This window comes from Streptococcus pseudopneumoniae IS7493, assembly GCF_000221985.1.
GTDB classification, from domain to species: Bacteria; Bacillota; Bacilli; order Lactobacillales; family Streptococcaceae; genus Streptococcus; species Streptococcus pseudopneumoniae.
Window position 1 is genome coordinate 1,774,227 of record NC_015875.1, and the last position, 55,867, is coordinate 1,830,093.

The 55,867-nt window shown below is 41.3% G+C and carries 59 protein-coding genes, 10 tRNA genes and 5 pseudogenes (2 of these 74 only partly in view); 18 read left to right on the plus strand and 56 right to left on the minus strand.

The window, feature by feature from the left end:
* The 29 genes from SPPN_RS09120 to SPPN_RS09260 all read right to left on the minus strand — a co-directional run.
* Nucleotides 1-501: the 5' portion of a glutamate-cysteine ligase family protein gene (locus SPPN_RS09120; RefSeq protein WP_001277929.1), read on the minus strand. It extends 777 nt beyond the left edge of the window; 501 of the gene's 1,278 nt are visible here — the first part of the coding sequence; its start codon is at nucleotides 499-501; its stop codon lies beyond the left edge, outside the window.
* 107 nt (nucleotides 502-608) lie between these two features.
* A tRNA-Leu gene (locus SPPN_RS09125) sits at nucleotides 609-692 on the minus strand.
* Nucleotides 693-701: 9 nt separating this feature from the next.
* A tRNA-Gln gene (locus tag SPPN_RS09130) sits at nucleotides 702-773 on the minus strand.
* 13 nt (nucleotides 774-786) lie between these two features.
* A tRNA-His gene (locus SPPN_RS09135) sits at nucleotides 787-859 on the minus strand.
* 14 nt (nucleotides 860-873) lie between these two features.
* Nucleotides 874-944, minus strand: a tRNA-Trp gene (locus tag SPPN_RS09140).
* 4 nt (nucleotides 945-948) lie between these two features.
* Nucleotides 949-1,029 (minus strand) — tRNA-Tyr (locus tag SPPN_RS09145).
* Nucleotides 1,030-1,041: 12 nt separating this feature from the next.
* Nucleotides 1,042-1,114: transfer RNA gene (locus SPPN_RS09150), tRNA-Phe, on the minus strand.
* Nucleotides 1,115-1,117: 3 nt separating this feature from the next.
* Nucleotides 1,118-1,191 (minus strand) — tRNA-Met (locus SPPN_RS09155).
* Between the two features lie 10 nt (nucleotides 1,192-1,201).
* A tRNA-Ser gene (locus tag SPPN_RS09160) sits at nucleotides 1,202-1,291 on the minus strand.
* Between the two features lie 82 nt (nucleotides 1,292-1,373).
* Nucleotides 1,374-1,447, minus strand: a tRNA-Ile gene (locus SPPN_RS09165).
* A 33-nt stretch (nucleotides 1,448-1,480) separates the two neighbouring features.
* A tRNA-Gly gene (locus SPPN_RS09170) sits at nucleotides 1,481-1,551 on the minus strand.
* A 673-nt stretch (nucleotides 1,552-2,224) separates the two neighbouring features.
* Nucleotides 2,225-3,838: a ribonuclease Y gene (locus SPPN_RS09175; RefSeq protein WP_000404928.1), complete on the minus strand. Its 1,614-nt coding sequence runs from the start codon at nucleotides 3,836-3,838 to the stop codon at nucleotides 2,225-2,227.
* Nucleotides 3,839-3,961: 123 nt separating this feature from the next.
* Nucleotides 3,962-6,934, minus strand: coding sequence for a type I restriction endonuclease subunit R (locus SPPN_RS09180; protein ID WP_001284911.1), 2,973 nt, complete (start codon nucleotides 6,932-6,934; stop codon nucleotides 3,962-3,964).
* A 101-nt stretch (nucleotides 6,935-7,035) separates the two neighbouring features.
* Nucleotides 7,036-8,502, minus strand: coding sequence for a hypothetical protein (locus tag SPPN_RS09185; RefSeq protein WP_000668785.1), 1,467 nt, complete (start codon nucleotides 8,500-8,502; stop codon nucleotides 7,036-7,038).
* On the minus strand, nucleotides 8,499-9,554 hold the full coding sequence (locus SPPN_RS09190; protein ID WP_000248359.1) for a hypothetical protein: 1,056 nt from the start codon (nucleotides 9,552-9,554) through the stop codon (nucleotides 8,499-8,501). Before SPPN_RS09190 ends, SPPN_RS09185 begins: the two co-directional genes overlap by 4 nt.
* 118 nt (nucleotides 9,555-9,672) lie before the next feature.
* The gene (locus tag SPPN_RS11440) at nucleotides 9,673-10,875 is read right to left on the minus strand and encodes a restriction endonuclease subunit S (RefSeq protein ID WP_014017341.1); all 1,203 of its coding nucleotides are present in this window, start codon (nucleotides 10,873-10,875) and stop codon (nucleotides 9,673-9,675) included.
* Nucleotides 10,868-12,976, minus strand: coding sequence for a type I restriction-modification system subunit M (locus SPPN_RS09200; protein WP_000064455.1), 2,109 nt, complete (start codon nucleotides 12,974-12,976; stop codon nucleotides 10,868-10,870). The genes SPPN_RS11440 and SPPN_RS09200 overlap by 8 nt, the downstream gene beginning before the upstream one ends.
* 215 nt (nucleotides 12,977-13,191) lie before the next feature.
* The gene (locus SPPN_RS09205; protein WP_000924730.1) at nucleotides 13,192-13,446 is read right to left on the minus strand and encodes a Txe/YoeB family addiction module toxin; all 255 of its coding nucleotides are present in this window, start codon (nucleotides 13,444-13,446) and stop codon (nucleotides 13,192-13,194) included.
* Nucleotides 13,447-13,449: 3 nt separating this feature from the next.
* A complete protein-coding gene (locus SPPN_RS09210; protein WP_014017342.1) occupies nucleotides 13,450-13,704 on the minus strand; it encodes a type II toxin-antitoxin system Phd/YefM family antitoxin in 255 nt (84 codons plus the stop codon).
* Between the two features lie 131 nt (nucleotides 13,705-13,835).
* Nucleotides 13,836-14,933: a nucleotidyltransferase gene (locus SPPN_RS09215; RefSeq protein WP_000587363.1), complete on the minus strand. Its 1,098-nt coding sequence runs from the start codon at nucleotides 14,931-14,933 to the stop codon at nucleotides 13,836-13,838.
* A 9-nt stretch (nucleotides 14,934-14,942) separates the two neighbouring features.
* On the minus strand, nucleotides 14,943-15,683 hold the full coding sequence (locus tag SPPN_RS09220; RefSeq protein ID WP_014017343.1) for a class I SAM-dependent DNA methyltransferase: 741 nt from the start codon (nucleotides 15,681-15,683) through the stop codon (nucleotides 14,943-14,945).
* A gap of 113 nt (nucleotides 15,684-15,796) precedes the next feature.
* Entirely contained in the window at nucleotides 15,797-16,150 is a 354-nt protein-coding gene (gene rsfS / locus SPPN_RS09225; RefSeq protein WP_001003025.1) for a ribosome silencing factor, read from the minus strand.
* On the minus strand, nucleotides 16,151-16,744 hold the full coding sequence (gene yqeK / locus SPPN_RS09230; RefSeq protein WP_000121659.1) for a bis(5'-nucleosyl)-tetraphosphatase (symmetrical) YqeK: 594 nt from the start codon (nucleotides 16,742-16,744) through the stop codon (nucleotides 16,151-16,153).
* Nucleotides 16,744-17,373: a nicotinate-nucleotide adenylyltransferase gene (locus SPPN_RS09235; RefSeq protein ID WP_000151307.1), complete on the minus strand. Its 630-nt coding sequence runs from the start codon at nucleotides 17,371-17,373 to the stop codon at nucleotides 16,744-16,746. The genes yqeK and SPPN_RS09235 overlap by 1 nt, the downstream gene beginning before the upstream one ends.
* Before the next feature lie 51 nt (nucleotides 17,374-17,424).
* The gene (yhbY, locus tag SPPN_RS09240) at nucleotides 17,425-17,736 is read right to left on the minus strand and encodes a ribosome assembly RNA-binding protein YhbY (RefSeq protein ID WP_000060163.1); all 312 of its coding nucleotides are present in this window, start codon (nucleotides 17,734-17,736) and stop codon (nucleotides 17,425-17,427) included.
* A gap of 213 nt (nucleotides 17,737-17,949) precedes the next feature.
* Nucleotides 17,950-19,056: a ribosome biogenesis GTPase YqeH gene (yqeH, locus tag SPPN_RS09245; RefSeq protein WP_000391191.1), complete on the minus strand. Its 1,107-nt coding sequence runs from the start codon at nucleotides 19,054-19,056 to the stop codon at nucleotides 17,950-17,952.
* Nucleotides 19,057-19,058: 2 nt separating this feature from the next.
* Nucleotides 19,059-19,586: a YqeG family HAD IIIA-type phosphatase gene (locus SPPN_RS09250; protein WP_000963750.1), complete on the minus strand. Its 528-nt coding sequence runs from the start codon at nucleotides 19,584-19,586 to the stop codon at nucleotides 19,059-19,061.
* Between the two features lie 14 nt (nucleotides 19,587-19,600).
* Nucleotides 19,601-20,509: a magnesium transporter CorA family protein gene (locus SPPN_RS09255; protein ID WP_000242254.1), complete on the minus strand. Its 909-nt coding sequence runs from the start codon at nucleotides 20,507-20,509 to the stop codon at nucleotides 19,601-19,603.
* A 56-nt stretch (nucleotides 20,510-20,565) separates the two neighbouring features.
* The gene (locus SPPN_RS09260) at nucleotides 20,566-21,126 is read right to left on the minus strand and encodes a mechanosensitive ion channel family protein (protein ID WP_001168882.1); all 561 of its coding nucleotides are present in this window, start codon (nucleotides 21,124-21,126) and stop codon (nucleotides 20,566-20,568) included.
* Between the two features lie 138 nt (nucleotides 21,127-21,264).
* Here SPPN_RS09260 and sstT point away from each other — a divergent pair, with 138 nt between their 5' ends.
* The 10 genes from sstT (at nucleotide 21,265) to SPPN_RS14230 (ending at nucleotide 27,420) form a co-directional block, all read left to right on the plus strand.
* On the plus strand, nucleotides 21,265-22,470 hold the full coding sequence (gene sstT / locus SPPN_RS09265) for a serine/threonine transporter SstT (RefSeq protein ID WP_000821228.1): 1,206 nt from the start codon (nucleotides 21,265-21,267) through the stop codon (nucleotides 22,468-22,470).
* A gap of 173 nt (nucleotides 22,471-22,643) precedes the next feature.
* On the plus strand, nucleotides 22,644-23,612 hold the full coding sequence (locus tag SPPN_RS09270; protein ID WP_000028167.1) for an aromatic acid exporter family protein: 969 nt from the start codon (nucleotides 22,644-22,646) through the stop codon (nucleotides 23,610-23,612).
* A 126-nt stretch (nucleotides 23,613-23,738) separates the two neighbouring features.
* Nucleotides 23,739-24,119, plus strand: a complete 381-nt coding sequence (locus SPPN_RS09275) for a MarR family transcriptional regulator (RefSeq protein WP_000221631.1) — start codon at nucleotides 23,739-23,741, stop codon at nucleotides 24,117-24,119.
* Between the two features lie 97 nt (nucleotides 24,120-24,216).
* A complete protein-coding gene (locus SPPN_RS09280) occupies nucleotides 24,217-24,438 on the plus strand; it encodes a DUF4649 family protein (RefSeq protein WP_000570255.1) in 222 nt (73 codons plus the stop codon).
* A 16-nt stretch (nucleotides 24,439-24,454) separates the two neighbouring features.
* Entirely contained in the window at nucleotides 24,455-24,769 is a 315-nt protein-coding gene (gene trxA / locus SPPN_RS09285) for a thioredoxin (RefSeq protein ID WP_001140463.1), read from the plus strand.
* Nucleotides 24,770-24,970: 201 nt separating this feature from the next.
* A complete protein-coding gene (queC, locus tag SPPN_RS09290; protein WP_000828761.1) occupies nucleotides 24,971-25,624 on the plus strand; it encodes a 7-cyano-7-deazaguanine synthase QueC in 654 nt (217 codons plus the stop codon).
* Entirely contained in the window at nucleotides 25,624-26,067 is a 444-nt protein-coding gene (gene queD / locus SPPN_RS09295; RefSeq protein WP_000464564.1) for a 6-carboxytetrahydropterin synthase QueD, read from the plus strand. The genes queC and queD overlap by 1 nt, the downstream gene beginning before the upstream one ends.
* On the plus strand, nucleotides 26,060-26,776 hold the full coding sequence (queE, locus tag SPPN_RS09300; protein WP_000196464.1) for a 7-carboxy-7-deazaguanine synthase QueE: 717 nt from the start codon (nucleotides 26,060-26,062) through the stop codon (nucleotides 26,774-26,776). Before queD ends, queE begins: the two co-directional genes overlap by 8 nt.
* 18 nt (nucleotides 26,777-26,794) lie before the next feature.
* Complete coding sequence (queF, locus tag SPPN_RS09305) at nucleotides 26,795-27,286, plus strand: preQ(1) synthase (RefSeq protein ID WP_000082587.1); 492 nt, start codon at nucleotides 26,795-26,797, stop codon at nucleotides 27,284-27,286.
* An 11-nt stretch (nucleotides 27,287-27,297) separates the two neighbouring features.
* Nucleotides 27,298-27,420 carry a hypothetical protein gene (locus tag SPPN_RS14230; RefSeq protein ID WP_272941550.1) on the plus strand — a complete coding sequence of 41 codons (123 nt, stop codon included), beginning with the start codon at nucleotides 27,298-27,300 and terminating at the stop codon, nucleotides 27,418-27,420.
* Nucleotides 27,421-27,503: 83 nt separating this feature from the next.
* Here the strand turns inward: SPPN_RS14230 and SPPN_RS09310 are convergent, their stop codons facing one another.
* The 4 genes and pseudogenes from SPPN_RS09310 to SPPN_RS09325 form a co-directional block, all read right to left on the minus strand.
* Nucleotides 27,504-28,172, minus strand: a complete 669-nt coding sequence (locus SPPN_RS09310; protein WP_000714858.1) for an MIP/aquaporin family protein — start codon at nucleotides 28,170-28,172, stop codon at nucleotides 27,504-27,506.
* A gap of 109 nt (nucleotides 28,173-28,281) precedes the next feature.
* Nucleotides 28,282-29,073 carry a DUF2785 domain-containing protein gene (locus SPPN_RS09315; protein ID WP_000284389.1) on the minus strand — a complete coding sequence of 264 codons (792 nt, stop codon included), beginning with the start codon at nucleotides 29,071-29,073 and terminating at the stop codon, nucleotides 28,282-28,284.
* 234 nt (nucleotides 29,074-29,307) lie between these two features.
* Nucleotides 29,308-29,728: pseudogene (locus SPPN_RS09320) on the minus strand (transposase); the annotation flags it as partial.
* 223 nt (nucleotides 29,729-29,951) lie between these two features.
* Nucleotides 29,952-31,145, minus strand: a complete 1,194-nt coding sequence (locus SPPN_RS09325; protein WP_014017345.1) for an O-antigen ligase family protein — start codon at nucleotides 31,143-31,145, stop codon at nucleotides 29,952-29,954.
* A 387-nt stretch (nucleotides 31,146-31,532) separates the two neighbouring features.
* Here SPPN_RS09325 and SPPN_RS13000 point away from each other — a divergent pair.
* Nucleotides 31,533-31,679: pseudogene (locus tag SPPN_RS13000) on the plus strand (helix-turn-helix domain-containing protein); the annotation flags it as partial.
* Here SPPN_RS13000 and SPPN_RS09330 read toward each other — a convergent pair.
* The 4 genes and pseudogenes from SPPN_RS09330 to SPPN_RS09345 form a co-directional block, all read right to left on the minus strand.
* Nucleotides 31,669-31,959, minus strand: a pseudogene (locus tag SPPN_RS09330) (IS630 family transposase); the annotation flags it as partial. The pseudogenes SPPN_RS13000 and SPPN_RS09330 overlap by 11 nt on opposite strands.
* Nucleotides 31,960-31,999: 40 nt before the next feature.
* Nucleotides 32,000-32,260: pseudogene (locus tag SPPN_RS09335) on the minus strand (PaaI family thioesterase); the annotation flags it as partial.
* A gap of 69 nt (nucleotides 32,261-32,329) precedes the next feature.
* Complete coding sequence (locus tag SPPN_RS09340; protein ID WP_000604332.1) at nucleotides 32,330-33,811, minus strand: UDP-glucose--hexose-1-phosphate uridylyltransferase; 1,482 nt, start codon at nucleotides 33,809-33,811, stop codon at nucleotides 32,330-32,332.
* Nucleotides 33,812-33,829: 18 nt separating this feature from the next.
* Nucleotides 33,830-35,008, minus strand: coding sequence for a galactokinase (locus tag SPPN_RS09345; RefSeq protein ID WP_000189883.1), 1,179 nt, complete (start codon nucleotides 35,006-35,008; stop codon nucleotides 33,830-33,832).
* A 163-nt stretch (nucleotides 35,009-35,171) separates the two neighbouring features.
* Between SPPN_RS09345 and galR the strand changes: the two genes are divergently transcribed.
* A complete protein-coding gene (gene galR, locus SPPN_RS09350) occupies nucleotides 35,172-36,179 on the plus strand; it encodes a DNA-binding transcriptional regulator GalR (protein ID WP_000212529.1) in 1,008 nt (335 codons plus the stop codon).
* A gap of 45 nt (nucleotides 36,180-36,224) precedes the next feature.
* Here galR and SPPN_RS09355 read toward each other — a convergent pair whose 3' ends face one another.
* The 3 genes from SPPN_RS09355 to czcD form a co-directional block, all read right to left on the minus strand.
* Complete coding sequence (locus SPPN_RS09355; RefSeq protein ID WP_000833733.1) at nucleotides 36,225-37,262, minus strand: zinc-binding dehydrogenase; 1,038 nt, start codon at nucleotides 37,260-37,262, stop codon at nucleotides 36,225-36,227.
* Nucleotides 37,263-37,616 carry a stress response transcriptional regulator NmlR gene (nmlR, locus tag SPPN_RS09360; protein ID WP_001022631.1) on the minus strand — a complete coding sequence of 118 codons (354 nt, stop codon included), beginning with the start codon at nucleotides 37,614-37,616 and terminating at the stop codon, nucleotides 37,263-37,265. It abuts the gene before it with no gap.
* Nucleotides 37,617-37,859: 243 nt separating this feature from the next.
* A complete protein-coding gene (czcD, locus tag SPPN_RS09365) occupies nucleotides 37,860-38,750 on the minus strand; it encodes a cation diffusion facilitator family transporter CzcD (RefSeq protein WP_000645093.1) in 891 nt (296 codons plus the stop codon).
* 132 nt (nucleotides 38,751-38,882) lie between these two features.
* Between czcD and sczA the strand changes: the two genes are divergently transcribed.
* Entirely contained in the window at nucleotides 38,883-39,419 is a 537-nt protein-coding gene (gene sczA / locus SPPN_RS09370; protein ID WP_000181704.1) for a TetR/AcrR family transcriptional regulator SczA, read from the plus strand.
* Nucleotides 39,420-39,584: 165 nt separating this feature from the next.
* On the opposite strand, the gene pnuC is transcribed toward sczA, so the two are convergent.
* The 5 genes and pseudogenes from pnuC to SPPN_RS09390 all read right to left on the minus strand — a co-directional run bounded on the left by pnuC (nucleotide 39,585) and on the right by SPPN_RS09390 (nucleotide 43,661).
* A complete protein-coding gene (gene pnuC, locus SPPN_RS09375; protein ID WP_000557779.1) occupies nucleotides 39,585-40,391 on the minus strand; it encodes a nicotinamide riboside transporter PnuC in 807 nt (268 codons plus the stop codon).
* 344 nt (nucleotides 40,392-40,735) lie between these two features.
* Complete coding sequence (locus tag SPPN_RS09380) at nucleotides 40,736-42,256, minus strand: ABC transporter permease/substrate-binding protein (RefSeq protein ID WP_000182940.1); 1,521 nt, start codon at nucleotides 42,254-42,256, stop codon at nucleotides 40,736-40,738.
* Nucleotides 42,249-42,977 (minus strand): ATP-binding cassette domain-containing protein, encoded by a 729-nt coding sequence (locus SPPN_RS09385; protein ID WP_000575219.1) that lies wholly within the window; start codon nucleotides 42,975-42,977, stop codon nucleotides 42,249-42,251. Before SPPN_RS09385 ends, SPPN_RS09380 begins: the two co-directional genes overlap by 8 nt.
* Before the next feature lie 14 nt (nucleotides 42,978-42,991).
* Nucleotides 42,992-43,180, minus strand: a pseudogene (locus SPPN_RS12355) (nuclear transport factor 2 family protein); the annotation flags it as partial.
* Between the two features lie 37 nt (nucleotides 43,181-43,217).
* Nucleotides 43,218-43,661 (minus strand): MarR family winged helix-turn-helix transcriptional regulator, encoded by a 444-nt coding sequence (locus SPPN_RS09390; protein ID WP_000655206.1) that lies wholly within the window; start codon nucleotides 43,659-43,661, stop codon nucleotides 43,218-43,220.
* A 379-nt stretch (nucleotides 43,662-44,040) separates the two neighbouring features.
* Between SPPN_RS09390 and SPPN_RS14235 the strand changes: the two genes are divergently transcribed.
* Nucleotides 44,041-44,172, plus strand: a complete 132-nt coding sequence (locus tag SPPN_RS14235; protein WP_257390041.1) for a hypothetical protein — start codon at nucleotides 44,041-44,043, stop codon at nucleotides 44,170-44,172.
* A 654-nt stretch (nucleotides 44,173-44,826) separates the two neighbouring features.
* Here SPPN_RS14235 and SPPN_RS09395 read toward each other — a convergent pair.
* Complete coding sequence (locus tag SPPN_RS09395) at nucleotides 44,827-45,123, minus strand: bacteriocin immunity family protein (RefSeq protein ID WP_000230148.1); 297 nt, start codon at nucleotides 45,121-45,123, stop codon at nucleotides 44,827-44,829.
* A gap of 21 nt (nucleotides 45,124-45,144) precedes the next feature.
* The gene (gene pepA, locus SPPN_RS09400) at nucleotides 45,145-46,209 is read right to left on the minus strand and encodes a glutamyl aminopeptidase (RefSeq protein WP_000209170.1); all 1,065 of its coding nucleotides are present in this window, start codon (nucleotides 46,207-46,209) and stop codon (nucleotides 45,145-45,147) included.
* A gap of 237 nt (nucleotides 46,210-46,446) precedes the next feature.
* On the opposite strand from pepA, the gene SPPN_RS09405 reads away from it, so the two are divergent.
* The 4 genes from SPPN_RS09405 (at nucleotide 46,447) to SPPN_RS09420 (ending at nucleotide 50,168) form a co-directional block, all read left to right on the plus strand.
* Complete coding sequence (locus SPPN_RS09405; RefSeq protein ID WP_000777228.1) at nucleotides 46,447-47,406, plus strand: ABC transporter permease; 960 nt, start codon at nucleotides 46,447-46,449, stop codon at nucleotides 47,404-47,406.
* Entirely contained in the window at nucleotides 47,396-48,352 is a 957-nt protein-coding gene (locus tag SPPN_RS09410) for an iron chelate uptake ABC transporter family permease subunit (RefSeq protein WP_001193677.1), read from the plus strand. The genes SPPN_RS09405 and SPPN_RS09410 overlap by 11 nt, the downstream gene beginning before the upstream one ends.
* Entirely contained in the window at nucleotides 48,349-49,101 is a 753-nt protein-coding gene (locus SPPN_RS09415; RefSeq protein WP_000764297.1) for an iron ABC transporter ATP-binding protein, read from the plus strand. The genes SPPN_RS09410 and SPPN_RS09415 overlap by 4 nt, the downstream gene beginning before the upstream one ends.
* Before the next feature lie 95 nt (nucleotides 49,102-49,196).
* A complete protein-coding gene (locus SPPN_RS09420; RefSeq protein ID WP_000858273.1) occupies nucleotides 49,197-50,168 on the plus strand; it encodes a siderophore ABC transporter substrate-binding protein in 972 nt (323 codons plus the stop codon).
* Nucleotides 50,169-50,286: 118 nt separating this feature from the next.
* Here SPPN_RS09420 and yidD read toward each other — a convergent pair whose 3' ends face one another.
* The 9 genes in view from yidD to racE are tightly spaced (at most 18 nt apart) and all read right to left on the minus strand, a layout consistent with a single transcriptional unit that may run on beyond the window.
* Nucleotides 50,287-50,529, minus strand: a complete 243-nt coding sequence (gene yidD / locus SPPN_RS09425; protein ID WP_000821633.1) for a membrane protein insertion efficiency factor YidD — start codon at nucleotides 50,527-50,529, stop codon at nucleotides 50,287-50,289.
* The gene (locus SPPN_RS09430) at nucleotides 50,529-51,251 is read right to left on the minus strand and encodes a pseudouridine synthase (protein ID WP_001222227.1); all 723 of its coding nucleotides are present in this window, start codon (nucleotides 51,249-51,251) and stop codon (nucleotides 50,529-50,531) included. Before SPPN_RS09430 ends, yidD begins: the two co-directional genes overlap by 1 nt.
* Nucleotides 51,238-51,807 carry an SMC-Scp complex subunit ScpB gene (gene scpB / locus SPPN_RS09435; protein ID WP_000105310.1) on the minus strand — a complete coding sequence of 190 codons (570 nt, stop codon included), beginning with the start codon at nucleotides 51,805-51,807 and terminating at the stop codon, nucleotides 51,238-51,240. Before scpB ends, SPPN_RS09430 begins: the two co-directional genes overlap by 14 nt.
* A gap of 18 nt (nucleotides 51,808-51,825) precedes the next feature.
* A complete protein-coding gene (locus SPPN_RS09440) occupies nucleotides 51,826-52,554 on the minus strand; it encodes a segregation/condensation protein A (protein WP_000351897.1) in 729 nt (242 codons plus the stop codon).
* On the minus strand, nucleotides 52,554-53,288 hold the full coding sequence (xerD, locus tag SPPN_RS09445; RefSeq protein WP_279586237.1) for a site-specific tyrosine recombinase XerD: 735 nt from the start codon (nucleotides 53,286-53,288) through the stop codon (nucleotides 52,554-52,556). The genes SPPN_RS09440 and xerD overlap by 1 nt, the downstream gene beginning before the upstream one ends.
* A complete protein-coding gene (gene cbpB / locus SPPN_RS09450; RefSeq protein WP_000560717.1) occupies nucleotides 53,285-53,746 on the minus strand; it encodes a cyclic-di-AMP-binding protein CbpB in 462 nt (153 codons plus the stop codon). Before cbpB ends, xerD begins: the two co-directional genes overlap by 4 nt.
* Nucleotides 53,743-54,264: a metallophosphoesterase gene (locus tag SPPN_RS09455; protein WP_001118953.1), complete on the minus strand. Its 522-nt coding sequence runs from the start codon at nucleotides 54,262-54,264 to the stop codon at nucleotides 53,743-53,745. Before SPPN_RS09455 ends, cbpB begins: the two co-directional genes overlap by 4 nt.
* A complete protein-coding gene (locus SPPN_RS09460) occupies nucleotides 54,240-55,250 on the minus strand; it encodes a nucleoside-triphosphate diphosphatase (protein WP_420173453.1) in 1,011 nt (336 codons plus the stop codon). The genes SPPN_RS09455 and SPPN_RS09460 overlap by 25 nt, the downstream gene beginning before the upstream one ends.
* Nucleotides 55,208-55,867, minus strand: the 3' portion of a protein-coding gene (gene racE / locus SPPN_RS09465; RefSeq protein WP_000370389.1) for a glutamate racemase. 135 nt of this gene lie beyond the right edge of the window; only the last 660 of its 795 coding nucleotides appear in the window; its start codon lies beyond the right edge, outside the window; it ends in the stop codon at nucleotides 55,208-55,210. Before racE ends, SPPN_RS09460 begins: the two co-directional genes overlap by 43 nt.

The window sequence follows — 55,867 nt, forward strand, 5'->3', positions numbered from 1 at the left end:
ATGATGTAAATCTGATTTAATAATATTTCTACTCAAATTCAAATAATCCATCAACATCTGATAGCGTGGATAAGCCACTGGATAATTCTCATTTTTATCCCAGTTAGGATGAATTCCACAGCCAACGATAGCATGATTGGATTCAGCTAACTTTCTCTGAATTACATCCATATAATTATTAAAACGATTTTCGACATCTTGAATTGTTTCAGCCTTACCAAATGCAAACTCAATCGTTGTATAGGAAACTTCAAATAAAATAGCATCCTGACTTATCGGATCTACTAACTGGATCAGATTGCCAAAATCATCTACCTTTTCGACAGTAAAATCAAAAGAAGAAACTAAATATCGGAATAAGTACTTGATAACTTCAACATCTGTAGCATCCCCTTCTAAACTTGCAACAGGATACTCCAACTCAATTCCGACAAACAATTCAGGATTTTCTTTAATATTTTTCAAATACCGATGTTTTAATAAATCGATAGAACAAGACATACTCCCCTACACTTTCTTAATCTAAATAAAATTTGAATAACTACTATTATACCAAAAATAATACAAAAAAGGAACGAAGATTAACTACGTTCCTTATCGCTATACTATACCGGCGGCCGGGGTCGAACCGGCACGTCCTTGCGGACACTGGATTTTGAGTCCAGCGCGTCTGCCAATTCCGCCACGCCGGCAAATAGTAACTGGGGTAGCTGGATTCGAACCAACGCATGAGGGAGTCAAAGTCCCTTGCCTTACCGCTTGGCTATACCCCAATAATATAAAATAGGCGAGTGATGGGGATCGAACCCACGCATGCCAGAGCCACAATCTGGTGTGTTAACCACTTCACCACACCCGCCATAATTTTATTAACACGGGCAGTAGGAATTGAACCCACACTGAAGGTTTTGGAGACCTTAGTTCTACCTTTAAACTATGCCCGTAAAATGGAAGGGGAGGGATTCGAACCCCCGAACCCGAAGGAGCGGATTTACAGTCCGCCGCGTTTAGCCTCTTCGCTACCCTTCCAAAATATATAAATGGCGCGAGACGGAATCGAACCGCCGACACATGGAGCTTCAATCCATTGCTCTACCAACTGAGCTACCGAGCCTTATTGCGGGAGCAGGATTTGAACCTACGACCTTCGGGTTATGAGCCCGACGAGCTACCGAGCTGCTCCATCCCGCGTTAATATAAAAGGAGGATGTGGGATTCGAACCCACGCACGCTTTTACACGCCTGACGGTTTTCAAGACCGTTCCCTTCAGCCGGACTTGGGTAATCCTCCAAAATAGTTTATACGGGAACAAACCCGTGTCCTCTTAGTGAAAAGATAATGTTTCAATTCTCTAGTAATGGACTAAACACTATGGGCACGAGTGGATTCGAACCACCGACCTCACGCTTATCAGGCGTGCGCTCTAACCACCTGAGCTACGCGCCCAAGTTAAAACTTGGTACAAAGAACAAAGTTCAAAGCGGGTGACGAGAATCGAACTCGCGACAACAGCTTGGAAGGCTGTAGTTTTACCACTAAACTACACCCGCTAAAATCATCTTATATTGGTGAACCTTCATCTAGTCAATACGTGACAGAGTCCAGTTCTATCAGACCGTTCGTTTTACAGACACAAGTAAAGTAGGATTACTTCGATCTGTCGTTTTCTCTTTCTAGCGACAGAGCTCACGGGATAAGTCCTACATCTTTCCTCGTTTAGACTAGACATGAGGACGTTAAAAGGTTACAGTGGAAAAAGATAAATCTTAGTTCGAATTCAATTACTCTCGTGATTTACGCATATAGGTTACGACTACCTTTTTGGACTTTAAGGTTTCGCGCCCCCCTATCCGCTATATACGCCTTACTATCACCTTCCTGTTCGTAGAGCCACGATTTCGCTATCCCTTCCTCTGACGATTCTTATTTCCAGCGTCAGACTTAAAACGGTCTATCCCCAGACCGTTTTAATCCGCTACCTCACGATAGTCAGGCTTGGGAATCGCTATTGGGTTCACCGGTAGCAGGTGCCCACCAAGGACTTATACTCAATGAAAATCAAAGAGTAAACTAGGAAACTAGCCGCAGGCTGTACTTGAGTACGGCAAGGCGACGTTGACGTGGTTTGAAGAGATTTTCGAAGAGTATTACACCTCAGATGCACCACATGCCCGTCGTACTTCAAAAAAACTGAAGTCAGATTTCACTGACCTCAGTTTTTTATTATTTAGCATAATCTACTGCACGAAGCTCACGAATCACGGTTATCTTGATATTTCCTGGGTAATCGAGATTGTTTTCAATTTTCTCACGAACTTTGTGAGCTAAGATTGTGACTTTGTCGTCCTTGATTTTTCCTGGATTGACCATGATACGAATTTCACGTCCTGCTTGAAGGGCAAAGCTATTTTGTACCCCTTCAAAGCCGTTCGCAATTTCTTCCAAATCATGGAGACGCTTGATGTAGCTTTCAAGAGACTCACTACGAGCACCTGGACGAGCTGCGCTCAAGGCATCTGCTGCAGCAACGATAACTGCAATGACGCTCTCAGCTTCAACATCTCCGTGGTGACTAGCAATCGTATTGACCACAACTGGATGTTCCTTGTACTTACGTGCCAATTCCATACCGATTTCAACGTGGCTACCTTCAACCTCGCGGTCAATGGCTTTTCCGATGTCGTGAAGGAATCCAGCACGACGGGCAAGAGCCGCATTCTCACCAAGCTCGCTGGCCATAATACCAGCTAACTTAGCAACCTCAATCGAATGGCGCAAAACATTTTGGCCATATGAAGTCCGGAATTGCAAGCGACCCATAATCTTCATCAAGTCTGGATGAAGGTTTGGTGCGCCAATCTCATAGGCAGCAGTCTCACCGTATTCACGGATCTTATTGTCAATCTCTTGACGGTTTTTCTCAACCAACTCTTCGATACGAGCTGGGTGGATACGACCATCCTTGAGCAACATTTCCATAGTCATACGGGCAATCTCACGACGAATCGGATCAAATCCTGACAAGGTCACCACTTCTGGTGTATCGTCGATAATCACATCGACCCCTGTCAAACTTTCAAAGGTACGAATGTTACGACCTTCACGACCAATAATGCGTCCCTTCATAGTATCGTCTGGCAGATGAACCGTTGAGTTTGTTGACTCCGCTACATATTCACCAGCGATACGTTGCATAGCTTGAACCAGGATGTCCTTGGCCATTTTGTCAGAACGTTCCTTGACCTCTTGCTCAGCTTCGCGAATACGACTGGCAATCTCCTTGGTCAAGTTTTCCTCTGTCTGTGCCAAGATAATATCTCGTGCTTCTGCCTGAGACAGAGCACCAATACGCTCTAGTTCTGCTTCTTTTTGTCTTTCGACTTCCTCTAATTGCTCTTCACGCGCATCAAGGTTTTTCGCTCTATCAGAAATACTTTGTTCTTTTTGTTCAAGTGTTTGTTCTTTACTCGTCAAATTGTCGTCCTTACGGTCAAGGCTAGTAGCTCTCTCTGTCAAACGACTTTCGATTTGTTTGAGTTCTTGACGTTCTGATTTGAATTCAGCGTCCACTTCTTCACGGTATTTTCTGGCTTCTTCTTTGGCCTCCAATAGTGCTTCTTTTTTAAGAGACTTACTTTCACGTTTGGCTTCATTAACAAGTAAATCCGCCTCACGCTCAGCTTGTCCACGTAAATTAGTTGCTTCTTGTTCAGCATTTAAAAGCATCAACTCTGCAGCTTCCTGAGATGATTTCATCTTAGCTGAGATGCTGACATATCCAATGACTAAACCAATGATGACGGCAAAAACAGCAATCGCAATCGACATGATTTCCATGTTTTTACCTCATTTTATTGTTATTCCGAATGACATACATTCTTTTACATTCTACCATAAAAAAGTGATTTTCACAAACCTAAAATAGAATATGTTTTGGGGAAATTGGAGTGAATTTTAGGATTACACTTCTTCGGATCCCTTCAAACTTTTGAACACATCATCAATAAATATATCTGCTAATCTCTTCTTGAAAGAATCATTATTTAATAGAGCACCAAATAAATCTTGACTCTGAGAGTATCCTTCTATAAGAGCATTGTCAATCTCTTCTTCAAAAGCAAAAACGAAGTCTTCTCTAGAGTTGACACGGGCAGATTGCTTTAGTCTTGGATTCTTTTTCATCAATTCACGAATGGATACCGCTCCACTTAGACCGACTTGGTGATCAATATCCAAATCCAACTGTTCGTTAATTTCATCTAAGATTTCAGATAAACGCTTCTCCTGGTCAGTCGTAACACCTCCAGTACTTGGCTTGGTAAGTATTAACTCTGGATGATATTCCAATTCAGAAACTGACCTGAAAGAACCTGTTTGCTTATGTTTCATATAGTCTACTACGATCTTATCTGCGATTGTAAAATCATCTCCTCCAATGCGAACATCAATCATCTTGACAAGACTTTGCAGATAATTATAACGTTCGTGTAGAACTTCATTTTGATAAGCAGTTGCCTGAATCAAGAAAGTATACATTCTAAGAAAACCTCGAATAACCTTTCGAATAGAAAGTTGTTCTTTCTCATCAAACCATCTAACTCTATCATAACCTTGATTTAACAGAGAAACCATCTTTTGTTTTTCTCTGCTGTTTCTCTTTTCTTGGTATAAGAATTGATTAAACTCATGAACAACATCACTGTCCAAGATACCATACTCATCAATTTTCCGATCCAAGGTCAAGACATCACTAGGTGTGACTGTATCTGCTAAAATAGTCTCACGGTAGTACGGAGAAAAAGCTGAGCGAATATCGTCATAAGTATTTTTAAAATCAAGGATAAAGGTCTTCTTATTGTAGCCTCTATAGATACGATTCAAACGAGACAATGTTTGCACCGCAGCAACACTTCGCAACTTTTTATCTACATACATAGCAACCAGTTTAGGTTGGTCAAACCCTGTCTGATACTTATTTGCCACAATCAGAATTTGGTAGTCTTCCGTATCAAAATGATCTTTCAAATAATCTTCCTTGACCTGATTCATTTGCGACTCAGTATATTCACTACCTTGATAATCAACCTTGCCAGAAAAGGCAATCAGGGTTCCAATACTGGTAATGCTGTGGTCTTTGAAGTACTTTTGAAAGGCTAATTGATACTTAACTGCTGCCTCACGACCAGAGGTCACAATCATAGCCTTACCTTGACCACCCAATTCAGCCATAATATCATGACTGATAAAGTGATCCATGATAATTTCAACCTTTTGATTGATATTTTCATCAGATAATTCTACAAACTTTGCAATCTTACGCTTGGCAAGAGTCGTTTTTAGCTCAGGATCTTCTTCGACTGCTTTATTGAGCTTGTAATAGGTCTTATAAGTCGTATAGTTATCTAAAACATCTAGAATAAAACCTTCCTCAATAGCTTGCTTCATACTATAAACATCAAAAGGAGCTTTAGAACCATCTGCTTGTGTTGTACCAAATAGCTGTAGAGTTGTCGCCTTGGGAGTTGCAGTGAAGGCAATGATTGAGACATTGTCCTGCTTACCTGTCCGAGCAATCTCCTGCTCGATAGCGTCCGCAACACTTACTTCTTGAATCTCATCGATAGTTCCATCTTCTGTATCTGTTTCTGTCAAGACTTGACTAACCGAACTCATATAGGATCCTGTCGTTGAACTGTGAGCTTCATCAATCAGGATGGCAAATTTCTTTTTCGCAGTATTCCCTACAGACATCCAGTTAGATTGGTTGATTTGGGCAAACTTATGAATAGTCGTAGCTATGATTTTTGTATTTCCTGCAATCGCATCCGCTAAGTCACTGGAGGTTTCTTTGTCGCCCATTACCTTGACCACTCCAGGCTTGTGGGAGATTTCCTTGACCGCTTCTTGTAATTGACGGTCAACTACGATACGGTCTGTAACGATTAATACAGTATCCACAATATTTTGATTTTGTTCATCATGGAGCGATACCAAACTATGAGCCAACCATGCTATGGTATTGGTTTTACCAGAACCAGCCGAATGCTGAATCAGATAATTACTGTCAGTATGGTTGACTTTCATGTCCTCTAGGAGACGGCTAACTGCTCTTCGCTGATGGTATCTCGGGAAAATCAGGGTCTTCTTTTTATGCTTATCCATCTCAAAAAAGATAAAACTCTCTATTAACTGGAGAATACTATCCTTGGTCAAGACATCAAGCCACAAGTAGTCTGTATCGACACCATCAGGGTTGTGAGGGTTGCCACTTCCCATCTCAATACCTTCCCCTTTCCCCACATTAAAAGGTAGAAAATAGGTTTCTTGTCCTTTCAATTGCGTCGTCATATAGACTTCTAGGGTATCCACTGCAAAGGAAGCCAAGACTCCCTGTTCAAAACGGAAAAGACGATTCTTAGGATTGCGTCCCTTGAGCTGCCTGATAGCATCCTGTACAGACTGACCACTGGGATTAAACTTAAGTTCGATAGCAAATAGTGCTAATCCATTGATAAAGATAACAAGGTCAATGCGGTCGCTCTCCTCGTAAACCACTTCTTCCATAACAGATAGACAATTGGCTTGGTATTGTTGAACAGTCTTTTCATTAAAACTAGTCGCAGGTTTACGATAAAGAAGACGAAGTTGTTTATTTTCAATAAAGATTCCCTCTTTTAAGGCGAATAAAAAGCCACCCTTGACGATTTCTTTATTAATCAGATTGACGATTGTCTCCTTACTCAGTTTTTTAAGGAGATAGTCCATGGTCTCCTCCTGGGTCTCCATCAGAAAATCCCACAGGAGTTCCACATCCATGGCTAATCTAGGATCGTAGCAAGTAGCGTCCCGCTGGATATAGCCATTTTTTTCTTTCAAGTCTTTGATAATCCACTGCTGGAAATCATAGCGCTCCTTTAAGCCCAAATTTGCCATAGTTTCTCACTTTCATATTAATAAATCTATTTATCTTTATAAAATTATTCTTGTCTAAACATACTTGGTTAACTATAAGTTTAGATAATTGGTTTCTTTCATTAAAAATTTGGATTGGAGATCCCAAATATTTTATCGTTCTCATTTAATTCGATAAGCTCAGTTGCATTTATAAATTTATTTTTATAAATAGATGCGATAATTACTTGATTATTATCCAATTCATTCGACAATAGCTGATAAATTTTATCAAGATTATCTTTTGTTACTTCTCTACCACTAGGAGAATCTAAAACAATAGGTAGAGATGTTCCTATAAATCTCTCTAGTTCTTTTATATATGCCAATTTATAGCATATTACTAATTTATGAAATTGAGTGCCAGAAATTTTCTTCAAATCACTAGTAAATATAAAACCTTTTCTCCCACTTATAATGTTATTTACACCTAATTCAGTTGCATAACGTAAAATGTTTCCACTCATCCTAGTAACAACTTCTGAGTTCTCAATAAGTTTATTCTTTACATAGTTTCTTAAGTGTTCTAGTTCATCATTAATTAACTCAATCCTAGAATCAATTTCTTTGTGGTTAACCTCAATTTGTTTAAAAAATACATCAGCCTTTTCAATTGAATTATCATTCTCAAATAAATATGTTTGCCCCATTAAATTTATTAATTTATTTTTAACGTCAGATAGTTCCTTTTCTAAATTACATATACTTTCTTTAAGCAACCATTTTCTGGCTTCTAAAAAATTATAGTTATCATTATAATTTATAATTGTATCCTTATTTACAGAAATAATATTACCTGTATTTTTGTCTTCAACTTTAAGGTCAAAATTTTCTAACAACTTAAAGAAAGCGTTATTTTCTTTTTTTAACTTATCTACTTGCTTCATTTTATTTAGATAAATCTTCTTTTGCGAAGACAATAATACTATTTGTTCTTTTAAAAAATTTATATCATCAGATGGAAAGTCTACTTCATTTTCTAGATATAATTCTTGATAGGAAATAATTGACTTTAAATTCTTTAATCGTCTTAACTCTCTATTTAGAAAGCTTATCCTATCTGTATATTCTGTAACATCTATAGAGGTAAGTCCCTCAATCAGTTCTTCAATATTAAAGTGTATATTTCCAATCACTTTACCTCTATTTAAAAGAGTCCAACCTTTATCTTGATCTAAATACATTGCTCCGATAATGTTATTAATAACCTTAACTTCTTCTGTATCAAAAATTTGTTTTAAGAAATATTCATGTTGATTTGGCAATAGATAGTCTTTTTTCTCCTTACCAAAGATTAACTCTAACCTTTTATCATGTCGAATCACCTTATATACTTTGCCGAAAATGGAGAAATCTAATTCTAAAAACAGTTTTTGAAACCGAATAGCTAATGTACCTGGTATTGGGTAACCTAAAGAATAAAATAGAATTCTAAGTAGAGTAGACTTTCCAACACTGTTATCTTCCGAATAGATTAAAACATTATTTCCATTAAATGAGAATTCTCGTATAGAATCTTTATAACGAACTTTTAAATTAATAAATTTCATAAATTCGCACTCTTTCTAACTTTATTAATCAATCGTTTATTAGCAATTATTCTCCAAATAACATATTTGACTATAACCTCTTCATCATTTTTATTATCGATCAAAAAAATGTCATCTTTAAAGAACTTCCAACACTTATCTATAAAAACAAAGATTCTTTGTTGTCTATCATCTCCAAGTTTACCACTTTCTTTCATATCTTGAAACTTATTGAGAATTTTATTAGACAGTTCAAATCGTCCTTCTATATTTTCTAAGACCGCAAAATATGTTTGAATAATCTCGTTGAACTCTTCATCATCAATATCCAAGTACTCTAAAAAACTATCTTCACTAATTCTAGCACTAAGTAGTTCAACTAATTGCCACAAAAAATCCTCTTTACTATAGTCGTATCTGCTGGTTTCACTTTGTCTAATAAATGTATACCAACGGTCATAAATTTCTTTATAAAATTTACTATACTGGTCTCCAATCTTAGAAATATATCTTTGTATTTCTTGATAAAAAATTTCATATTTAGTATATCGATCCGAAGAATTCAAAAATTTATAGAAATATATTGAAAATAATTCCTTTTTAAATTTTGGATTATCAGTAGCATAAGTATTAAGAATTTTCTCCAAGCGTTTTGGTAAAACTTTTTTAAATTCTTCATCAGTATAGCTATATTTTGATTTGGATGAAGAATGTAACCAAAAACTATTAAAAATATTATCTATTCCTAAAGGATAGTATGTATTAGAGACATATATCAGTTTTTCTGCATCTCCATGCTTAGAATCCTCATTTAAAGTTTTCAATCCATCCTTAAGTTTTGCAAAATTAGATTTTCTAACAAGTATATCTTTTTCTTTAGATTTTACTTGAGCATAGATGTACTTTCCATTATTCAATTCAAGTTCCACATCCTCTAAAGGACCTTCAATAGAAAATCTGTTCACATCCTCTAAATTCTCTAATAATAAAACTAATCCCACTAATGCTTGAAACTCGAAACCGAATGTGCTGGGCACGGCATTACTTTTAGTAAAAGATTTTGTATTTACCATAATTTCTAAATCTCCTTACCCCTTTTCTTCCCTGTCACATAATCATAAATAAGAGTTTGTCGTTGTTTATTAATATTTTCAATTTGTTGATCTTTTGTTTTTATCATCTGATTAATAATTAACATTTTTTATTCAAGTACTGACTAATTTTATACTGATAGTCTAAATCTGGAATAATTATTTTAAAATTTCCGATATTATCAAAGCTCAAACCTTCTCTATTTCCGCTAATTTGATGAATTTTAATCATAAATTGTCCAAATTCAGACATGATAAAATACATTAAATAATCAGGCAATACAAATCTATCGCATCTAATAATGCACACATGTTGATTAACATTTGCCTCTATATCTAAATCATATTTTGCTACTCTTCCAATAGAAGCTCCTGTTATATTTAATAAAATATCATTTTTTTTAACGCAAGTTCCAATCATCTGTTGATGAATATTTCTATTAATATAAGTTGCTTTATCTTCTAAAAGTATTAATCCATTATAAATATTTTGACTTCGTATAAATAATATTCCCGTTTCTTCAAAAATTTCAGATCCTCCCAACGGAGTCTTACCACTTCCAATTTTATTTGCCAGGTACTTTAGCCGACTCACTCCCCACCCTTGAGGTATCTGTCCAATCCAGTCGACACCTGAGTCTTTCATGGGGACGTTTTTATCCAATCCTTTTGTGACAGTCTCATAAATCAAGCTAGCGCGGTAGTCTTTGAGTTTCTGAATCTGCTCCTCCAGCAGTGCTTTAGCTTTATCTAACTGGGCGGTTTTCTTGTCTAGAAAATCAGCGATTTTTTGTTGTTCAGATAAAGAATAAGGCATTGAAACCAGTGTATTCCCAACTTTATCAACACTTAAATTTTCAACTACTGCACCTATAGAAACTAGATTAAATTGAGAAGTACAAACATCAGATAAAAGTAACCAATAAAGATATTCCTTGCTAATATTCTTATAAGGAGCTAAGCTTAACCAACCATCATGAATACAACCATAAATGGATGAAATATAAGGTTCTCCAAAACTCATTGAATTACTTAAAATGAGTGTTCCAGGATGTATATATCTACTAAATTGTTTACCACGATTAGTAATTTTTAATTTTGTAGATGTAATATATTTATTCCCCTTGTATGTATCACCAATACGAATCCAGTTAACTCCAGTGTCATCATCAGAAATAAATTTATCTATAGGGCGAGGCGATGCTCCCCGTTCAATACTCACAATATTTTTTATTCTTGTTACTTCCCACTCCTCTGGTATCTGTCCGATCCAGTCAATGCCACTCTCTTTCATCCTAGTCATGTTTTAGTTCCTCCAAGAGAGTCTGTAGTTCTGCTTCCAGTTCATAAAACTCTGCCAAGAGCTTGTCGGCACTTTCTGGTGCTTGGTAGTGATAGAAATAGCGGGTAAAAGGAATCTCAGCTCCATAGCCCTTTTCTTCATCAAACCAGTAGTGGGCGTCAGGTACATGGGGATAGACCTCACGCGCAAAGTAGGTTTCCACATCCTCTGTCAGCTTAACGATTTCACTGTCCTTGGTTGTCTTATCATAGACAATCCCATCGGCAATCTCATTTGCCTTGTCTTTCCTCTTGGTTCGGATAACTTCTGCTGTTTTGTCCATTTCACTCATAGCTAAGGCTAGCGCATTGACATTGGCAGGCGTAAGCTTAAACTCTCCCAGCAAGGCCTTGATGACTTGGACAAAATTCTCAAAGTTAGGATAGGTCTTGTCAGAGCTTCCCTTAGCAAGAGCTGTCAGGATAGCTTCTTGCTTGGTCTTGCCAGTTACAAAGTCCTGTAATTTTTTCTCATCCTTGGCTGAACGTGGTTCCATCTCTAGCAATTCTTGGTACTTGTATTCATCAAATAGTTTAGCTAGAAAAGGAACACTTTTCGCTTTCTCAATTGTTTCTTCGCTTATCTGGCCACGACGTTGCAGAGGTTGCATAACTGTAAACTCTCGATAGAGAAACTCTTGATTGTCAAAGATTTTTACATGGTCATTTTCTTGAAAATCATCGTACCAGCGAAGGATCTGACGGATGTTATCTTGGGACAACTCACGGCGTTTTTGACCTAGAGATTTACGTAGAGGAACAAACTCCTCCGCCGCATCAATAAACTGAACCTTGTTCTGGCGCTCAAGAGACTTGTTTTTATTATAAATCCAGATATAAATCCCAATTCCTGTGTTATAGAAAAATTGACCTGGAAGGGCGACTATAGCTTCTAGCAAATCATTCTCAAGGATATAACGGCGAATCTGACTTTCTCCCGATGATGTCCCACCTGAAAAGAGGGGAGACCCATTTGAAATGATGGCTGCACGGCCATTTTCTTCTAATTTTGCAAGAGCATGAAGATGGAAGAGTAGTTGAGCATCTCCAGTTCCTGGAGTCGCGACAAAACGACCTTGACGACCTTCTGTTTTGTCAAAGAGTTGATGATCTTTCTTAACTGCATCCTCAACCCCATCATCCGCATCCTTACCACCCCAAGCTTGACCGAAGGGAGGGTTAGCGATGACAAAGCTCATTTTAGTATCTGGAAAAGGATCTGGATCTTTTAAGGTATCCACCTTCACAAAATAGTCAGAGTCTTCCTGACGAATTAGCATATCTGCACGACCAATCCCAAAGGTTTCAGGCAAAACTTCCTGACCAAAGAGTCGGACAGTGACTCCTGTATTCAACTGACGGATATAGCTTTTAGCTGTAGCCAGCATCCCCCCAGTTCCAGCCGCCATATCTAGTATTTTCAACTCTTTTTTATCAACAAAAAGTTCTTCGTCTGCCTCGATCAAGAGGAGATTGACCATCAGAGCAATAACCTCACGAGGGGTATAGTGAGACCCCGCTTCCTCATTTTCAGAAAATCGGCGGATGATATCCTCAAACATGTAGCCCATACGCATAGAGTCAACTGAACTTGGAGACAAATCAATTTGAGAGAACTTTTTAATAACCGTGAAAAGGCGACCACTCTGGGCTAGGGTACGGACTTGCTCTTTAAATTTTAGGTTTTCAATGATGTCCTTGACACGATAGGAATAGCCATCCAGATAGGCTAGAAAGTTCTCCTCGATTGCATTTGGATCGTTTTGAAGATTTTCCAACGTAAAAGGACTAACATTGTAGTAACGATAGCCTGAAAGTTTCTCCAACACTTTCTCAGGTGTATTGGGATTTGCTTTGTATTGTGCTACCACCTGATCCTTGGTTGGCAGCAAGGCAGCTTCTAAACGAGTCAGGACAAACATTGGAATGATGACATCGCGATACTTATCTGCTCGATAAGCTCCTCTAAGAGTGTTAGCGATAGACCAAACCGTATTGACATCATTAGAAATTTGGATGTCATTTGCTTGAAATAGTGGTAGTTTTTCTTTGAAATTAGACATTTACTTCCCCTGTTTTTATTATTAACAATTCTCTTCATTATACCACAAAATACGAGTTATAAAGCGTATTCAAGGGTAAAGATCGAAGTTCATATACTAACTTTCTTTACTGAGTTTTTGTCTTTTGTATTAGGGATTCTGTCATTTTCTAAAAAACTTTATCTTAAACTTACTCATAAAAATTTAAAAAATAAAAAGCCTACCTTTCAGTAGACTTAGTAATGATCTTTAAAGGACAAGAAAGCCACGCTATCTCCATCCATCATATAAATCAAGCGATTTTCTGCGTCGATACGACGTGACCAGGCTCCTTGGTAGTCATACTTGAGTGGTTCTGGCTTACCTATTCCTGTAAAGGGATCACGTTGAATATCCTTGATTAGTTTATTGATTCTTTTTAACGTTTTCTTGTCCTGAGTTTGCCAGTAGCAATAATCTGCCCAGGCATCTTCTGTAAACTTGAGCAGCATTCCTCACTCCTCAATAACATGGACTTGAGTGCTTCCAGCACGGACTTGAGCCATTCCTCGCAAAACCTTGTCTGATAACTCCTTATTTTGAGCGATTCTCAAAGTTTCCTGAATACTGTCCCATTCGCTCCTTGAAAGAACTACAATGTCCTCGTCTGGATTTTTATTGATCACCGTCAAAGGCTCAAATTCATCATTGACCTTCTTCATGTAGTCTTTTAAATGATTTCGGAATGTTGAGTAAAGAACTGCTTCCATAACCATACCTCGTTTTACCTCTTTTCCACTATTATACACGAAAAGAAAGAATTTGTCAGGAACTTGTACAAGATTTTCTTTTCTATCTATTTATTCGTAAAAAATCTCAAAAAGTCCACCTTTCAGTAGACTTAGTTTGTTTCTATTCTAATCGGCACTCTTCCAAAATTCTGCTCTGCTATACTGGGATTTCCCAGTTGGTAAATCTGGTCTACCTTTTGGGTCATAGCATCCCAAGGTTCTTTGCCAATTCGGCTGACTAGATCGACCTGCCCTTTCAGAGACTTGAGATGTTGTCTGCCTTTTTCGGTAAAACCAAGAACATGAATGGCTTCTGGCAAATCACTTTCTCTAGCTTGCACCAAAATATAGGTCAAGAGGCGTCTGACACGCGCCTTAGTGTAACGTTTGGTGGCAACCGCCTCGACTAATTCTTCTACAGACTGTGCTGTTTTAATAGCTTCATTAATACGCACAGCCATTTCTTGATTTACCTGATAGATAGTGGTTAGGTCGGGATTTGACAAGATTTGATAATGGAGCAAGGGAAAATAGTCATCCCAGCTCACCTTACTAGTCTGCTCAAAGAGGGAAACAGAAGGCATAAAGCGTTTTAAGAAATCTGTATCTCTCTGGTGCTGACGAAGAGCTGTCGCCGAAGCAAAGTCCACATCCTTGTCCACAGAATGGTAACCAGCCCCCTGACGCTGAATCGGATGGAGTTTGATGTTGCGTCCTGCAACCGCCTTGGCATAGGCCAGAGCAAGAACATGATTGGGTGTATTGCCTGAAAAATCAAGACCTGCAAATTCCTTCCACATGACTTGGGTTTTCTGTGGATAGGAAAGAGAATCAGGCAGATTTTCCACAAATTTCTCCATCTCATCCCCCTGGTCTGTGTATAAGTCAGCGATTTTTTGATAATCTCGAACTTCCTCTGTCCCAAAAACTAGGCTATCAATGCCCAAGCGAGCCAAGATATCCACAGCTCCTTGACCAAAGAAATCAGCAGCCTGAACACTGACTAAAAAGGGCAATTCCACTACCAGATCCGCTCCATTTTCCAGCGCCATCTGGGCCCTTGTCCACTTATCCACAATAGCAGGCTCGCCTCTCTGCATGAAATTCCCAGACATAGCAACGATTTTCAATCCCTCTGCCTGATCCAGCAGGTATTTATGGCCATTATGAAAAGGATTGAACTCCGCGATAATACCTGTGATGATCATAGTAATCTCCTACTTCTGCGCGACAAAAAACCAACGGGTGCTAGTTTCTGTTGGCTCCTTGTCCTCAAAGTCCGCATAGAGTTTGAAGGACTTGAAACCAGCCTGTTCCAGCAAAATATCATAGGTCAGAACCTCATAAGTCCGCTCCTCATGCACTTCATCGTGGCGACTAAAGGAACCGTCTGCCTCCTTGATAAAAAAGGTCAACTCATGCACGATGGAGTGAGGTGCCGCGTCCTCGTAGGTATCCCAGAGCATGGCGAACTCTTCCGCATTTTCATGATAAGAATAGCCTGGAAAAACTTCGTCTGTCTGGTAGGTTGAATGCACATCAAAGATAAAAATACCATCTTCGTTGAGAGCATTATAAATTTCCTTAAAAACATCCCCTACTTCCACTTCATCCTGCATGTAGCAGATTGAGTCCGAATAACAAGTGACAAAATCATATTGACCTGCCTTGGACAAATCCAGCATATTGCCTTCAATAAAATCAATCTTTTGTTTGGCTGAAGAAGCTCTCTTCTCGGCAATTTTCAACATATCAGCACTCAAGTCCAGGCCAGTCACATCAAAACCAGCATGAGAAAAGCGAACAGACTGGATACCTGTCCCACAGGCCAATTCCAAGAGTTTCTTTCTCTCCTTAGTTTTTGGCAAATGACGCAGAGAAAAATCCGTCCATTTGTCGTATAAACTATCGTCCATGACTGCATCATAGACCGCCGCAAAGGTTTCATAAGTTGCCATAATCATGATACCAAGAGCTTCCATGGCAAACACCACTTGCCCTATACCTTTCTATCACATTCCTTTTAAAAATAAGCAAATAAAACCCAGTTGAATACAACTGAGTTCATCTTCTAAGCAAGAGCTTCTGAAATATCTACTGAATTCGCCTCATGCCATAGTTTTTCTAAGTTATAGTGGGCACGCATTTCTTCTGAGAAGATATGCACAACGACACCACCAAGGTCTAGCAAGACCCATCCTCCAGCTGCATCGCCTTCGATATGGCTGCCTTTAAAACCAGCTTCCGCTACTTTTTCACGGATATTGTCAGCGATAGCATCCAACTGACGGCTATTCATTGAACTAGTAATAACAAAGTAATCAGTCACGCTAGTCAATTCTTGTACGTCAAGTGCGAGGATATCCTCCGCACGTTTCTCATCAGCCGCTTTCACGACTAGTTCTAGTAATTCTTTTTCGTTCATTTAGTCCTCTTTCAAATAGTGCACAAAGGCGTTATAGGTTTCAAGGGTTTGGGGATAGATAGGGAATCTCTGATGAGCTAGATGCTCCACGGTACGAGCTGTTTCGTAGGCCACCGCCTTATTGAGCGATAGACTTGCAATCTCACGCGCCACATCTACTCCAGGAAAGGCTCGATTGTGCTCGATATAGTCTGCGACGTAGATGACCTTATCTAGGTCTGTCATTTGACCAGCTCCGACTGTATGAATTTCAATGGCTCGCAGAATTTCAGAATCATGCAAATCCAAATCTTCCTGAATTTTGTAAATTCCGACCATACCATGCCAGACATTATTGCCCCAGTTTTTGAGGTCAGGGTCTAGCTGGTAACGGTCAATCAAGTCTAGAAATTCCTGATCTGACAACTTTTTAGCATAGTCATGAAGAAGACCTGCTAGACTTGCTTTCTCAACATCTACACCAAAGCGCTGAGCTAACTCCATAGCGGCACGCTCCACACCTAGACAATGGGTTAGACGTTTCTCAGGTAGAAGCTCTGCCATTTTTTCCAACAAGGCCTCACGGGAGCAGTTGATATAGTCTTGATAGGACATCAGTAGAGCCCCTCCTTCTCGATGTAGTCTAGCACTGGCTGAGGTAGGAGAAAGTTGGGTTTCCGACCTTGGGCAATGAAGTCCCGCACCATGCTGGACGAGATATCCATGAGCGGTACGTCCACCCAGATAACTGGATAGGAAGTCCCTGCCTTGTAGCGTGGACGCTGAACCCCCACAAACTGAACCATGTCAACCAGTTCATCAATTCGGTACCACTTAGGCAGATAGTCAACCATGTCGGCACCGATGATAAAGTAATAATCCGTATCTGGATTCTTCTCTGTCAAAATCTTCATGGTGTCGTAAGTGTAGGAAATACCCTTGCGCTCCAACTCAATAGTTTCAATGACTAGGCCGTCAATCCCCTCAATTGCCAACTCAAGCATCTTGAGACGATGGTGTTCAGGGATGGTTTCCTTTTTATCAACGTGAGGAGGTTGGTATTCAGGCATGAGCAGAACTTGATCCAGTCCCAACTGTTGCCGTACTTGATCCGCAACAATAAGATGGGCATTGTGAACAGGGTTAAAATTCCCCCCTAAAATCCCAACTTGTTTGCGTTTTTTCTCCTTGATTTCTGGCTCCAACTCTACCTTGGTAAAGGGAGTCAATAGTTCGATTGTCATAGGCTAGTCCCCTTTATTTCTCTATAAAAACAGTTATTTGGAGTTTCGGTCTTAGATTTCTTTGACTTTCTTAGAAATCTTGCGATTTTCTTTCTTGCTGGATTGTTTAAACAAAATCAAGATGCGTCCTATTTTTTGGACTGTATCCACACCGATTTCTTCTTCCAAAATTTCAGCTACTTCGTGGATGTTTTCATCTGTGTTTTGTAAGAGAGTAACCTTGATTAATTCACGCGCATCAAGAGCTTGACGGACGCTGGTTTTGATTTGGTCGTTCAGTCCATTTTTCCCGATTTGGATGATAGGTTTGAGGATGTGTGCCTGGCTGTTGAGGAAGGCACGTTGTTTTGATGTTAATGACATAATTTTCTTCCTTGTTTTTTGATAGTTATTTTAGGTGGTGAGGGACGGTCGGAACTAATTTTCCAAAGATTTCATCTTTGAAAAATGGATTTCCTGACCTCACAATTGAGCCTTGGTCTCAATTGTGCCCCTTGCCAATCTACAGATTGGCAATCACACCACGGCAATAACTATCGCTATATGAGCTCACTTTGTTCGCTCAGCGATTTTGTTTTAAATAATTGCTTTTCGTATGACGACGGCGACGCCTTCTGGTGCCCAGACGGCGACTTTGGCAGTGCCTGTTACACGAATCCAACCTAGGCCTGAGATGACTAGGTCTGTCTTATCCTTGATTGTAAATACATGCTCAATCAGTTTTGGAAAATCTTCTTTTTCCTTACTGTTTGGAGGCGTGAGAAGGGTTCCGACGTGCTTGTCGTAAAATGCACTAGCGCCTTCAAGCTTAGTACGATGGAGTTTCAATTCGTTGTCAAAAAAGGCAGTGAAACCTTGTTTTTCTCCTGATATAAAGTCAAAACGTCCGAGACCACCTAAAAATAGGGTTTGTTCAGGATTAAGCTGATATGTTTTAGGCTTGATCTCCTTTTTAGGGCTGACATACTTGAGGTTTTTGGCCGTCAAGTAATGGGCCATTTGGTGACGGTGGATGATTCCCGGCGTATCGTAGATATAAGAACCATCATCAAGCGGAATCTCGATCTTGTCCAAGGTTGTCCCTGGGAAGCGCGAAGTCGTAATGACATTCTGATCACCCGTGATTTCTTGGATAATGGCATTGATTAGAGTTGATTTTCCAACGTTAGTTACACCGACAACATAGACATCGCGGCCTTTACGGTAATGTTCAATCTTGTCAATGACTTCCTTAATGGCATGTTTGTTTTGAGCTGAAGTTAGGACGACATCAACAGGACGAAGCCCTTCTTCATGGGCACGTTCCATGAGCCACTGGCTAATCTTGCCCGGTTTAACTGACTTAGGTAGGATATCTTTTTTATTTCCAACCAAGAGGACATCATTGCCCGATACAAAGCGTGGCAAGCCTGGGATGACAGAGCCATTAAAATCAAAGATATCAATGACATTGACCACTAAGGCATCGCTGTCTCCCACCTCGTGCAAGAGCTTGAGGAAATCATCGTCTGTCAACTGGACATCCGTGATTTCATTGTAATGACGGAGACGGAAACAGCGTTGGCAATAGACTTCACCAGTCTCCAAACCTTTTTCAAGTGCCGACTGGGGGGTAAAACCAAGACCAGCCTTATCTGTCGTCTGAATGGTTGCTCCACAACCAATACAGAGAATTTCTTCCATAGTTAAATTCCTTTTTTATATGTAATCGGTCCGTACTTTTCAGTGATTTTTCGCATGACACGGCGCTCACGAGCTCGGTTAATCTGCGTTTTGATCGAGTCATGTTGGACCAAGGGTTTGACTAAAATCGAGCGAATGCCAGCACGGTGGGCTGCTCGAATATCTGTCATGAGCTGGTCGCCAACCATGACCACTTCACTTTTCTCATAGTGAAATTCCTTCATGGCACGGTCAATTCCAAATGTGAAGGGCTTCAGAGCCCAATAAACGTAGTCAATCCCAAATTTCTCAACTGCGCGTTGAACTCGTTTTTTGGTGTTATTTGAGACCACGATAATGCGAATGCCCGCGTCCCGAAGGTCATGTAGCCATTGCTTCATCTCTGGTGTTCCGTCAGGATTATTCCAAGCAATGAGGGTATTGTCCAAATCGACCAAAACAGCCTTGATTCCCTGCTCCTGCAGGCTTGGGACTGTCAGATCATAAACTGCTTCCACAGCAAAATCTGGCATATAATTTTCAATCGCCATTTTGGCTCCTTTTCTTAACTTTTTTTCGCAATTTTCCTTAGTAACAAGGATAAAACAATCCACAAACCTATACTAGCCAAACTGATGTAGAGCCAAGCATGGGGCTCATCTGTTAAAGGTAGTGGAACATTCATTCCGAAAAAGCCTGTCACGACTACCAAAACCGCTAGCAAGACTGAAATGATAGTCAAGGTTGTCAAATTATCATTCAGATTATTGTTTAGAATATTGTTGTAAGAGGCTGAAAGTTGCTGTAAAATCTGAGAGATTAGGTCTGTCATGGATACCAGCTGATGAGCCTCAATCATGGCATCATCAAACTGTTCTCTCTCAATCTCATCAAAACTACGATACAAGGCATGACCTTGAATATGCTCTAACAAAATCCGATTTTGTTTGGCAGCTGCCGTCAGATAAACCATACCAGTCTCCAAATCAGACAGGGCAAAGAGGTTTTTCTTGGTAGTTCGCTGGCGCAAGAGGTCATTGACCTCATCCCTACTCTTGTCCATCTGCTCAATGACAGGATAGTAGGCATTGCTGATGATTTCCAGACTGGCAAAGAGAAACTTATAAATCGAAAGCGTGTCATGGCTCTCCAGATAACGAGTCATCTGTTCAATGACATAGGCGTTCTTGGTATTACTAATGGTAATCAGGCGACGATGCTCCACGATAAAGGTCATGGGAAAAGTCTCATAGTAGGCCTTGTCCTTTTTTACGTCTAGGACATTATAGATAAAGGTAACCGTCCCACTTTCACGGTGGTAGTCCATGTGGGCGCGCTCGTTTCTATCCAGTGCGTATTCAATGGTTTCCTTGTCCAAACCGTAAATTTCAGAAAGGTCTTCTAGTTTATTCAACTTTCCTAGATCTAGGTCTATCCAGGTACAACCATTGCCCAACTGCTTTTCTAAAACCATCTTTTCTCCTTATTAAACTCCCTCTATTGTACCACAAATTACTTAAAATAACAGGTCTAGTCTGTGCGTGAGAAATTGCTAACAACTGTGATATTTCGGTTAGGGACAAAGTGAAGGGCTTGCTCCTCGCTACGAAGCTGGGTCGTACGAATTCCCACGCTGACGACCTTGCCCGATACAGTAATGGGGCCATTGGTCAGAACAACCTCATCTCCCACATCCAGTTGACGTTCAAAAAGGATGAAAAAGCCATTGATGACATCAGACAGAAAACCTTGGGCTCCCATCCCAATCGCCACCCCAGCGATTCCAGCCCCAGCCAGCAAGCTAGATACAGGTAAGCCTAAAATCGATAAAATACAGTAGAGTAAAAAGAAATATGACGTATAATTAAACACATTTTCTAACAAACGTGAGATGGTTTTCTGGCGCCCGACATCATGATGAGACATTTTTAGAGAAGGTTTGGCAATTCTCTGCACCATGGTATGAAGCATTTTTTTAGCAATATAAAATACAATCAAAAGCAGTAAAAGAGAAATGACCTTGGTTAGAATATTTTCGATAATGGTTGTCACATCTAGCTTTTCAATATAAGCTTGAATAAATTTTTGCATATAAAACTCCTTTATTTCATTATACCATATTTTCATCAGTCTCATTATCCATAAATATTCAAAAAATAGACAGAAAATTCTTGATTTTGTCTATCGTTTATACTATAATCATAATCACTACACAGAAAGGAGATTATTATGAAAAGAATCATTCATGCTTGGAACAAGGCAAGCCTTGTCAAGCGTATCTTGATTGGTATGCTTTGTGGGGGAATTCTAGGACTGACCCTTCCTAATCTCTCAGGAATTGGGCTACTCGGGGATTTATTCGTTGGAGGTCTAAAAGCTGTTGCTCCTATCCTAGTCTTTGCTCTCGTTGCTAATGCCCTTTCCCAACATCAAAAGGGACAAGATAGCAATATGAAAACTGTTGTTTTCTTGTATATCCTAGGAACTTTTGCCGCTGCTCTTGTAGCTGTACTAGCAAGTTTCATCGTCCCTATTGAAATCACCCTAAATAGTGCTAATACCGATATTGCTCCACCAGATGGGATTGGACAGGTCCTCAGCAACCTCTTGCTCAAACTGGTTGACAATCCAGTCAACGCCCTGCTTACTGCTAACTATATTGGAATCTTATCTTGGGCAGTCATTTTTGGAATTGCTATGAGAGAGGCCAGCAAAAATAGTAAAGAATTACTAAAAACTATCGCTGACGTGACTTCTAAAATTGTCGAATGGATCATCAATCTGGCTCCATTTGGAATCCTTGGTCTTGTTTTTAAAACCATTTCTGACAAGGGAATCGGAAGCCTTGCCAACTACGGTATTTTATTGGTTCTATTAGTAACGACTATGCTTTTTGTTGCCCTTGTGGTCAACCCTTTGATTGCCTTCTTCTTTATGAGACGCAACCCTTACCCTCTAGTTTGGAACTGCCTCCGTGTCAGCGGTGTGACAGCCTTCTTCACTCGTAGTTCTGCGGCTAACATTCCTGTCAACATGAAACTCTGCCATGACCTTGGACTCAACCCAGATACCTATTCTGTTTCTATCCCACTTGGCTCTACTATCAACATGGCTGGAGCAGCGATTACCATTAACGTTTTGACCCTTGCTGCGGTAAACACTCTTGGAATCCCTGTTGACTTTGCCACAGCCTTTGTCCTCAGTGTGGTAGCAGCTATCTCAGCCTGCGGTGCTTCTGGTATTGCGGGAGGTTCCCTCCTTCTTATCCCAGTTGCTTGTAGCCTTTTCGGTATTTCTAACGATATTGCCATGCAAGTTGTTGGGGTTGGATTTGTGATTGGGGTCATCCAAGACTCATGTGAAACAGCCCTTAACTCTTCTACAGACGTCCTCTTTACTGCCGTTGCCGAATACGCAGCAGCCCGTAAAAAATAACTCATAAAGGCAAGCCTGCTCAGGTTTTGTCTTTTGCTCTTTTATTCTAACTTATACTCTTCGAAAATCAAATTCAAACTACGTCAGCTTCGCCTTGCCGTACTCAAGTACTGCCTACGGCTAGCTTCCTAGTTTGCTCTTTGATTTTCATTGAGTATTATCAGGAAATTCTTATGTCTATTAGCCAACGTACGACCAAGCTCATCTTAGCTACCTGTCTTGCCTGCCTGCTTGCTTATTTTCTCAATCTTTCCTCAGCAATTTCGGCTGGAATTATCGCTCTCTTGAGCCTATCTGATACGCGTAGAAGTACTTTAAAACTGGCTCGCAATCGCCTCTTTTCCATGCTCCTAGCTCTGGCTATCGGTGTTCTAGCTTTTCACTTGAGCGGATTTCATATCTGGAGCCTTGGTCTCTATCTTGCCTTCTATGTGCCTCTAGCTTACAAGATGGGCTGGGAAATTGGCATCACACCAAGCACTGTTTTGGTTAGCCATCTCTTGGTACAAGAGTCAACCTCTCCAGACCTTCTAGTCAATGAATTCTTTCTCTTTGCTATCGGTACAGGATTTGCTTTACTGGTCAATCTCTACATGCCTTCACGAGAAGAGGAAATTCATCACTACCACACATTGGTAGAAGAAAAGTTAAAAGACATCCTCCTACGCTTCAAATATTATTTATCCAGAGGGGATGGACGCAACCGAGCACAGCTGGTGGAAGAATTGGACACCCTTTTGGAAGAAGCCCTCAGACTGGTCTATTTGGATCACTCAGACCACCTCTTTCACCAGACTGATTACCATATTCACTACTTTGAGATGAGACAGCTACAAAGTCGTATCCTGCGAAACATGGCCCAGCAAATCAACACCTGTCACCTAGCTGCCAGTGAGAGCCTGATTTTGGCTCAACTCTTTTCAAAAATTGCAGGTCAACTGAGCCAGACCAATCCTGCTTCTGATTTGCTAGATGAAATCGAACGCTATCTGGAAGTCTTCCGAAACCGCAGTCTGCCCAAGACAAGAGAAGAATTTGAAACCCGCGCTACCCTTCTTCAACTCCTACGTGAAGCCAAAACCTTCATCCAAGTAAAAGTTGATTTTTACAAAAATATGGACAGTAAAAAAGAAAACCACTAAAAAACAGAACTTGCCAGCATTCTTGAAAAGTAGTATAATTATTGCATGCGCAATCATCTTGTGACGCAGAGACTGCCCGTTAATGGACTTTCTTCTATTTATGACTCTAAAAAGAAAGGAGACACTATGACCTATTTGGAAAAATGGTTTGACTTCAATCGGCGTCAGAAAGAAATTGAAAGTCTCCTGGAAGAGACCATTGCCCAACAGAGCGAGCAAAGTCTGACCTTGAAAGAGTTCTACCTGCTCTACTATCTGGACTTGGCCCAAGAAAAATCTCTACGCCAGATTGACCTGCCAGATAAGCTTCATCTGAGCCCGAGCGCAGTTTCTAGGATGGTGGCTCGCTTGGAAGCTAAAAATTGCGGTCTACTCAGTCGCATGTGCTGCCATCAAGATAGACGTTCTAGTTTTATCTGCCTGACAAGTGATGGGCAAAAAACACTGGCCTCTCTACAAAAGGCTGTCGAAGAAAGCTTGGAAACTGGTTTGGATTTCTTGATTTAAGATGATTTTAGAAAAAAGTTGCGTGCGCAATCATTTTTATTGACATTCTCTTTTACAAGGAGTAAAATAAAGTCAAGATTAAACAAAGGAGTTTTATATGATCGAAATTACTTATCTAGACGCCAGTAAGAACGAAAGAACTGTGACTTTCGAATCCTATGAAGACTTTGATCGTTCACAACAAGCTTGCCTTATCGGCGTCGCAGACTACTACCCTGTCCAAAAATTAACCTATAACGGTCATGATTTGGACTACCATGGAACTTATGGAGATATCTTCTTCTATCTCAAGAAACAAGATTTAAGCCAATATAACTAAAAAAAGGAGAAATACAATGGCAAAAACAATTACAGATGCAACATTCGAACAAGAAACAAAAGACGGTTTGGTCTTGGTAGACTTTTGGGCAACTTGGTGTGGTCCATGTCGTATGCAAGGTCCAATCTTGGACAAATTGTCTGAAGAACTTTCAGAAGATGTTTTGAAAATCGTTAAAATGGACGTTGATGAAAATCCAAACACAGCTCGTGCCTTTGGAATCATGTCTATCCCAACTCTTCTCTTCAAAAAAGACGGCCAAGTGGTGAAACAAGTTGCTGGTGTTCACACAGCAGACCAAATCAAGGCCATCGTTGCTGAATTGAGCTAATCAACTGAGAGACCAAGTACTTGCTTTGGTCTCTTTTTTCTTGCCCTTTGCCATTTTTCAAAAAATATGCTAGACTATAGGTAGAATATTACGATGTTTGGGACATGCCATCGCTAAAAAAAACCTCGATTTGGTATTTTTTAGCTCCCTCAAGGGAGCTTTTTGCGTGCTCTGAACATTCCCCATTTTGGAAGGAGTACTATGAAACGTCAATCAGCCTTGGTCGTCTTTAGTGGCGGTCAAGATTCTACAACCTGCCTCTTTTGGGCTAAAGAACACTATGAAACAGTCGAAGCTGTCACCTTTGCCTACGGTCAACGTCATCATCTCGAAATTCAAGTTGCCCAAGAAATCGCTGAGGAACAAGGAATTCGTCATCACATCTTAGATATGTCTCTGCTGGGACAAATCACTGAAAATGCCTTGACCTCCGATCTGGAAATCGAGCAAAAAGAGGGGGAGGTTCCCAATACCTTTGTTGACGGTCGCAACCACCTCTTTCTATCCTTTGCGGCAGTCCTTGCTAAGCAACGTGGAATTACAGACATCGTGACAGGTGTCTGCGAGACAGATTTTTCAGGCTACCCTGATTGTCGAGATGTCTTTGTCAAATCCCTCAATGTTACCCTCAACCTTGCCATGGATTACGACTTCGTTATCCAAACACCTCTCATGTGGCTAGACAAGGCTGAAACTTGGGAATTAGCCGACCAACTCGGTGCCTTTGACTACGTTCGTGAAAAGACCTTAACCTGCTACAACGGGATTATTGGAAGTGGCTGTGGAGATTGCCCAGCCTGCCACCTACGTCAACATGGCCTAGATGTTTATCTCTCACAGAAAGGAGAGGACTAATGTTTTTTGCACCCAAAGAAATCAAACAGGAAACTGGGGAGTCTCTGATCTACAATCCTCATAGAACCTTGGTATCAAAAGAGTTTACCTTCGATGCTGCCCACCACCTCTTTCACTATGAGGGAAAATGCAAATCCCTGCATGGCCACACCTATCATCTGCAGATTGCTGTCAGTGGATTTTTAGATGAACGTGGCATGACCTACGATTTCGGAGACATCAAAGCGATCTACAAGAACTACTTAGAGCCTCACTTGGATCATCGCTATCTCAATGAAACCCTGCCCTATATGAACACGACTGCTGAAAATATGGTTTACTGGATTTTCCAAACCATGAACCAAGAGTTGCCAGACGAGCGCGGTCTCCGTTTGGAATACGTTCGTCTCTATGAGACTCCGACTGCCTTTGCAGAGTTTAGACGGGAGTGGTTAGATGACTAGGGAACGTGTTCTCAAACTACCAGTTCTGGAAATTTTTGGCCCAACCTTTCAAGGCGAAGGCCGTGCAATCGGGCAGAAAACCATGTTTGTCCGCACTGCTGGTTGCGACTACCACTGCGACTGGTGCGATTCTGCCTTTACTTGGGATGGTTCTGAAAAGCCAACTCGCATGACAGCTGATGAAGTTATTGCTGCCTTGGATAAATTGGGGAGCTACGACTATGTAACCCTATCTGGGGGAAATCCTGCTATCCTAGCAGCCAACATGGCCGAATTGGTCACTAAACTCAAGGAACGTGGTGTCACTCTGGCTGTTGAAACTCAAGGTTCTCGCTGGCAAAATTGGTTAAAAGACATCGACCAGGTCACTCTCAGTCCCAAACCTCCTTCATCCAAGATGGAAGTCAACTTTGAGACCTTGGACTTTATCGTTTCCCAACTAGATCCAGACAAGGTCACCTTTAAAATCCCTGTCTTTGATGATGACGATTTGGCCTTTGCCAGAGGCATTCAAGAGCGCTACCAACCAGATGTTCTTTTCTTATCAGCAGGAAATCCTGAACCCAAGGCTAGAGGTAATATTGTCCAAGACCAACTGGACCGCCTCAAAGAACTCTGGGAACGCATCGCTGCTGACGACAGCTGGGGCAATGTCCGCGTCCTTCCTCAACTCCATACCCTCCTCTACGATAACAAACGTGGTGTTTAATATTAGAAAGAAAAAATCATGTCACAACAAGAAGAAATGAAAAACCTCAGCCTACTGGGCAACAAAGAAACCAACTACATTTTCGAATATCAACCAGAAGTCCTCGAATCCTTTGACAATCGTCATGTGGAAAATGACTATTTCATCAAATTCAACTGTCCTGAATTCACCTCCCTGTGCCCAATCACTGCTCAGCCAGACTTTGCGACCATTTATATTTCCTACATTCCTGACAAGCTCTGTGTTGAGTCAAAATCCCTCAAACTCTACCTCTTTAGCTACCGAAACCACGGAGATTTCCACGAAAACTGTATCAACACCATCGGGAAAGACTTGGTCAACTTGCTAGACCCTCGCTATTTAGAAGTCTGGGGAAAATTCACTCCGCGCGGAGGCATCTCAATCGACCCCTACTACAACTACGGTAAGCCTGGAACTAAGTATGAAGGCTTGGCAGAACAACGCCTCTTCCAACACGACCTTTATCCAGAGAAAATTGACAACCGTTAAACTCATACTCAATGAAAACCAAAGAGCAAACTAGGAAGCTAGCCGCAGGTTGCTCAAAGCACTGCTTTGAGGTTGTAGATAAGACTGACGAAGTCAGCTCAAAACACTGTTTTGAGGTTGCAGATGGAAGCTGACGTGATTTGAAGAGATTTTCGAAGAGTATCATACGAAAAAGCCCTGTTCCTCTAGATGAGGAGCAAGGCTTTTTGTTTTTCAATTATTCTTCTGTTCCAAGGAAGTTTTTTGCAACGAGGGCTGCAAGAACCCCACCAACGATTGGTGCAAGGATGAAAATCCAAACTTGTTGAAGGGCTGCGCCACCTACCAAAACAGCTGGTGCCAAGCTACGAGCTGGATTTACTGAAAGCCCAGTAATGTTCAATCCGACAAGAATCATCGCCATCAAGGACAAACCGATTACCAAACCAGCAATCGCGCCATTTCCCTTGCTTGCTGAAGTCACAGTCATGATAACCAAGACAAACAAGAAAGTTGCGATGACTTCAAACAAGAAACCACCAAAGATAGTGACACCGTTTGCCAAGGCATTTTCACCAAGGCTAGCAGTTGACATACCCGAGTTAGCCAAGAGGAAGAAGACTGCGCCAGAAGCGATGAAAGCTCCAACAACCTGACCAAGTATGTAGTTTACAAGTTCTGAAGATGACAAACGTTTGTTAACAAACATAGCAATCGAAACAGCTGGATTCAAGTGAGCACCTGAAACAGTTCCGATTGAGTAGGCTGCAACTACGATTGCCAGACCAAAGGCAACGGCAATCCCTAGGTGACCAAGACCTTCAACACCATTTCCAAAAACAACAGCTCCTGTCCCGACGAATACAAGCATGAACGTACCGATTAACTCAGCAACAAATTTTTTCATTTTCTTTCTCCTTTTTTCAAAAACTAGATACTAGTCTATCAAAAGTAGGAAAGGGTTTCAAGAAAATTGATTGGAAATTTTTTGAAAATCATAGAACTACTAGCAATACCTAATATTGAAAAGATTGAATAGCTTCTTTCAAGTCATCTTGTAAACTATTTCTCTGGTCAAGTTGGACATAGACTTCCAACAGACAGGATCTGAAGTTGGAAAATTTATAAAAATCTTCCCTTTCTTCTATCGGAAAGTCAACAGCTTTTATCCAAGAAGCTACTTGCTCTTGCGCTAACTTCCCTTGTAAAATAGGTTCATAGATCACTCTTGCTAAACGCCAATCCTCATCATCTGTAAAGCGAATCGAAACTCTTTTAAATAGTTGGCCAAGTATATCAAATACTTCATGAACTCTGTTTTTAGGAAAGTTGGGATGACAAACCACCTCTGTCAGTAAATCGGCTCCATGTGCAAAAGCATGAACCCAACCATACTGACTTGAAAAACCCGTTGTATCCTTTTCTTTTGAAAGATAATACAAACCTTGATTTAAAAGGACATTACGAATTCCTGCATTTAATTCCTGATAAAAAATCGATTGCTGGTTGGCATCTGCAGACAAGAGATTTGCATAAATAAGCGCCCTAAAAGAACGTTCAAGGGTTGACAGGCCTACCTTATCAATATCTTTATCTAACCCTCCATCAGATGAAATCCCTTCAGCAATGAAATGAAATTGTTCCTGTGTAAATAGCTCTTCCTGAATCCCTCTAGCAAAGCTTGTAAAAACAAGGTCATCACGAATTTCTGGAGAAGGATCTCCCAAATGATCAAGTAGCCACTGGATTTCTTCCTGGTTATAACTTGGTTTTTCTTCTGCTATTTTTCTAAGTAACTTTTGATACATGGTCAATACCTCTACATTTCTAGCAACTGTTCAAAAATCTGTCCTTAAATGACTTTAGCAATTTGTAAAATTAAGTTAAAGAGAAAAAGACATTTATATTCAGAGAAACAGCACATTTCTGAAAGGATACATAAATGATTTATTCCATATTACCACAAATGAACTTGTAATGATAGAACTTTATCACAAAAATCACATTTCTGTCTCAAAAATTGCGAAAAACTAGTTATATAGTCATTTAGTTTTAAAAAAGCGTTCCAAACATTCAAAAATAGTTGGGACTTCCCTTAATAAATCTGTTACTTTCTTTTTTCAAGATAGCCCAAGCTTGCTCAATAGGATTCAAATCTGGTGAATAAGGCGGTAGAGGTAAGAAAAAGTGTTTATCTTGGATGCAGAGTTCATCCAAAATGTTCTTGGGATCAAAACTAGCATTGTCCATGATAATAACACGAGGTGTCTTCAAAGCAGGTAGGAGTTGTGTTTTGAACCACTCCACAAAGAAATCGCTTGTCCTGCTGTTCTTGTAAATCATGGGAGCTATAAACTCTCTGTCTACTTGTCCTGCAACAATTGAAGTTCGCTCAAAACGACGTCCGCTAATCTTTTCATAGACTTTCTCCCCTCTAGGAGTCCCTGCATAAGGACGAGGGAGCGCTATTGTATAATAGATTGAAACTAGAATAGTACACCTCTACTTCTAAAACATTGTTAGAAATCTATTTGACTGTCCTGATTGATTCATCCTGTTCTTATCTCATTTCACTATATTCACCGATAGTGAATCTCTACAGAGGACTTACACCTCAGATGCACGACATGCCCATCGTATAAAAAAATCTCCTACCCAAGGTAGAAGAATTTTAATCTTATAAAACTTAATCCGTCATGTCCGATACCAAAGTTCGATGCTCCAATGGAATACTGCACATAACTAGCAAGAAAATAAAGCCTGACTGAATCCAGAAGAGGGCCAAGTCAAAAATTCCGTGCACAGCAACCACTGTAAGGAAAGATAGATAAAGGCCGATAATCGGACGTTTCCCCGACTCCTGACTCATATCCATCATCAAGCGAACAGGAGCAACAGAAGACAAAACTAATAAAATAGTCCCCACAATTCCGTAACTCAGAATCGTATCAATATAAAGGCTATGAGCATGTTCATGATAAGGAGCATGTATCCGAGGATACGAGTGCATGTAGGTCAATGGCCCCTCACCCCAAAAAGGATTTTGCTTAAACAAGGCCATCCCAGCATCCCAAATAGAAATTCGTTCTTCCATAGAAGAATCTAAAGTCCCCATCCGAACTCCCAAATCACTGGAAAAGAGGAAGCTCAAGCCAATCGCAAATACCCCAATACTAAGCCAAAAGGCCTTCCAGTTTTTAATAGTCGTAAAGAGATAGATGATTGCTCCAGCGATAATAGCAGGAAAGGCAGTTCGATTTTGCGTAAAGTTCAATCCAAAGAGATTAACAAAGCCTGCAATCACACAGAATACTTTCAACCAATTCAACTTGGTCGTTGTAAATAGATAGAAAGCAATCATGATACAGAAACAACAAATAATTCCATAATAATTAGGATTAAAGAAGGTCACTTCTGCACGATTCTGATGCCACACCTGCATATTGGGTGAAAGAAAAGCATAGTTGAATTTCTTCACAATTTGGAAATGTTCTAAACTCGCAAAAGCAGCTGACAAGACGCTACCAAACAAGACGAGCTGCAAAATTAATCGAAAGAATTTATGTGATAAAATCGACTGATATTGCAAAAATAAAATAGCAAACAAAAACATTCCTACTGAAGCCACAAGACCCATCCAATTTTGTGCAAGAATGGATATAACAGTACTATAGCCAAGAAAAAGAAGCAGCATCGGATGCTCCCCCATTTTCTGAAGAATACTTTTCATGTCTCCTGTAAAAATCAAACTGATAATATATAAACAGAATACAACTACAAAAAGATAAAAGGGCAAAAAGATACTCAGGATAATTCCCAATAAAATCAGCTCTTTACTAGACAACCCTATCAGCTTTTCAATAAAGCCTATTGATTTCAAAATGAATCCTTTCTCTCCAAATCAGCTGATTCAGATAATAGTAAGCTATCCTATATTGTACCACTTTTTTAACAATTTGAAAACAAAGGAAACGTTTTCCAAAATAAAATGTAATTCGAATGTGATAATTGAAAGTTCTATAATGAAGTTAGCCACCCAGCCCTCCTAAAAATTAGATGGTTCAACTAGCTGATAGCTAGCACTCGATTTCATTTGATAAGAGGCTTGATGCTGTTAGGCTGACAAGCCAAGGCTAAGATTAGCCTTGGTTTAGCTGACAAAACTGCTTCAAGGGTTCCTCTTGTCAAATGAAAGCTCTTCTAGGCATAAGAAAACACCTCTGTGTTATACTTGTTGTTCAATCACAAACACAAGAAAGGCACAGAGATGAAAAGCCATTATACTACAAAAGCCAAACATTTGACAATCGATAGCCGTCGCTTAATCGAACGATGAAAAAAGGAAGGGAAATCAAATAGAGAAATCGCCTCTTTACTTGGAAAAGCTCCTCAAACTATCCATACTTCTTTAAAGCTGCCCATACTGAAGGAACAGCACAATTAAAATGTGCCGCAATTTCCCGTAAAAAAGCATCTGGATGAGCCTCTACAAAGGATTTCAATTCCTCTAAAGGAATCTTTCGGTTTTTGACGACTCGCTTTTTCCTCTCTAAGTGTCCTTGTTCACGTAAGTTCTTTTCCCACGTGAAGAGAGTTCTGACGCCAACATCAAAAACCTTGGCTGCCTCGACATGGCTGTGCCCCTCTTTGATGTAATCTAATGCTCGCTGTTTAAAATCTGTACTATATGCCATAGCTTTATTATAACATGCTTGTTTGAAACTAAGTAACTATAATAGTCAGCACATCGTCAAGTTTTCCTGATTTGAGGTAGTTGATAGAGGATTGGAGTGTCACTCCATCAAGCCCCAGAGATATGAGCACCAAACCGCTGATCTGGTCGCAAAGGGTAAAGAGATAACCACCATGGGCGTTGCCATAGTAGTTGAGCGACGAGTCCACTACTTTGGTCGTCACCACAACGTGACCATCTCTCATTTGTTCAATTTCGTAATTTTCAAAGGCAGATATAGCGTCAAAATGAAAGTCTTTCATCGTTTCCTCCTGATATTTCAAACGACACTATGATACTACTTTTTATAGGACTGTGCAAGGAGAAAGCTCCTAGTCTGGCAAAATTCCGACCTGCTCTACAAAGCGCATAAAGGCTGCCTGTCCTTGCTCCGTCTGCTTATAGACTCCTGCATCCTCAAGTACACGCGCAAAAATTGCACCCACAGAGTCCTTGACGATTTCAAGGGCTTTTTCTTTATCTGTTAGATCTGGATGTTGGCCTTTGAGTTGGTCTGCCCATTCCTGATGATAGTCGGCAACTGTATCAGCTTCTCCTACAAGATAGCTAGCGACTTGCTCCACTTCTTCTTTCAGACGTGGTGGCAAGATTGCCAAGCCCATGACCTCAATCAAGCCGATATTTTCCTTCTTGATATGTTGGACATCCTTGTGGGGATGATAGATGCCATCTGGATGTTCTGCAGAAGTCTGATTGTCTCGCAAGACCAAGTCCAACTCAAACTGTCCATCGCGTTTGCGGGCAATGGGTGTAATGGTATGGTGTGGTGTTCCATTACTTTCTGCCAAGACTTGCACTCTTGGATCTGAATACTGGCGCCATTCCTGCAAAATCTTATCAGCCAAGTTGATCAAATCTTCTTTGGAATCCGAAGTCAAACGCAACACTGACATGGGCCACTTGACAATCCCAGCCTTGACCTGATTAAAACCAGTAAAAGAGAAAGTCTTTTGCAAGGGAGCCAATTCCATAGGAAATACGTGACGGCCTCCCTGATAGTGGTCATGAGTCAGAATAGAACCTCCCACAATCGGCAAGTCGGCATTAGAGCCCGCAAAATATCCTGGAAACTGCTCTACGATAGCCAACAAACGTTCAAAGCTCTGACTGCTAATCGTCATGGGACAATGCTGGCCATCTAAAAAGATACAGTGCTCATTAAAATAAGCATAGGGCGAATACTGGAAGCCCCACTCCTGACCAGCCATTTCAAAACGGATAATTCGGTGATTGCTACGGGCTGGGTGGTTGACCCGACCATGGTAACCTTCATTCTCTAGACAAAGTTGACACTGAGGATAATTACTAGCTTGCACCAACTTGGCTACCGCAATCTCTTTCGGATCCTTTTCAGGCTTAGAGAGATTGATGGTAATTTCAAGTTCTCCATAATCAGATGGAACACGATAAGCGATATTTTTAGCAATGGCCTTGAGTTTGATGTAATCATTTTTCTGACTGAGTTGATAAAAATCCTCTATCGCTTGCTCAGGAGAGTGGACATAGGTTGCCCAAAAGTCACGATTGACCTGACTTGGACAAGGAGTCACCAAGTCCATCAATTCAGTACCAAGGATTTCACGCGCAGTCTGACTATCCTCAATCATCTCTAATCGAACGGCTTCCTCAACTAGCTGGTCCTTGAGGTCAATCAATTTATCCAGATTGGTCTCAACTTCCAAAACACCTTCTCCCACTCGTGCCAAAACACGGTTGGTCAGGTAGATTCGATCCATTTCCTCAAATGAACTTTCAGAAATGACATGTGTTACAAATTTATCTACTAAGATCACTATAGAGCCTCCTTTTGACTAGTCAAGGACGCGAGTGCCACCTGCAACTTCAGCGATATAGAAGCTTGGAGCGTATCCAACTACTTCCTCGTAGTGTTTGCCTACAGCTTCCTTAAAGGCCTCAACAGCATCTTTTTGCACCAAGGCAATGGCACAGCCGCCAAAACCTGCCCCTGTCATGCGAGCACCGAGAACGCCTTCTTGTGCCCAAGCTGTGTGAACAAGAGTATCCAATTCCAAGCCAGTTACTTCATAATCATGCTCCAGAGAAACGTGAGAGGCATTCATCAAACGACCAAATGTTTTCAAATCTCCTGCTTGAAGGGCTGCTTGAGCTTTGAGGGTACGTTGGTTTTCAAGCACAGCATGGCGAGCACGTTTCAAACGATTTTCATCTTTAATCAGATAGCTGTATTGGTCAAAGGCCCACTCGTCCAATTCACCCAAGGTCTGAATATCTAAGGCTGCTTGCAATTCTTCCACTGCTTTTTCACACTCAGCACGACGTTCATTGTATTTAGAGTCCGCCAATTCACGGCGCTTGTTAGTGTTCATGATAACAACGACATTGTCCTTCAAATCAAGTGGTACCAAATCATACTCTAAAGTGTTAGTATCTAGGTAAATAGCACGTTGGTCAGCCCCCATACCGATAGCAAATTGGTCCATAACGCCAGAGTTGACTCCGATAAAGTTGTTTTCTGTTTGTTTTCCGATTTTAACCAAATCGAGACGGTCTAGTTTTAAATCAAAGAGATGCTCTGCCACGACCCCTGTCAAGAGTTCCAAGGATGCTGATGAAGACAAGCCAGCACCATTTGGGATATTCCCATAAACATAAAAATCAAAACCTTTGTCAATCACGTGCCCAGCTTCTTGCAAGAAATGAAGAACCCCTTTTGGATAGTTAGTCCAGCCGTGCTCTTTTTCAAACTTAAGGTCAGCAAGAGGCACTTCTATGATACCCTTGTCCTCAAAGTTAGCTGAGTAGAAACGTAAAACTTGGTCGTCACGCTTGCGAGCTGCACCGTAAGTTCCCAAGGAAATGGCTGCTGGAAATACATGTCCACCATTATAGTCTGTGTGCTCACCAATCAAGTTGATACGACCTGGTGAAAAGAATGTTTGGTCTGCTTCTTGACCAAAAACAGCAAGAAAGTCTTTGCGAAGTGCTTCAGTAGTAAGATCTTGTGTCATATGATTTCTCCTTTTACTGTCCGTTAAGTCGTCTTAACGTGTAATCGTTTTCTTCTATTGTATCCAAGGGATTTCCCAAGGTCAATCCTTTTTACTAAAATTTTACTAAATTATCAGTAAAAGCAGAAAAATATGATATACTAACCTTAAAGAAGGAGGATTTATGGCTACCTTAAAAGACATTGCACAGCTAGCCTCTGTCTCTATCGCGACCGTATCCCGTGTCCTAAACCGCGATCAGAGCCTATCTGTTACAGAAGAAACCAGGCACCGTATTTTAACCGTTGCTGAAGAGCTGGGCTACACCAAGCACCTCAAGACAGGCGAGTCCCACAAGCCCAAGCAAAAGATTGCCATTATCCAATGGGTCAGCGAACAAGGGGAGCTGGACGACCTCTACTACTACCAGATTCGCCTAGGCATAGAAAAAAGAGCTCAAGAGTTGGACTACGATATCTTGCGCTATTTTAATGACCATCCTTTTACCCTAAGCGAGGAAGTGATTGGAATTCTCTGCATCGGAAAATTTAGCCGAGCTCAGATTTCTGCCTTTGAAGAATACCAAAAGCCTCTTGTATTTCTAGACAGTGATACACTTTCCATGGGACATACCTGCATTATTACGGACTTTTACACTGCTATGAAACAGGTTGTCGATTATTTCCTCAGTCAAGGGCTGAATCGCATTGGGATTCTAACAGGTCTTGAAGAAACAACTGATCAAGAAGAAATCATTCAGGACAAGCGTCTGGAAAACTTTAAGAACTACAGTCAAACAAAAGGAATCTATCATGATGAACTGGTCTTTCAAGGAAGCTTTACTGCCCAGTCTGGTTATGACCTGATGAAGGAGGCTATTCAGAGTTTGGGAGACCAACTCCCACCAGCATTTTTTGCAGCTAGCGATAGTTTAGCTATCGGCGCCCTCCGTGCCCTTCAAGAGGCTGGAATCAGCCTGCCAGATCGTGTCACCCTCATTTCCTTTAACGACACTAGTCTGACCAAACAGGTTTATCCTCCCCTTTCTAGCATCACGGTTTATACTGAAGAAATGGGCCGAGCAGGTATGGATATTCTTAACAAAGAAGTACTCCATGGTCGGAAAATACCTAGCCTGACCATGTTGGGAACCAAACTGACATTAAGAGAAAGTACCCTAAATCAAGAATAGGATAACATAAAAAACGAATAGAGTTCTAAAACTCCTATTCGTTTTTTATTCGATTACAATCATAGACTTAATTGTCTTACGTTCATCCATATCTTTGTAGGCTTGGTCGATATCTTCCAGTTTATAACTTGAAGTAAAGACGCGACCTGGATTGATATCACCATCAAGGACGGCTTTTAGTAAAAATTGCTTATCGTATGTTGTAGCAGAAGCTGCCCCACCTGCTACAGAGATATTTTGAATAAATGTCGAACCAAGAGCACGATTATTATAGTGTGGGACTCCTACAAAGCCCATACGCCCTCCATTATGAAGAACACCTAGCGCCTGTTCTATAGCAGCCTCCGTACCAACACATTCAAGTGCTGCGTCTGCTCCTCCACCGAGGATTTCACGCACCTTGGTAATTCCTTCTTGACCACGTTCTGCAACAACAGCTGTCGCACCTGACTCCATAGCCATCTTTTGACGGTCTTCATGACGGCTCATAAGGATAATTTGTGATGCTCCACGCATCTTAGCCGCGATGACAGCACATTGACCAACAGCCCCATCACCGATAACAACAACCTTGTCCCCTTTTTGAACATTTGCAACACGCGCCGCATGATAGCCTGTCGGCATGACATCTGCAAGAGTCAAAAGGGACTTGAGCATCCCTTCTGTATAGTCAGAAGGTTGACCAGGGATTTTAACCAGCGCCCAGTTTGCATAGTGGAAGCGAATATATTCTGCCTGAAAATCACCCCCCAAATTATTGCCAATATGATTGTCGCAAGAACCGTCAAATCCAGCAAGACAGGCATCACACTCACCACATCCATGTGTAAAAGGGACAATCACAAAATCACCTGGTTTCACCGTCGTAATGGCTTCCCCAGCTTCTTCAACAATCCCAATCGCTTCGTGTCCACTATTTTTGTGTCCAGCTTTCGTTTCTGGATTACGGTACCTCCATAAATCTGAACCACAAACGCACGCACGAACCACACGAATAATCACATCATCCGCTTCTATTATTTGCGGACGTTCAATGCTAGCAAGTCCAACCTGACCTGCCTTTGTATATACTGCTGATTTCATTTAAAATTTTCCTTCCTTATAAAGTTTAATTTTGAGATTTAAGCGATTTAAAGCCGTCTGTAACTGAGACAAGCGCTCCTCTAATTTTTTCTTTTCCTCTTCTAAAATACCAAGCCTCTCCTCTCGCGTTTCATCCCCCTTTTGGTAGAGCGACATATAGTCAACTAAACTGTCTACAGAGACACCTGTCGAACGAAAACACTTAATAAATTCCAGCGCTTCTATATCCTGATCTTGAAAATCACGAATCCCAGTTGCAGTACGAGTAATCGGTGGCACAAGACCAACCCGTTCATAATACCGAATCGTATCCGCTGAAATTCCCAACAAATCACTGGCAGATTTAATATTCATAGGCTAACCTCCTCTCCTTTCATTCACTGAGTTTAAGCTACTCTAACTCACTTATCTTATTATATAACTTTGAGTTGACTCCAAGTCAAGCATTTTGCACCTAATCGAAAAATTTTTATCATTAACAATCATATATCTGGAGTTTATACAATGCTCTTCTCTTACCAATTTTTGAAATATTTAAATAATAAAGAAATTACTCTATTCCAAATAAGATAGTACCCAAGTATTTTTCACTTTTTTCTAATGTTGATGCTCATAACTCCGTTCCAAGTCACACACCTTTCGCTTATGGGTTTGGTGAGTTTCTAGGTCAGCATCAATTTCAATGGTAATATTTTGAAAACCACAATCTTTTAGGAAAATTCGAATAGACTCTTTACAAGTTTCCATATGTTCCATTTCTTTTAGACAAACATGGACAATGGCATTTTTTTCCAAAGCATCCATAGTCCAGAGATTAAGCTGATTAAGGCTGGCCACATTGTCCAATCGCTCCAGGCCACTCTTTACTTGCTTGATATCAAGACCTTCTGGCACAGCATCCAAGAAAATCTTGAGTGTAGACCAAAAACGTGGAAGGGCTTTTGAAAGAATAAAGAAAGAAATGACAAGGGACAAAAGAGGATCTAGGATATACCAGTCCGTAAATCGAAGAACAATCGCCATCAGGATAACAGCTACCCACCCTAGCGTATCTTCCAGAAAATGCAGACTCAGAATAGACTCATTCTTTGTCTTTCCCTTACCAACCACCAGACTCGCTAACAGATTGATAGTAATCGCAATAATTCCTAACCAGAGAATCCCCTCATCATTGACTGGTTGCGGATGCAAAATCTTCGTGACATTTTCCAAAATGACTAGAACAGAGCCCGTTACGAGAATCACAGCTGTTACCAAGGCTCCTAGCAGGCTAAACCGCTTATAGCCCAAGGTGTACTGATTGTCTTCTTCACGATTGGAGATTGTTTCTAAAAAAGCTGATATTCCAATTGCAATCGCATCTCCCAAGTCATGCACAGAGTCAGCAAGAACAGCGCTAGAACCAAATATTCCACCTGCAATAAACTCAACAATGGCATAAGTCAAATTTAAGAAAAAAGCCACCCAAGCAGCATATTTTGCCTTCATATTTCTCATTCCTTTGTTATAATAGATTTATGAACACCTTGTTCATTATCATTATCCACTAAAACTCAAAGAAAGGATAGAAGCAAAAGGTCAGCTTTATTCAGTTCTGAACAATTTGCCTTAAGTGTCCATATGACTAACATTGACCGCCGTATCAGCAAAACCAAAAAAGCCATCTATCAAGCTTTTATACAACTTTTGAATGCTAAGGGCTACGAGACCACTACTGTTCAGGATATCATTGATCTCGCAGATGTGGGACGATCCACCTTTTACTGTCACTATGAGAGTAAGGAGCTTCTTCTGGACCAGCTCTGCCGCTACCTCTTCCATCATCTTTTTGAAAGAGAGCAAGCCATTTCAACCGAGGACTACCTCGCCCACCTCTTTCTCCATTTTCATAAAAACCAAGACCATATCACCAGTCTGCTATTTTCCAAAAATGACTACTTCCTCCGTCAACTCCATAAAGAGCTAGAACACCATGTCTATTCCGTGCTAGCTGATAATTTAAAAGAAGCCCACCCTAATCTGCCTACTTCTTACCTCCAACACTTGGTCATGTCCAACTTTATCGAGACATTGACCTGGTGGCTCAAAAAAGGTCAAGATTTCACAGACCAGGAAGTTGTCCAATTTTATCTAGACCTTCTCATTCCTAAAAATTGAATATAGAGTAAAGCTCAGTTGTCTTATTTCTAGGTTACTGAGTTTTTTATCTTTTCAACAACAAAAGAGGACCCGCCGATCCTCTTTTTCATACTATAAATCCTTGATTATCAACTATATCTGTTTTAATCGAAATCTCAAAACAGCACTTTCAAACATCTTTTCCTAGTTAAGTAAATCAGTATTCTGCTTAGCTGCCTTGCTCCATTGATACCAACCAACTAGACTGTTAATGAGATAAATTAGATATTTCCCTTGAATTTGCAGGCTTTCTCCCCACCAGAGATAGATTGAAAAGACATTGGTAGCCGCCCAGAATATCCACTGTTCACGGTAAACAGCTGTCATGAGGATTTGCCCTACCCCATTGGTTGCATCTGTGATTGAATCACGATAGGGACGATTGGCACCAATAGACTGATAAATGAAGCCAAAGGCCAACCACCAAAGCACACTAATGGAAAGATACTTTGTCCAGCCCTTGCCGTCCAGTTTACGCGCGACAAACTCCTGCTTTTCCTTCTTAAACTGTGCCTGATAAATCCAAACTAGAAGTCCAATTGGCTGCATGACTGTGAAGTAAAGTGTCGTCAGCACCTCACCATAAAAGCCTTTCTGTAGGGCCAAAATAAGGTAAATAACAGAGTTAATCAAGCCAAAAAGATAATTACTTGCTCGACCTTCCGATACAAAGATTACACAGATAATCCCTGTCAAGCTACAAATCATCCCAATCCAGTCAACAATACGATGTTCGTAAACCAACTCCAGCCAGAGAGGAAAACTTCCTAAAACCAGCAAATAAATCCACTGGGCAAAACTACGATGGGCAAAGAGGTCATCCCAGATAGCCTTCATAGTTCCTGAAAATCCTAAATCAGCCATAGCCGCAACCATACGACGGTAACCACCTGACATTTCACCTAGGGTTGTTTTGATATTTTCAATTTTCTTTTGCAAATAAGTATGCATCATTTCTCCTTTTGTTTTTAAAGAGCCGTGTCTGGATAGACTTTCGGACGCAACGCTCTATTAGATAATGAACTGCCTATACACAAGATTTCTAACCTTAGTCGACATGAGCTGAAACCCCTTATTTGTTAAGTAGTTCACAAAATATTATACACCTATTTTATGAATAGTCAACTGTCTTTACAGTAAAATTTTAGAAAATCATGAAAATTTTCTCTTTCTTTCCATTTTAAGTGACATTCAGTCATTCTCACATCAAAAAAGCCCAGACGAAATTGTCTGAGCATTCTTTTATCTAGTCGTTTAAGGAAGTTGAGTTCAGTATGTTTAAAGTCTCTACCCCATCATTTCTTCAACAAACCTTGTTCTTGTAGAAATTCCTTGGCTACTTGTTCCGCTGACTTGCCTTCAACACCGACTTGATAGTTGAGCTGGCTCATCTGGCTTTCAGTAATTTTACCAGCCAATTTATTGAGAACTGTTTCCAACTCTGGATGTTTCTTGAGAAGAGCTTCTTTCATCAGTGGAGCCCCTTGATAAGGTGGGAAGAGTTGTTTGTCATCGTCCAATACCTGTAAATCATAACGTGCCAACTCTGCATCGGTTGAATAGGCATCCGTGATTTGAATATCACCTGACTGAATTGCCTGATAGCGAAGGGCTGGCTCCATGGTCGCCACATTAAGATTGAGACCATACATTGACTGCAAGCCCTTATTTCCGTCTTCACGGTCATTAAACTCGAGAGTAAAACCTGCCTTCAGCTGCCCTTCCACTTTTTTCAAGTCCGAAATGGTCTTCAAGCCATATTCTTGAGCAATCTTTTTCGGAACAGCTACAGCATAGGTATTTTGATAAGACATGGGTTTGAGATAGGCTAGATGATCCTGTTTGGCAATACCATCACGCGCTACATCATAAACCTGCTCTGGCTCATGACTCACTTTCGGTGATGGCTGAAGTAAACTTTCAGTCACCGTTCCTGTAAATTCAGGATAGATGTCAATATCGCCTTTTTTCAGAGCTTCATAGAGGAAGCTTGTTTTCCCAAAATTCGGTTTAACAGTCGCAGTCATACTGGTATTTTCTTCAATGAGGAGTTTATACATATTGGCCAAAATTTCTGGTTCTGGTCCCAATTTCCCAGCAATGACCAAGTTCTCTTTCTCTTTTTGAGCCAAAAGAGCTGGACTATAAGACAAACCAAGCAATAAGGTCACCAAGGCAAAACCAGAAAAAATCGTCCGCAATTTTGCTTTTTCCATCACTTTTAGTAGGAAGTTAAAGGCAATGGCTAGCACTGCAGAAGAAAGTGCCCCAATCAAAATCAGACTGGCATTATTACGGTCAATTCCCAAAAGGATAAAGGAACCCAGTCCCCCTGCACCAATCAAGGCAGCCAAGGTTGCCGTACCGATAACCAAGACAGCTGCAGTCCGAATCCCAGACATGATAACCGGCATGGCCAGTGGAATTTCGAATTTCTTGAGACGTTCCCATCTGGTCATCCCAAAGGCAATCCCAGCCTCTTGCAGACTCGGATCAATTCCCTTGAGTCCAGTGATGGTATTTTGCAAAATCGGAAAAATCGCATAGATCACTAGAGCTGTCAATGCAGGCAAGGTTCCAATTCCCATCAAGGGGATAAAGAGTCCCAACAAGGCCAATGAGGGGATGGTCTGGAAAATCCCTGCAATCTGCAAGACCCAGTCCGCCATCTTTTCATGATAACGAAGAAATACCGCTAAGGGAATCGCGATAAAAATAGCTAGTAACAGTGTCAAAAGTGACAACTGCAAATGTTGAGATAGAGCTGTCAACCAATCACTAAAACGATCCTGAAAAGTTGCAATTAAATTAGTCATGAACACTACCTCCAAACAAGTCTGCTACAAAATCTGTTGCAGGAGCTTTTAAAATAGTCTCGGAATTCGCCACCTGGCGAATCTCTCCATCCTGCAAGACAGCAATACGGTCCGCCAATTTCAGAGCTTCATCCGTATCATGGGTTACAAAAATCGTTGTCATCCCAAATTCTTTATGCAATTCTTTCGTCAGAATCTGCAACTGTTTTCTCGAAATAGCATCCAAGGCTGAAAAAGGTTCATCCATGAGGAGAATCTTAGGCTGACCAATCATAGCACGAACAATTCCAACCCGTTGCTGTTCTCCACCAGATAGCTCACTTGGAAGTCGATGCCCATACTCGGATACTGGTAAACCAACCTTAGCCAAGAGCTCTTCTGTTTTCTGAGCAATTTCTTCCTTAGTCCAGCCCTTCATCTCAGGAATCAGGGCAATATTTTCCTCAACCGTTAGATTGGGAAAGAGAGCAATGGCCTGTAAAACATAACCAGTAGACAGACGAAGCTCCCGCTCGTCATAGTCTTTGATGCGCTTGCCATCCATATAAATATTTCCATCAGTCGGTTCCAAGAGACGGTTAATCATCTTAATCATGGTCGTTTTACCGGATCCAGAAGGCCCAACTAAAACCATAAATTCCCCATTATCAATCCGTAAATTGACATCTCTCAAGACATCTTTTTCTGTGTAGCGCAAGGCTACATTTTTGTATTCAATCATTCTTTGTCCTCATTTTAAAACTTTCCTCGATTGGTCATGTCTTCTACCTTAGGCATGACTTCCTTATTGTCCCAATGCTCCACAATTTTTCCATTTTCTAAACGGAAGATATTGTACTGGGCATAAGCAAGGCCATCAATCTGAGTCTGACCATAGCTAACCACATAATTTCCTTGTCCTAAGAGTTGGAAAATAAAGTCAAAAATGGCCTTTACTTATAAACAGCTAATTTGATCTATTTTAATCCTCTTTTGCCTTCTCTTTCAGATTCGCCAAAATTCTTTCTTGAAAGGCTTCAAATTGCCGAATTTCTTCCTCTGAAAATCCTTTGTAAAAGATCGTATCCAATTTCTGACTAACACGATGCCCCACTTCTTTCTGGGACTTGCCTAACTCCGTTAAAACTAAATACTTCTTACGCTTGTCTTTTCCACACGGACTAACAATTACAAGCTTTTGTTCCTCTAGCTTTTTTATCATAGTCGTCAGCGTATTATTCGCAAGCCCAGTCGCAAGCGCGATATCTGTCGCAGTTGCGCAGCCAGTTTTACTATTCCATAAAACCGCTAAAATCTTACCCTGTTCACCCCTATAAAGAGCCTCAGGATCTTGGCTCAGTAACTTCTGAAAAATCCGCCCATTCAACAAACGAATATGATGGGCTAGCAAATGACTATCTTTCATAACACCTCCAATTATTTCGATATCGAAATGAATAGAATAATTGTAACACTTGTCCTTTCAACTGTCAACTATTTCGATTTAGAAATAATTTTTGATAATGATTTACATCACCATACTCCGGTTCAACTAACTTTTAACGAGAGTTTCTAAACTCCTTCGTCCTCCAGTCTACAAAAGCCTTCCATCCGTACTATCCTATATTTTATTAGGAGACACGTTTTTCCTATCAGACCATTTATTTTAAAGATAGAAGTAAATCATAATTGCTTCCATCTGTTCTTCTATAGTATATTGAAGTTGGACTAGGGCACTGTATCTTCTAAAACATTGATAGAAAGCAATTTGAATTTCCCAATCAATTTGTTCGTATTTATACTCAATGAAAATCAAAGAGCAAACTAGGAAGCTAGCCGCAGGCTGCTCAAAACAGTGTTTTGAGGTTGTAGATAGAACTGACGAAGTCAGCTCAAAGCACTGCTTTGAGGTTACGGATGAAGCTGACGTGGTTTGAAGAGATTTTCGAAGAGTATTAATTTCACCTTACCCTATCTTTCTCATAGCACACTTCAAACAGCCTATCCCCTACCGTTTGACGATTCCTCACTTCGTTCCACTTCCATTACAGAAGTTTCATCACTACTATGGTCTCGGCTGACTTCTCATGATTCCTTGTTACTACGCTTTCAGCGCTCATGAGATCTCACGGGATAAGTCCTACATCTTTCCTCGTTTATACAAGATATGAGGACGTTAAAAGGTTAGAGTGAAAATAGGAAATCTGACGCAGAGTCTTTAGACTCTAGAAAGATTTATCTTTTTCACACAAACCTTAGTCCGAATTCAATTACTCTCGTGATTTACGCATATAGGTTACGACTACCTTTTTGGACTTTAGAGTTTCTGGCCCCCTTATCCGCTATATACGCCTTACTATCACCTTCCTGTTCGTAGAGCCACGATTTCGCTATCCCTTCCTCTGACGATTCTTATTTCCAGTGTCAGACTTAAAACGGTCTATCTCCAGACCGTTTTAATCCGCTACCTCACGATAGTCAGGCTTGGGAATCGCTATTGGGTTCACCGGTAGCAGGTGCCCACCGAGGACTTACACCTCAGATGCACGACATGCCCGTCGTACCAAAAAATGCTTTGATCCGCAATGGAATCAAAGCATTTTAAAGAACTCCCCGTACATAAGGGCAGAAGCCGCAGTTCCTCTGTACTTGGATTCTTCTCTTTTAATAAAGCGAGCCAAGTTGAGCAACTCAGGTGCCGGATGTTTGGGATTCTTGAGCAATTCACGATTGACCAGTCCTGAGAGACGGACTGCCAGCAATTGCTCATTTGTAGTAGACAGTTTTTTAGCAGTCTCTAGGAGAGCAGCAACTAAATCTTCACTCAAATCATGTCGAGCATGATTGTAAAGATCTTTTATAAGGCTTTCTAGGTTTGGTTCTACCATCCCTACCACCTCCCTTATGGTTTAATAATTTTTAATCAAATCAACCGTTGAACGATCCAATTTTTTCACCAAGGCTTGCAAGAAAGCTTGCGCTTCTAAGAAGTCATCCATAGCGTAGAGGGTTTGATGAGAATGGATATAACGAGCGCAAACACCGATTGTTGTAGATGGGACACCACCATTTTTCAGATGAGCTGCGCCAGCGTCTGTTCCGCCTTTACCACAGTAGTATTGGTACTTGATACCCGCTTCTTCAGCCGTTGTCAAAAGGAAATCTTTCATACCTGGGAGAAGCAAGTGACCTGGGTCGTAGAAACGAATCAAGGTTCCATCTCCAATCTTGCCTTGACCACCATAAACATCACCAGCAGGTGAGCAGTCAACTGCTAGGAAAACTTCTGGGTCAAACTTAGTTGTGGAAGTATGAGCACCACGAAGACCAACTTCTTCTTGGACGTTAGAACCCAGATAGAGTTCATTTCCGAGTTTTTGGCCTGAAAGAGCTTCCGCCAACTCGCTAACCATAAGAACACCGTAGCGATTGTCCCAAGCTTTTGAGATGATATTTTTTTCATTGGCTGTCAAGATTGCAGAGCTATCTGGTACGATGGTGTCTCCAGGACGGATGCCAAAACTTTCTGCCTCAGCCTTGTCCGCAAAACCGCCATCAAAGACGATATCTGCAATAGCTGGCATAGTTGGTCCACCCTTTCCACGAGTCAAATGTGGAGGGACAGAACCCGAAATCACAGGAATTTCACGACCGTCACGAGTCAAGAGTTTGAAACGTTGGCTGCTAACCACCATAGGATTCCAACCACCGATTTCTACCACACGGAAGGTACCATCTGGCTTGATTTCGCTGACCATAAAACCAACTTCATCCATGTGAGAAGCGACCAAGACGCGCGGTGCATCTGCAGCTTCTGAATGTTTAATTCCGAAAATACCACCCAAGCCATCTGTCACCACTTCATCCACGTGCGGTGTCAACTTTTCACGAAGATAAGCACGGACAGGTGCTTCATGACCTGAGATAGCAGCAAGTTCTGTTACTTCTTTGATTTTTGAAAATAATGTTGTCATTTCAGTTCCTTCTTTCTTTCATCCATTTTACCACTTTTTAGAGGAGAAGGATAGTGGGAAGGTGGATAGTTTCTTACTCAGTTTTCCTATAAAAAAGAGAGACAGATATTCTTTCAGGAATTTTTCTTTCTTTTTTACATTAAATTGTCAGAAATTTTATTGACAGATTAGAAAAAACATGTTACAGTAATATCCGCAGGTATCTTTCGATACCAAATCTACATGAAAGGACGGGGTATGAAACTTTCTCATTATTTAATTGGCTTACTTCTGCTCCTAGTCTTTCTCTCTATTAGCATTGGAACCAGTGATTTTTCATGGGGAAAACTCTTTGCTTTCGACCAGCAGACCTGGCTACTATTTCAGGAGTCCCGTCTTCCAAGAACCATCAGTATTCTCCTTGCGGCCTCTAGTATGAGTATGGCAGGCCTTCTCATGCAGACCATCACTCAAAATCAGTTTGCTGCTCCGAGTACAGTTGGAACCACTGAAGCCGCCAAACTGGGAATGGTATTGAGCCTCTTTATCTTTCCGTCTGCGAGTCTAACCCAAAAGATGCTCTTCGCTTTTGTTTCATCCATCATATTTACCCTCTTCTTCCTAGCCTTTATGACCATTTTTACTGTAAAGGAAAGGTGGATGTTGCCTCTGATTGGAATCATCTATAGTGGGATTATCGACTCAGTCACAGAAGTTATCGCCTATCGTTTCAATCTGGTTCAGAGTATGACTGCTTGGACCCAAGGATCCTTCTCCATGATTCAGACCCATCAGTATGAGTGGCTCTTCTTAGGCCTCATTATCCTGATAGCCGTTTGGAAATTATCCCAAACTTTTACCATCATGAATCTAGGAAAAGAAACCAGTGAAAGTTTGGGGATTTCTTACTCCCTACTTGAAAAACTAGCTCTCTTTCTGATTGCATTAACGACAAGCGTCACCATGATTACCGTGGGTGCCTTACCATTTCTTGGAGTTATTGTTCCCAATCTTATTCGCAAGCGTTATGGAGATAATCTGAGTCAAACCAAACTCATGGTCGCACTGGTTGGTGCCAATCTAGTTCTGGCTTGCGATATCCTATCCCGAGTTCTGATCAGACCCTATGAGTTGTCTGTCAGTCTCTTGCTAGGAATCATTGGTAGCCTCGTCTTTATCCTACTTCTCTGGAGAGGGGGACGAAAAGATGCAGACTAAAAGCAAACATACCAAGCTCTTCTGGATTCTCATTATTCTTGCCATCGGAGCTTGTCTTCTCTACTTTTGGCCCATCACTCACTTGTCAGCCTTTACTTGGAAGTTGCGTTCCCAAAAGATCATCGTTTATCTCTTGGTAGCCATCGCGACTGGGATTTCGACCATTAGTTTTCAAACCCTGACGGAAAATCGATTCCTGACGCCTAGTATTTTAGGAATCGAATCCTTCTACGTCCTACTACAAACCCTACTACTGGTTTTTGAAAGTAAGTTTCTTCAACTCGGGAAGTCTCCCATTTTAGAATTCCTAGTCTTACTTCTACTTCAATCCCTCTTCTTTCTCGCCTTGCAAGGCTACTTGAAGACACTGATGAAGCAAGACCTTGTCTTCATTCTGTTGATCTGTCTAGCCCTCGGAAGTCTCTTTCGAAATATCAGTACCTTCCTTCAGGTCCTGATGGATCCAAACGAATACGATAAACTGCAGAATAGTCTCTTTGCCTCCTTTCAACATCTCAACACTTCCATCCTAGCCATTGGTTCTCTGATTATCCTTGCTTTGACAATCTTTTTCTTTCGAAAAGCAGTCATTCTGGATGTCTTGCACCTACAAAGAGAAACAGCTCAGATATTGGGACTCGATGTTGAAAAAGAACAGAAAGAGCTCCTCTGGGGCATCGTACTTTTGACCTCAACGGCCACTGCCTTGGTAGGGCCCATGGCCTTCTTCGGTTTTATGCTAGCCAACCTCACCTACCTAATTGTCAATGACTATCGGCACAAGTTACTCTTTATCGTGGCCATTCTGATCGGATTTATCAGTTTGACTTTGGGACAAGCCCTAATTGAACGAGTATTTGCTCTGGAAATTCGCATCAGTATGATCATCGAGAGTGTGGGTGGCTTTTTATTCTTTATCTTACTTTACAGGAGGGCTCGTCGGTGAAACTGGAAAACATTGACAAATCCATTCAAAAACAGGATATTCTGCAAGGTATTTCCCTTGAAGTCAGTCCTCAGAAACTGACAGCCTTCATTGGTCCAAACGGTGCTGGAAAATCGACTCTCCTCTCCATCATGAGCAGACTGACCAAGAAAGATCAGGGAATTCTCAGTATCAAAGGCCGTGAAATCGAGAGCTGGAATTCGCAAGAACTGGCTCAAGAACTCACCATCCTAAAGCAGAAAATCAATTACCAAGCCAAATTGACTGTTGAAGAACTGGTCAGTTTTGGACGTTTTCCCTACAGCCGAGGTCGACTGAGACCAGAAGATTGGGGAAAAATCCGAGAAACTCTGGACTATCTGGAACTGACCAACTTAAAAGACCGCTACATAGATAGCCTGTCTGGAGGCCAGCTCCAGCGGGTCTTTATCGCTATGGTACTGGCCCAGGATACAAACTTTATCTTGCTGGACGAACCACTCAACAATCTCGATATCAAGCAAAGCGTCAACATGATGCAGATTCTCAAGCGACTGGTGGAGGAACTCGGAAAGACCATTATCATCGTTCTCCACGATATCAACATGGCCAGCCAGTATGCGGATGAAATTGTCGCCTTCAAGGACGGTCAAGTCTTTAGCAAGGGAAGAACCGATCAAATCATGCAGGCTGACCTGCTCAGTCAACTATATGAGATTCCTATCACGCTAGCTGATATCAATGGCAAAAAGATTTGTATCTATAGCTAGTAACATAGAAGCTCAAGTTAGAGAACTTTCAGTCTCTTAGTCAATAAAACCTAGAGACTCCCTAAATCGTTATCACATTTTAAAAAGGAGAAATTATGAAAACATCCCTTAAACTTTATCTCACTGCCCTAGCGGCCAGCTTCTTGCTTCTACTTGGTGCATGCAGTACAAATACAAACTCAAGCACTAGTCAGTCGGAAACAAGCAACTCTGCTCCAACAGAGATAACCATTAAAAGTTCACTAGACGAAGTCAAACTTTCCAAAGTTCCTGAAAAGATTGTGACCTTTGACCTCGGCGCTGCGGATACTATTCGTGCTCTAGGATTTGAAAAAAATATCGTTGGAATGCCTACAAAAACAGTACCAACCTATCTCAAAGACCTAGCTGGAAAAGTTAAAAATGTTGGTTCTATGAGAGAACCTGATTTAGAAGCTATCGCCGCCCTTGAGCCTGATTTGATTATTGCTTCCCTACGTACACAAAAATTCGTAGACAAATTCAAAGAAATCGCCCCAACAGTTCTCTTCCAAGCAAGCAAGGACGACTACTGGACTTCTACCAAGGTTAATATCGAATCCTTAGCAAGCGCCTTCGGCGAAACTGGTGCACAGAAATCCAAGGAAGAATTAGTCAAGCTAGACAAGAGCATTCAAGAAGTCGCTACTAAAAATGAAAGCTCTGACAAAAAAGCCCTTGCCATCCTCCTTAATGAAGGAAAAATGGCAGCCTTTGGTGCTCAATCTCGTTTTTCTTTCTTGTATCAAACCTTGAAATTCAAGCCAACTGATACTCAATTTGAAGATTCTCGCCACGGACAAGAAGTCAGCTTTGAAAGTGTCAAAGAAATCAACCCTGACATTCTCTTTGTCATCAACCGTACCCTTGCCATCGGTGGGGATAACTCTAGCAACGACGGTGTCCTAGAAAATGCCCTTATCGCTGAAACACCTGCCGCTAAAAATGGTAAGATTATCCAACTAACACCAGACCTCTGGTATCTAAGTGGAGGCGGTCTTGAATCAACAAAACTCATGATTGAAGACACACAAAAAGCCTTGAAATAAGCTGATTTAAACTCAATTTAAGTAAAATTTTGACATGATAAAACACATCCTATCAAGTAGTTCATGAAAACCTGATAGGATGCGTTTTTATCATTTTGAAATCTGTTTGCCCAGCCTCTTATTTTTCTTCTTGATTCCGTTTAAGGGAAAAGTGATCTGGGACGGGGTCCTTACCTGTTTTCGACCAGTGATGACAACGTAAAATCCGAGTCAAGCCCATCAAGACACCCTTGAAGCCATGTTTTTCAATAGCCTGAATCATGTAGTTGGAACAAGTCGGCTCAAAGCGACAAGAGGGTGGAAAGGCTGGCGAGATAAAACGTTGGTAAAAGCGCACAGGCGCTATTAAAATTCGTTTCATTATTTCTTGCTTACAGCCATGGTGTGTAGTTGGCTGATTTCTTTTTTGTTAAGACGACGGGATTCTCCTGGACGGAGTCCTGTCAAGTCTAGGTGTCCGAAACGAGTCCGAGACAACTTGTCTACTTGGAGACCAACAGCTTCAAACATCTTTTTAACCTGATGGTTACGCCCTTCATGGATGGTCAACTGCACCACAGAGCGATTTTTGACTGGGTCCACTTTGAGAATTTCATAAACAGCTGGCTTGGTTTTCTTACCATCAATCTCAAGACCACGGGTCAAGGGGCGGAGATTGTCCTTATTGGCCACACCTTTAACACGCGCGACATAAACCTTGTCAATCTCATTACGAGGGTGAATCATCTCGTCTGTAAAGTCCCCATCATTGGTCAAAATCAAGACACCTGATGTATCCCAGTCCAAACGACCCACAGGGTAAATGCGCTCTTTGACATTGGGCAAGAGGTCGACAACCGTCTTGCGACCCTTGTCATCTGTTACACTGGAAATCACACCGCGTGGTTTGTTAAGCAGATAATAGACCTTTTCTTCGTTGTAGATAGGTTGACCTTCAACTTCGACCTTGTCGCCTGACTTGATAGTGGTTGCTAGTTCACGCACCACTTGGCCGTTAACCGTCACCAAACCTTGCTTGATCAGCTCTTCTGCTTTTCTCCTACTGGCCACACCTGCGTGGGCAATATACTTATTGATTCTCATCTTCTTCTATCCTTTCACCAAATAATTGGCTTTCTTGGGCTTGAATCTCAAGCTCATCAATCACTGGTAATTCTTCTAAATGGTTTATCCCCATGTAATCTAGGAAATAATCCGTAGTCACATAGAGGTTGGGGCGCCCCAATACTTCCTTTTTCCCGTCTTCCTTTATCAGGTCAAAAGCTTGCAACTTTGCCAAGGCTCCACTCGAGTTAACCCCACGGATGGCATCAATTTCTATCCGCGTAATCGGCTGTTTGTAGGCAATAATGGACAAGGTCTCAAGGGCAGCCCGAGACAAGCTCTGGTTGATAGGCGCCTTAGAGTATTCCTTCAAAATCTCTGCAAATTGAGGCTTGGTCACCAATCTATAAGCACCACTTGTCTCAATCAAAGCCAAACTGGAATCTGGGTCCTTTTCATACTTCTGGGCTAATTTTCCTAAACTCTGCTGGATGCCTGTCGGTGGCAGAGAGAGGAGTTCAGCTAACTGGCGGACCCGAATCCCATCTTCACCCGCTACAAACAAGAGCGCTTCTATTTTTGCTAAAGTACTCATCTTTCCTCTCTATCAAGTCTAGCTTTGAGGCACTTGACTTTCTTCCTTCTTTTCCATGAGATAGATATCTCCGAAACTCTCCTCTTGCACGAGGATCAGCTCCTGGGTTTTGATTAACTCTAGGGTTGCCAAAAAGAGGGTGATGACCTCTTGGACATTCTGGGCTTCCTTGAACAAATCCTGCAAGCGCAATTGATCTCGTCCAATCAAGGATTCTTTCACAATAATCATCATGTCCTCAATCTTATACTCATCCCGCAAGATAGTCGTGTGATTTTGTGCAAACTCCTCTTTTTTCTTGGCTAGGATATTTGAAAAAGCCAAAAAGAGGTCAATGGTCGTCTTGTCATGCACAAGCTCCGCATCTTCGTAAATCAACTCTGTCGGCGCTTTGGAATAGTGCTGGGCCCGTTCTTGGTGCTTGGCTTCCAAGTGCTCCCCCAAAAGCTTGAACTTGCGGTATTCTTCGATTTGAGAGAGAAGATCCTGCTCTAGGTCATCTTCCAAATCTGTCACTTCCGCTACCTTTGGAAGGAGTTTACGACTCTTAATCAGCATGAGCTGGCTGGCCATGACCATGTACTCGCCCGTCACTTCCAGACGCATGGCCTGCAGAGTTGAGACATAGGCTAGATACTGTTCAATGACTTCCGTAATGGGCACATCGTAGATATCCATCTGATACTTAGAAACCAGGTGCAAGAGCAAGTCCAGGGGCCCTTCAAAATCCTTTAATTTAATATCCATTATCTATACTTTTCTAAGGTCAGGACTGTTTTTAATCCTAATTTTTTTGCAATTTCGTACAAATCGACCTTGTTTTCAATTTGTCGTAGAATGAACTGTTCCCGCAAGGCTTGGGCTGATAGTGCTGGAAAACCTTTCTCCTTGACAAAAGCTTCTAGCTGACGAAAGGCCCACTGACGAGAATAGGCTTTCCCTGCCCTTTCAAAAAGATAGGTCTGGCCCATCAAGGGTTCCAACTCTGAAAGCAAGGTTGTGGGAATGGTGACAATCCTCTGTTGGGAATCCTTCTTGATTCGCAACACCTGAAAATCCAGATTGATATCCGCAACCTTTAGAGCTAAAATCTCACTGGGCAAGAGCCCTATTTCCAAGATTAGGAGAGCCAGTAAGCGGCCCTCTGGATAGTCGCTTTCCTGCCAAAAAGAGTCTAGGTCTAACAGTTCTGACTTCTCGGTCTTCTTTTCAGCTTGTTTAGCTAATTCCAAACGGTAAAAGCTGTCCACTTCTCCTTTTTGATAGAGAAAGTAGAGAAATTGATTACAGGCCGAAATCTTTCGCTTCTGAGCGCTGATTTTTAGATTGGCTAGCTGGGCTTGGTAAATCTTGAGACTAGTATCAGAAACCCGCTCGCCTACTATGTCTAAAAATTGCTCCAAATCATACTTATAGGACTGCTTGGAATTGGCAGATAAGCCCTGCTTTTCTTCTAAAAAGGCTGAAATCCTATCTCTCATTTGCATCGAATCTCATATTCCTTACTAAAGTCATGCAAGAGGGCATTGACTGCTTTGAGGATAGACTTGCGCGTGATAATCCCTTGGAAAATACCAGACGCATCCACAACCGGCAAGAAGGACTCATCTACCAGCTTGTGCAAGACCTCCGTAATGGTGAAATCAGGCGAAACAACCGCTACGTCCGTTTGGGTCATATGAACGATATCCGTATCCGCCATGATTTCTTGGCTCAAGTCATGCTCCATCTGATAAGCCATAATATCTCTGAGCCCAATCGTCCCAACAAACTGTTTTTCATCTGTCACAACAGGAACACGGGTATAGGTCATCTGACTGAGCAAGAGGGTCGCATGATCCGCATTGTGGGTATCAATCAACACGGCTAGATTTTCAGCAGGAGTCAAAAAAGTTTCCTCCTGCCCCAACAAGAAAGTCTCAAACTCCTTGGCAATCATCGGCTAAACTCCTTGGACAAGCCTGGATACACCTCATGGTTTCGTGTCAAAAAGTCCACTTTGAAGTAACTATCATCAATCTCCACACGAGCATAGAGACATTCTCTGATGGTTCCACGTGGTTGACTGATGGAACCTGGATTTAGAAAGAGGGTCTTGCCTTCCATCCAAGCACTTGGCACATGCAAGTGACCATAGAGGCAGATATCGGCCTCTTCTTCCTGAGCCCAGTAGTCCAACTTTTGAAAGTTGAAATTGATGTCAAACAAGTGACCATGGGTTTGGATAATCTTGGTCGAACCAAGCTCAGTCACCAAACGTTCTGGGTAACCTGCATAGAAGTCCATATTCCCTTTAACAACACGGATGCCTTCCCAAAGGGGAGAATCAGGACGCAGTTCAGAATCGCCGTTATGAAAAACGGCATCAACTTTGCCCACATAGCGATCACGGATTTCTTCCACAATCAAGCTATCGCCATGAGAATCGCTCATTACAATGATGGTTTGCTTTGCCATGATGGAAATACCTCCAAAAGTTTCTTAACGGCTAAGGCACGGTGAGATTGACTATTTTTTTCTTCGAGGGTTAATTCAGCTGAGGACTTGCCTGTCTCTCCTACAAGGAAGAGAGGATCGTAACCAAAGCCATTTTCACCCTTGGGTTCAAAGTTAATATAGCCTGACCAGTCTGCTTCAACAACCAAGCTTTCCTTGTTGGGACTGGCTACGACTAGGGTTGTATGGAATTGAGCCGAGCGGTCCTTGAGTTCAAAGACCATGGCCAATTCGTGCAAGAGCTTGGCATTGTTTTCACGGTCAGTAGCTCCCATTCCTGCGAAACGAGCTGACCAGACACCTGGCAAGCCACCAAGGACATCGACTTTGAGACCTGAGTCATCTGCCAAAACCATCTTGCCCGTTAATTGAGAAATGGTTTCTGCCTTGAGGCGGGCATTTTCTTCAAAGGTCATGCCTGTTTCAGCTACTTCAGGCAAGTCAGGGTAGTCATTGAGATTTTCCACATCGTAGCCTAGCTTGTCAAAGATAGCTCGGAATTCCTTGGTCTTGCCCTCGTTACGAGTCGCAATCAATAAGGTTTCTCTGACCTTGTTTGTCTCAAAAAAATCTTGAACATTGACCCCTTCTTTAGGCAATTCTACATACAAGAGTTGCCCATTTTCAACCAAGAGCAGGGCCCCATGACGTTGAATAACTTCCAAGTTTCGTCCCATTTCTTGATTAAGCATGTCTACCACAAAGGAGAACAAACGGTAGGTAGAACCATAGCGTAAAACAGTAACTGAAAGCGGGAAACCATACTCTTCATCTCCAAATATTTTGGAGAATTCAAACAGAGGAAAATCTGTCTTATAGTCGCTCAAACTGTTAACGCCACCAAAAATACTATAAGACCCAACATACCAGTCCTGGTCATCCTTATATTCATAAATTTTATTTGTCATAATTCTACATGCTCCACATGAATCTCTTTTTCCAGCCATTCTTCACCAATTTGTGCAAAACTTTGGCTACTGGCTGTTGTGTAAAAACGGTGATGGAGTGGTCCAGCATCGCGACCACGATTGATTTCAAAATAATTAAGTAAGACTGAGATGTCCCGTACGCACTCTGCCCCACTATCGATGAGCTGAACCTTTGGCCCCATGACATTTTGAATAATGGGTCTGAGGAGCGGATAATGGGTACAGCCCAAAATCAGGCTATCCACCTTTCCAACCAAGGGACGCAGGGTTTCATAGACCACTTTCTTGGTAACACTGGTTGACAGGGCACCTGACTCCACTAAAGGGGCAAACTTGGGACAGGCCAAACTCTCCACCTGTAAGTCTGGAGCCAGATCATGGATTTTCTGACGGTAGATGTCTGATTGTACCGTCATGGGCGTTCCAATCACTCCGATTTTCCCATCTTGGCTGGACTTGATGGCTGCTGAAGCTCCTGGCAAAATCACACCTAGGACGGGAATATCTAGTTGAGCCTTGATTTCTTCCCAGACGACCGCAGTCGCAGTATTACAAGCAATGACAATCATTTTGACATCCTTGGTCAAAAGAAAGTTGACCAACTGCCAAGTATATTCCCGAATTTGCTCAGCAGG

Coding starts and splice junctions, on each gene's coding strand:
- SPPN_RS09310 (WP_000714858.1), bottom strand. CDS start 28,172: ATGAAAAAATTTGTTGCTGAGTTAATCGGTACGTTCATGCTTGTATTC.
- SPPN_RS09430 (WP_001222227.1), bottom strand. CDS start 51,251: ATGAGAATCAATAAGTATATTGCCCACGCAGGTGTGGCCAGTAGGAGA.
- czcD (WP_000645093.1), bottom strand. CDS start 38,750: ATGAAGGCAAAATATGCTGCTTGGGTGGCTTTTTTCTTAAATTTGACT.
- rsfS (WP_001003025.1), bottom strand. CDS start 16,150: ATGAACGAAAAAGAATTACTAGAACTAGTCGTGAAAGCGGCTGATGAG.
- SPPN_RS09440 (WP_000351897.1), bottom strand. CDS start 52,554: ATGGATATTAAATTAAAGGATTTTGAAGGGCCCCTGGACTTGCTCTTG.
- queE (WP_000196464.1), top strand. CDS start 26,060: ATGACTAGGGAACGTGTTCTCAAACTACCAGTTCTGGAAATTTTTGGC.
- SPPN_RS09200 (WP_000064455.1), bottom strand. CDS start 12,976: ATGTCTAATTTCAAAGAAAAACTACCACTATTTCAAGCAAATGACATC.
- SPPN_RS09235 (WP_000151307.1), bottom strand. CDS start 17,373: ATGACAATCGAACTATTGACTCCCTTTACCAAGGTAGAGTTGGAGCCA.
- SPPN_RS09255 (WP_000242254.1), bottom strand. CDS start 20,509: ATGGTTTTAGAAAAGCAGTTGGGCAATGGTTGTACCTGGATAGACCTA.
- sstT (WP_000821228.1), top strand. CDS start 21,265: ATGAAAAGAATCATTCATGCTTGGAACAAGGCAAGCCTTGTCAAGCGT.
- SPPN_RS09345 (WP_000189883.1), bottom strand. CDS start 35,008: ATGACACAAGATCTTACTACTGAAGCACTTCGCAAAGACTTTCTTGCT.
- SPPN_RS09355 (WP_000833733.1), bottom strand. CDS start 37,262: ATGAAATCAGCAGTATATACAAAGGCAGGTCAGGTTGGACTTGCTAGC.
- SPPN_RS09250 (WP_000963750.1), bottom strand. CDS start 19,586: ATGGCGATTGAAAATTATATGCCAGATTTTGCTGTGGAAGCAGTTTAT.
- SPPN_RS14230 (WP_272941550.1), top strand. CDS start 27,298: ATGAAAACCAAAGAGCAAACTAGGAAGCTAGCCGCAGGTTGCTCAAAG.
- SPPN_RS09260 (WP_001168882.1), bottom strand. CDS start 21,126: ATGCAAAAATTTATTCAAGCTTATATTGAAAAGCTAGATGTGACAACC.
- pepA (WP_000209170.1), bottom strand. CDS start 46,209: ATGACAACATTATTTTCAAAAATCAAAGAAGTAACAGAACTTGCTGCT.
- SPPN_RS09405 (WP_000777228.1), top strand. CDS start 46,447: ATGAAACTTTCTCATTATTTAATTGGCTTACTTCTGCTCCTAGTCTTT.
- SPPN_RS09380 (WP_000182940.1), bottom strand. CDS start 42,256: ATGACTAATTTAATTGCAACTTTTCAGGATCGTTTTAGTGATTGGTTG.
- SPPN_RS09180 (WP_001284911.1), bottom strand. CDS start 6,934: ATGGCAAATTTGGGCTTAAAGGAGCGCTATGATTTCCAGCAGTGGATT.
- SPPN_RS09270 (WP_000028167.1), top strand. CDS start 22,644: ATGTCTATTAGCCAACGTACGACCAAGCTCATCTTAGCTACCTGTCTT.
- SPPN_RS09210 (WP_014017342.1), bottom strand. CDS start 13,704: ATGGAAGCAGTTCTTTACTCAACATTCCGAAATCATTTAAAAGACTAC.
- SPPN_RS09275 (WP_000221631.1), top strand. CDS start 23,739: ATGACCTATTTGGAAAAATGGTTTGACTTCAATCGGCGTCAGAAAGAA.
- SPPN_RS09395 (WP_000230148.1), bottom strand. CDS start 45,123: ATGGTAGAACCAAACCTAGAAAGCCTTATAAAAGATCTTTACAATCAT.
- SPPN_RS09185 (WP_000668785.1), bottom strand. CDS start 8,502: ATGAAATTTATTAATTTAAAAGTTCGTTATAAAGATTCTATACGAGAA.
- SPPN_RS09315 (WP_000284389.1), bottom strand. CDS start 29,073: ATGTATCAAAAGTTACTTAGAAAAATAGCAGAAGAAAAACCAAGTTAT.
- trxA (WP_001140463.1), top strand. CDS start 24,455: ATGGCAAAAACAATTACAGATGCAACATTCGAACAAGAAACAAAAGAC.
- cbpB (WP_000560717.1), bottom strand. CDS start 53,746: ATGATTGCCAAGGAGTTTGAGACTTTCTTGTTGGGGCAGGAGGAAACT.
- scpB (WP_000105310.1), bottom strand. CDS start 51,807: ATGAGTACTTTAGCAAAAATAGAAGCGCTCTTGTTTGTAGCGGGTGAA.
- nmlR (WP_001022631.1), bottom strand. CDS start 37,616: ATGAATATTAAATCTGCCAGTGATTTGTTGGGAATTTCAGCGGATACG.
- galR (WP_000212529.1), top strand. CDS start 35,172: ATGGCTACCTTAAAAGACATTGCACAGCTAGCCTCTGTCTCTATCGCG.
- pnuC (WP_000557779.1), bottom strand. CDS start 40,391: ATGCATACTTATTTGCAAAAGAAAATTGAAAATATCAAAACAACCCTA.
- SPPN_RS09190 (WP_000248359.1), bottom strand. CDS start 9,554: ATGGTAAATACAAAATCTTTTACTAAAAGTAATGCCGTGCCCAGCACA.
- SPPN_RS14235 (WP_257390041.1), top strand. CDS start 44,041: ATGAAAATCAAAGAGCAAACTAGGAAGCTAGCCGCAGGCTGCTCAAAA.
- SPPN_RS09455 (WP_001118953.1), bottom strand. CDS start 54,264: ATGGCAAAGCAAACCATCATTGTAATGAGCGATTCTCATGGCGATAGC.
- yhbY (WP_000060163.1), bottom strand. CDS start 17,736: ATGTCATTAACATCAAAACAACGTGCCTTCCTCAACAGCCAGGCACAC.
- queD (WP_000464564.1), top strand. CDS start 25,624: ATGTTTTTTGCACCCAAAGAAATCAAACAGGAAACTGGGGAGTCTCTG.
- SPPN_RS09175 (WP_000404928.1), bottom strand. CDS start 3,838: ATGGAAATCATGTCGATTGCGATTGCTGTTTTTGCCGTCATCATTGGT.
- yqeH (WP_000391191.1), bottom strand. CDS start 19,056: ATGGAAGAAATTCTCTGTATTGGTTGTGGAGCAACCATTCAGACGACA.
- queF (WP_000082587.1), top strand. CDS start 26,795: ATGTCACAACAAGAAGAAATGAAAAACCTCAGCCTACTGGGCAACAAA.
- SPPN_RS09385 (WP_000575219.1), bottom strand. CDS start 42,977: ATGATTGAATACAAAAATGTAGCCTTGCGCTACACAGAAAAAGATGTC.
- yqeK (WP_000121659.1), bottom strand. CDS start 16,744: ATGTCCTATCAAGACTATATCAACTGCTCCCGTGAGGCCTTGTTGGAA.
- SPPN_RS09205 (WP_000924730.1), bottom strand. CDS start 13,446: ATGCTGCTCAAGTTTACAGAAGATGCCTGGGCAGATTATTGCTACTGG.
- SPPN_RS09215 (WP_000587363.1), bottom strand. CDS start 14,933: ATGATCATCACAGGTATTATCGCGGAGTTCAATCCTTTTCATAATGGC.
- SPPN_RS09390 (WP_000655206.1), bottom strand. CDS start 43,661: ATGAAAGATAGTCATTTGCTAGCCCATCATATTCGTTTGTTGAATGGG.
- SPPN_RS09280 (WP_000570255.1), top strand. CDS start 24,217: ATGATCGAAATTACTTATCTAGACGCCAGTAAGAACGAAAGAACTGTG.
- SPPN_RS09420 (WP_000858273.1), top strand. CDS start 49,197: ATGAAAACATCCCTTAAACTTTATCTCACTGCCCTAGCGGCCAGCTTC.
- yidD (WP_000821633.1), bottom strand. CDS start 50,529: ATGAAACGAATTTTAATAGCGCCTGTGCGCTTTTACCAACGTTTTATC.
- SPPN_RS11440 (WP_014017341.1), bottom strand. CDS start 10,875: ATGACTAGGATGAAAGAGAGTGGCATTGACTGGATCGGACAGATACCA.
- xerD (WP_279586237.1), bottom strand. CDS start 53,288: ATGAGAGATAGGATTTCAGCCTTTTTAGAAGAAAAGCAGGGCTTATCT.
- sczA (WP_000181704.1), top strand. CDS start 38,883: ATGACTAACATTGACCGCCGTATCAGCAAAACCAAAAAAGCCATCTAT.
- SPPN_RS09460 (WP_420173453.1), bottom strand. CDS start 55,250: ATGGCTGGAAAAAGAGATTCATGTGGAGCATGTAGAATTATGACAAAT.
- queC (WP_000828761.1), top strand. CDS start 24,971: ATGAAACGTCAATCAGCCTTGGTCGTCTTTAGTGGCGGTCAAGATTCT.
- SPPN_RS09220 (WP_014017343.1), bottom strand. CDS start 15,683: ATGGCAACTTATGAAACCTTTGCGGCGGTCTATGATGCAGTCATGGAC.
- SPPN_RS09410 (WP_001193677.1), top strand. CDS start 47,396: ATGCAGACTAAAAGCAAACATACCAAGCTCTTCTGGATTCTCATTATT.